The following is a 41,034-nucleotide window of genomic DNA, read 5'->3' on the forward strand; positions in this document are numbered from 1 at the left end:
GATATGCGCAGATGCCGCTTGGCGGAAGATACGCTTCGCCCAAGATGATCCCCGCCCCGTACCTCCTCTACATTGGCCGCAGCGTCGATGCCGTCGCTATCAAGACCTCGCGGGGTCTCGCGACCTTCCGCCCCAAGGATTGCGTCGGAGAATTTCGCCACGACAATTGCCCACTGACTCTCGGGCTGCCCCGCCTCGGCATGGCCGAAGCCGTAGCGGCCGGCGCTCGGACGCTGGTGCTGGGAATCGCCAATCCCGGCGGCACGTTCGAACAGCATCTGATCGAAGATGCCGAAGCTGCGCTCCACGCCGGGATGAATGTCGCCGCGGGACTTCATCAACGGCTGCGCGACCAGCAGCGGCTGGCCTCCCTCGCGCGCGAACAGAAACTGCAACTGTTCGACGTTCGCGACCGGCCGGCGGATCCCGTCGTCGGCACAGGCTATCCGCGGCCGGGGCATCGACTCCTGACGGTCGGCACCGACTGCTCGACCGGCAAGATGTATGCGGCGCTCGCCCTGACCTCCGCCATGCGCGAGCGCGGGCTTGCCGCGGACTTCCGTGCCACCGGCCAGACGGGCATCCTGATCGCTGGCGCAGGAGTGCCTGTCGACGCCGTCATCGCCGACTTCATCTCGGGCGCGATCGAACAATTGGCCCCGGCCCGCAGCGACGGCGGCTGGGATGTGGTAGAGGGTCAGGGCTCGCTGTTTCATCCGTCGTTCGCCGGGGTTTCCACAGGGCTGCTTCACGGAGCGCAGCCGGAAGCGATCGTGATATGTCACGATCCCGACCGCACCGACATGCGCGGCCTTCGGGGGCGGGCGCTTCCGGACCTGGCCGAATGCCTTGAGCAGAACCTGAACGTCGGCAGGCTCACCAGCCCCAACATCCGAGCCGTCGGCATCTGCCTCAACACGTCGCAAATGGATGCCGTGTCAGCACGGCGACTGTGCGAGCGTACCGAAGACCGTCTCGGCGTGCCCTGCACGGATCCAATCGCGTTTGGCGTCGAAAATATCGTCGACGAATTGTTATGCACCGTACCCTAGACGCGCGACACGAACGCTTCGCCCTTAGCCATCCCTTCCGGATTTCCCGCGGCGTCAAGACCGTCGCCGACGTGATCACCGTGACCGTTCGGGAGGAGGGCGCGACCGGCCGTGGAGAGGGCGTTCCCTACCAGCGGTACGGAGAGGATGTGGCCAGCGCCCTCGCAGCGGTGGAGGAGGTTCGGGAAGCCGTCGAGGCCGGTGCCAACAGGCACGGGCTGCTGTCGATCCTGCCAGCCGGCGCCGCTCGCAACGCGATCGATTGCGCGCTCTGGGATCTCGAGGCGCGTCGCTCGAAACGCGACGTGGCGAACATGATCGGAGCGCCGCCGCCACGGCGCATGACCTCCGCTCTGACCATTGTCATCGACTCTCCCGATGCGATGGAATCTGCCGCCCGGCGCTTCGCGGATGCCCCGCTCCTCAAGGTAAAAGTCGACTCGAAAGACCCGGCCGCCCAGATCCGAGCGGTGCGAAGGGGGGCGCCCAACGCGGCCCTGATCGTCGACCCCAACGAAAGCTGGGACAAGCCTTTGGTCGAGGCAATGCAGCCGGTGCTCGTCGAAGCCGCCGTGGCGCTGCTCGAACAGCCCGTGCCCGCTGACGCAGACGCCTGGCTCGAAGGCTTCGTGTCCGCTGTTCCGATCTGCGCCGACGAAGCGGTCCATTTAGCTTCGGACCTTCCGACAGTCGCCCGGCGCTACCAGGCGGTGAACGTCAAGCTCGACAAGAGCGGCGGCCTCACCGCCGCACTGGAACTCGCCCGCGCGGCGCGGGCGAGCGGCCTCGGCTTGATGACCGGCTGCATGGTCAGCTCCTCCTTGTCGATTGCGCCCGCATTGCACATTGCCCGACTCTCCGACTTCGTCGACCTTGACGGCCCGTTGTGGCTGCGGGAGGACAGGCCCGGTGGGGTCAAGAACGAGGACGGCATCCTCCTTCCCCCCGAAGCGGGGTTTTGGGGGACATCATGCGGTTGATCCGGCAAGCCTTGATAGCAGCGGCTTTCCTTGCGCTCACCGCTTGCGCTGCCCCAAGCTTGGAAACGGCGGATCTGCTGATTCGAGGCGGCACTGTCTACACCGGTTCGGATGCGCCATTTACCGGCGACGTCGCGATCCGCGGCGACAAGATTTACGCGGTCGGCCGAAGTGTAGGCGGCCGCGCCAAGCGCATCATCGACGCGAGGGGCATGATCGTTGCCCCCGGGTTCATCGATCCGCATACGCATCTGGACGAAGAACTGAGTTCCGACGACGCTCGTACCCGGCTCGTTCCCGCCTTCCTGATGCAGGGCGTCACCACGGCGTTCATCGGCAATGACGGCGGCGGCGATCCGGACGTCGCGGCTGTTCTGCGTAGCGCAGCGACCAGGCCTGTCGGGATCAACTATGCCGCATTTGTCGGCTTTGGCGCAATTCGCAAGACAGTCGTCGGGGAAGCGAACCGCGCGCCCGCGCCCGGCGAGGTCGCGCGGATGGAGGCGATGGTCGCTCGCGCGATGTGCGAAGGCGCGCTGGGCCTTTCGACCGGGCTGTTCTACGCACCGGAAAGCTTCGCCGACACCGGAGAGATCGTCGCCTTGGCTAGGAAAGCAGGAGCGCTTGGCGGCATCTACGACACCCACATTCGCGACGAATCCAGCTACACCGTTGGCCTTGCCGCGGCGGTTGACGAAGCAATCGCCATCGGCCGTCAGGCAAGGCTGCCCATCCACATTTCCCATATCAAGGCGCTCGGCGTCGATGTGCAAGGTCAGGCGCCGCTGATCATCGCCCAAATCGAGGCCGCGCGTCGTTCCGGCCAGCGCATCACCGCCGACCAATATCCCTGGTCCGCGTCCGGCACCAAACTGGCCGCCGCGCTGGTGCCGCTGTGGGCGCAGGACGGAGGGCGCCGCGCGTTGCTCGATCGCCTTGGCGATGCCGCGCTCGCCGAGCGGCTCCGCTCCGGAATGGCCGAAAATCTGCGTAAGCGCGGTGGTGCGGAAGCGCTGCTGATCACCCAAGGCGAGTTCAAGGGACACACACTCGCCCAGCTGGCGAAATCTCGAGGCGAAGACCCAATCGCCGCGGCAATGACCGTGATCCGGCTTGACGATCCCGCTGTCGCTTCATTCAATCAGAGCGAGCAGGATATCGCCGCGTTCATGCGGCAGCCGTGGGTGATGACCAGCTCCGATGCCTCTCCAGGCCATCCGCGCGTCTACGGCAGCTTCGCTCGCAAATATGCGAAATATGTGGTCGCGGAGCACGTGATCTCCCTGCGCGACTTCAACGAGCGTAGCTCGACCCTCACCGCAGAGACGTATGGGCTAGCTGGCCGCGGGCACCTGAAGCCTGGCGCCTTTGCCGACATAGTCGTGTTCGATCCCAAGCGCTTCGCCGCCCGCGCCACTTATGAGCAGCCGACCCTGCTCGCCATTGGCGTTCGCCATGTGCTCGTCAACGGCGTGCTGGCGGTCGATGATGGCCAGCTCACCGGCGGGGCAGCTGGCCGCGCGCTGGCCCACGTGGCGACCCCCGGGAGTTGCCGATGAGCGTAGTGCGCGGCTGGTTTGCGATACCGCTGTGGAAGCGCGTGCTGGGCGCGCTTGCGCTCGGCGTTGCCTTCGCCTTCCTGTGGCCCGGAGCGACTCCGGCGGTAGCGTTCATGGGCGATCTGTTCGTTCGCGCGATTCGCATGCTGGTGGCGCCGATCGTGCTCGTGACGATTGCCGCCGGAATCACCACGCTTGGCGACCCGAAGCGGCTCGGCGGACTCGGCGGCCGCGCCATTGGACTGTTTGCGCTTACCACGGCCATTGCGGTCTCCGTGGGCATGGCCGTGGCGACGTTGATCCGGCCCGGCGTGGGCGCGCCGCTCGGCACCGCGGCCCCACATGCACTGGGAGAGCCAGTCACTCCGTATGAGCAGCTCATCGGAATCATCCCGGTCAATATCGTCGAGGCACTGGCCAAAGGCGATATGCTGGCGCTCATCTTCGTGTCGATTATCATTGGCGTTGGGACGGTCGTGGCCGGTGAGCCGGGGAAGCCGTTCGCCACCCTTCTGCAATCCACCTCTTCGGTGCTGTTCAAGATCGTCGGCATCGTCATGGAAGCGACGCCTTTCGGCGTATTCGCGCTGATTGCGAACGCCGTCGCTGCCAACGGCGCCGCGGTGTTCGTCAACGTCGGCTGGCTTGCGCTTGCGGTGGTCCTTGGGTCGTTGATTCAAATACTCGTGGTCCACACATTGTTGTTGAGGTTCGTCGCTCGGGTGCCGATTCTCCCTTATTTCCGCAGCATCGTTGATGCGCTGGTGGTCGCCTTCGCGACCGCGTCGAGCTCCGCGACTCTGCCGGTGGCAATGCGCGTCGCGGAAAAGAATCTCGGGGTCGCGCGGCCGATTTTCTCGACGGTCCTGCCGCTGGGGGCGAGCATCGGCAAGGACGGCACGGCAATGTATGTCGGACTGCTCAGCCTGTTCGCGCTCCAGGCGTTCGGGGCACCGCTCACACCCACGGTCTACGGGCTCGTCCTGTTGACCGGCGCTCTCGCCGCGTTCGGCACCGCGCCGGTGCCATCCGCCTCGCTGTTCATGCTTGCCGCGGTGCTTTCGGCGGTCGGCATCGCCCCCGAGCAGACCGCGCTGGTGGTCGGTTTCGTGTTGCCGTTCGACCGGCTCCTCGACATGACACGCACGGTTCCCAGCGCGAGCGCCAACCTAGCGGTGACGACGGCGGTCGCCCGCTTGGAAGGCGAGCTGAACGAGGAGGTCTACCGCGCCCGACCGGAAGCCTGAGCACACTCGCTGTGAGGAGTTGGCCGCTCGCCGTATTGTTCCGGCGGCTATCGTCGCTAACGTCAGCTGATGTCATCGAAACCGACAGCCTGGCTCCCGGCTATCCTTGGTCTGGCTCTCGGCCTTGCTTCGCCGGCCGCCGGTCGAGAGGCGCCCCGACAGCTCGGGCTCAAACAGCGAGTAGAATTGATTCTCGCCGAAGCAGGCCCCGGGACACGCTTCGGACTGGTGGTCGCAACGGCGGACGGCACGGAGCTGGTCGCCATTGCCCCCGACGCACGCTTCATGCCGGCGTCGAATACCAAGATCTTCACCACCGCGGCGGCCTTCGAAACACTCACCGGACTCGATAAGCCTGACGTTGAAGGCGGCACGACGGTCCGGCTCGAGCGCAACGGACGAAGCGTTCCGGACGTGATTCTCGAAGGGCGCGGTGACGCACGTCTGTCGAGCGCTCCCGGCTGCCTGACCGACTGTCTGGCGAGCCTGGCCGACGCGGTGGCCGCGAAGACTCGGGTCGTGCGTGACGTGGTCGGAGACGATCGCCTCTTTCCCGATGAGCGGTGGAGTCCGGGGATGAGCTGGAACAACATCCCGACGAGTTCCGGCACCGCAATTTCCGCGCTGACTCTCGACGATAACGAACTCGCGCTGCGCGTCACGCCTGGCGCCCTCGGACAGCCACCGAAGTTCGAAATCGCTTCTTATTACTCGGTTGAAAACCGGGCGATCACCGTGCCGGAGGGTAAGACCCAACTCAGCTTCGAGCGACTGCCGGGCGGCACCGTCGTACGCCTGATCGGCACAATTGCGGTCGACGCCGAACCTGAACTTCTTTCCCTCGGGCTCGACGAGCCGGCGCACTACGCGGCGTGGCGCTTCAGGGGCTTGCTCCAGGAGCGCGGTGTTCGCGTTACCGGTAATGTTACCGCCAGGCATCGGCCAAGTGCGGCGCCCGGTGGTCCGGTCATCCGCGACATCGCGCCACGCCCGGCTTCCGCCGGCGGCGAAGTCCTTGCCCGGCTGGCGCCACGGCCGCTCGCCGAGGATCTCAGGCTGATCAACAAGGTCAGTCAGAATGTTCACGCAGAACTGATTCTCCGGCGGGTCGCCAATCGCCGCGGCAGCGGCTCGATTGCCGACGGAATCGCCGAAGTGCGCGCGATGCTCGAGCGGGCTGGCGTGCCGCGCTCGGCCTACGATCTTTCAGACGGATCGGGGATGTCGACCTACAATCGGGTCGCTCCGCGCGGAATGGTCAAGCTACTGCGCTGGATCGCCGCTCAGCCTTGGGGGGCCAGCTGGCGCTCCACGCTTCCCGTCGCCGGCGTCGATGGAACGCTCGCCAAGCGATTCCGCGGCACTCTTCTTCAGGGCCGCCTGTTTGCCAAGACAGGATCCCTTAACGCCACCGCTGCGCTATCCGGCTACCTGATCGCCAAAAGCGGCCGCACCTTGCTGTTCTCGGCCTATGCCAACGATGTCCCCGAGGACGTCAGCGCGACTAAGCCTATGGACGCCGCATTGCAGCTGATCGCACAGGAAAATTAGCCGTTCATAGCGGAAACGGCGAAGCCCGCACACGCCGGAGCGGTGGCGGCCCTTGAAGCATGATCGGTGCCGTAACTGTGGCGCACACAACACGATTACGGCGTCGCAACGAAAAGATGCCGACAGGTTATAGCTCCCGGAATGAAAACTATGGCGTTTTGTGACGCTTTTGTTCCTTAATGCCCGGGCTGTGCGCCACATGCGCACTGGGGGGACTTGCCATGCTTTGTGCTAAATCGCTCAAACGCGCCCTGGTTTCGGGAACTGCTCTTGCAGCCGTCACCGGCGCCGTCGCAGTTCCGGCATACGCGCAGGTCAGCGTCAGAGACACGACGCCTCCAGCGGCGACCCCGACGACAGCCGCCACGCCGGACGAGGACAAAGAAATCATCGTCACCGGATCGCGGATCAAGCGCGACCCGAACGAGAGCGCGCTGCCGCTGCAGATCATCACCACCCAGGAACTCGAGCGCAACGGGATCAGCAATCCCGAGCAGCTGGTCGCTTTTCTTCCGACCAACGGCTCGGGGGCCGACAACCTCGCGAGCAACTCCGACATTGTCGCTGGCCAGCAGCGCGGCAACAATGGCGCGTCATTCGCCAATTTGCGCGGCCAGGGCTCGGGCGCGACGCTGGTTCTGCTCAACGGCCGGCGGGTCGCCGCCCACGGCCTCCAGGGCTCAGCGGTCGACGTCAACCAGATCCCGTTCGCCGCGGTCGAGCGGGTCGAAGTGTTGAAGGAAGGCGCGTCGGCGATCTACGGAACCGACGCGATCGGCGGGGTGATCAACTTCATCCTCCGCAAGGATTATGAAGGCCTTGGAATCCAAGGCTTCACCGACTTCACCCAGCGCGGCGACCATACGATCTACCGGACCTCGGCGATCGCCGGCTACGGCAAGCTTTCCGACCAGGGCTTCAACGTCATGGCGGCGGTCAGCTATAGCGATATCCCGGAGCTTCGCGGCGACCAGCGCAAATTCGTCGACACTTTTCAGCCCGAACGCGGCCTGTCGGTAGACACGCGGGGCACCCCGCATGCGACGCTGATCAGGTTGGCCGGAACCTTCTTCCCGAGTAACGGCTCCTTTCCGTTTATTCCGGGCACGACCACTCGAACCAGCGGCGGAATCAACGTCCTCGATCTGCCCGGCGGCGAAGGCTGCACTTCGGTCCCCGGTATGGACGCCTACGATACCCGGCTGTGGGAGTTCCCGGAGGCCGAGTTCGCCTGCGCCTGGGACACCGGCCGCGCGGCTGTGCTCCAGCAGCCGCTCAAGACCCTGACCTGGCTCGGCCGCGGTGTCGTCCGGCTGGGAAACCACGAGATTTCGGCCGAGGCCACCGGTTCCGACGCGACCGCGAGCAAGCGTTTCTCGAACCTTCAGATCACTCCCAACACCACTACCCAGCGCTATGGCTATCCGGTCGGAGCGCCAAATTACGACGCGATCTACAACCGGCTGATCGCCGCTTTTCCCGAGCTTGCGACCCGGCCGAAGGCGCCCTTCGCCTATCGCTGGCGGTGCATCGAGTGCGGGCGCCGCGAGATCTCCACCGATACCAAGACCAAGCGCTTCGCGCTCGGCGCCGACGGCCCGCTGTTTGCCGGCTGGGACTATCGCGCCGGCGCGTCCTACGCCTCGAGCGAATCCCAATCTGAACTTGGCTCCGGCTATTATTTCCGGGGCACGACCAGCACCGGCGCGCCCGACCCCAATGTGCCGATCGCGCCTGGGGCGACGCTTCCGGGGATCATCGGCCTGCTCAATACCGGGATCATCAACCCGTTCCTGCTCCCCGGCCAGGCCCAGTCGCAGCAGGCGCTCGACGCGCTTGCCGCGGTCTCGGCCGAAGGAACCATTCTCTATGGCGGCAAATATTCAGTCACCCAGCTTGACGGATCGGTGTCGGGGCCGCTGTTCCGGCTGCCCGGCGGCCGGGTCAGGGCGGCACTCGGGGTCGATCACCGCAAGGAGAAATACCGGTTCAACGGCGACCCCCGCGAAGCCGCGGCCCAGCCCGTGATCATCGCCGCACCGTTCGACAACGAGAATGCGCTGAAAGGCGCGTCGCGGACGATCAAGGCGGTCTATGGCGAAATCCTGTTCCCGATTCTCGACTCTCTCGAGGTCACGCTCGCCGGACGGGTCGATGATTATTCGGACGTCGGAAGCACCACCAATCCGATGGCCTCGTTTAAATTCCGGCCGATCCGGCCGCTGATGCTGCGCGGCAATTACAACACCGGCTTTAGGGTTCCTAGCTTCAACCAGATTTTCAACGGCCGACAGGAATCCGATTTCGCCGGTCGTGACCTCGCCGATCCGGCAAAATGCCCGGGCGGTGTGCCCAACACGACCGATCCGGGATGCGCCTCGCTCGACCGTCAGATCGACATCATCAACGGTGGCAACCCGAACCTCAGGCCTGAGACCGCGAAGCTGGCGAGCCTCGGCGTGGTCTTCCAGCCGCTGCGCGACTTCAGCGCCTCGGTCGACTGGTGGGTGATCAATCGCGATAACAACATCCAGGTGCTGAGCCTTCGACAGCTGGTCGACAATTTCGAACTGTTCCAGGACCGCTTCATCCGCGATTCGAGCGGCACTCTGCTCGCCATCGACCAGACTTGGATCAATGCCGGCGCTTCGAAAACGCAAGGACTCGAAATCGCCCTTCGCGGCGGCGGTCGGCTGCTGGGCGGGCGCCTGACGGGCGGCCTCGACGGCACTTATCTGTTGAAGAAGAAGGAACAGCTGGTCGACGGCGGCGCGTTCGAAAACCGCCGCGGAGTCTTCTCCTTCTCGGGCGACCTCGGCCTTAAGTGGAAGCACAATGCGTTCGTCAGCTTCAACCGCGAGCCCTGGACCTTCACCTTCACCCAGATCTTCCGCTCGAGCTACAAGAACCATCAATTGCCTGGAGTCGAAAACGGCTCCGTCGACCCGCCGAACGACATCGATCGGGTAGCCAAATATGTGACCTACAATCTTAGCGGGTCGGTCGACATCAACAAGCGGATGCGGATGACCGCGGGAATCAAGAATCTGTTCGACAAGGACCCGCCGTTCGCGATCACCTATGACACCAATTTCGGCAGCGGCAGCTCGTGGGAGCCGCGCGTCGCCGATCCGCGCGGCCGCTCGTTCACGATGAACGTGGACGTGAAGTTCTGAGGCCGTCCTGACTAACGCCGAAGCAGCTCGAGAGAGCGGGTCAGCGCCGCTTCTTCCGCCGTCCGATAGGCGCTGCGCCCGCGCGGCGGGCTTTCGGCAAGGCCAGTGACAAAATAAGCGACGCCGGTCCGGCTGGCACGGTCGATCCACAACCCGGATCGCAACCCGTAAGCGTCCCCGGAATGACCCACCCGACCGATTCCGTCGCCAGCCGGATCATCGTTGCAGCCCGGCATCCGGGCCGGCATTTGCTGGCTGGCGAGCCCGTAGCTACAATAATAACCATGGTCAGTATCGCCGTTGCTGCCGTTGAAACGCCACGCCGGCGAGAGCAACGTGTCTACCGACTGGGGCGAGAGGATGCGCACTCCGTCCAGCGTGCCGCCGTTGAGCAGCATTCGCCCGGCCCGAGCCAATCCGCGGGCCGAGATTCGGAGCCCGCCCTGGGGAGCGAACAAAGCTCCATTCTCGCCGGCTCGCCATCTCGACAGATCGCAGCTTCCATCCTCGCCAGGAACCGCCGGACATTCTGGCCGCTTCCCGCCAAGGTCGTCGCGCACCGTTTTGCCGTCCTGCATCAGGACCACCGCGCGCGCGATCGCCTCGTCGCTGCAGCCGGACCAGTTCAAGCACGCATCAAGCCGCATCGGCGCGAGCACCTCGGCCCGCATCCACCGGTCAAAGCGTTCGCCGGTGATGCGCTCGACCAGCGACGCGAGGATCGGGAAGTTCAAATTCGAATAGGTGAAATAGCCGCCGGGCGGATGGCGATCGTCCCACACCTTTGCGTCCGCCACGGAGCCCTCGATCGAGGCGCCGAGCGGAATCGCCCAATAGTCGATCCCGTCGCGAACGCTCGACGTGTGCGACAATAACATGCGCGCGCTAATCGGCCGGGCGGGGAAGGCCGGATTGCGCAACCGCCACCCGAGCTTGGCCGAGACATCGCTGTCGAGATCGAGCCGGCCTTGCTCGACCAGACGCATGATGCCGATGGCGACGAACAGCTTGGTAATCGAGGCGACGCGCGCTGGATCGTCCGGGGTGATTGCGCGGCTGCTTTGCGGATCTGCCAACCCGTCTGCGAAGCTGCCGACCTCGCCGCCTTGGTCGAAGGCAACTCCGACCTGCGCCACGGGCGGAGCATCGTCATGCGTCTGATCCCGAATCGTGGCGCAGCCGGACAGCATGGAAAGCAAAGCTATGGTGAGGCGCATTTCCGGTTCTCAAACCCCTCGCAAAAATTCGAACGCGACAACTGCCAACTGATCGCCCGCGACCGCGGTGGCAATTCAATACCGTTGGAAGACGAAAGCTAGCGCGGCCTTCTCTCCTTCGCGAGCCTGCTCATCAAAATCGCGGCGCGCTTGGCCTGGAGATAGATCGATCCGATGTCGACCTTCTCGCGGGGGGAATGCGAGCCACTCCCGGCAGGGCCGAGTCCGACGAGCCCGTCGACGTCCTTGGCGACGAAACTAATGTCGGCGGCGCCACGCCGAACCGGGTCGAGCTCGCCCATTTCCGGCAAGTTCATGTCGCGATTGACTTGGTTCAGGCGGTTGAGCAGCGCGCGACTGCCCTCGGTGGGGGCCATGGGCGGATAGCCGTCGGGAGCGAATTTGATTTCCGCCGTCGCGCCGATCAGCGGCTGAGCGACGATGGCGCGCATCTTCGCCTGGGCGCGGGCGATCTGCTCGGGGCTGATCCCGCGCATGTCGCCGCGAGCGATTGCGGTTCCGGCAATGACGTTGGTCTTGCCGGTCGCGGCAATGCGCAGATTGTCCCCGGTGAGCTCGGCCGAGGTGCCACCGCCGATCAGCCCGACGTTGAAGGTCAGCTTGTCCTCGGTGAGATCGCGGCGGAATGTGTCGATGATTCGCGCCAGCTCGTAGATTGCTCCCGAGCCGGCGCTGGGCGAGAAGATCCCGCTGGAATGGCCGCTTCGCGCCGCTACCACGAGGGTCCACTCGTCCGAACTGCGCCGCGCGATCGAGCCCATGTCGCGTCCGTCGACTTGGGCCAAAGCTTCGAAATCGAGCGCGACATCCGCCCATTTGCCGGCCGCGATCAGATCGCGCCGAGCGATTTCAAGCGGCCCGGCATCCTCTTCATCGCCGCTCATAAACACGGTCATGTCCGCGTTTTTCAACGTTCCGGCTGCCTTCATGGCACGCACCGCGGCTACGATCACCGCCATCCCGCCCTTATCGTCGCCGGCGCCTGGGCCGAGGCCTAAATTTCCTTCCCGGCTCCACCGCTGGAACGGGGAGTCGGGTTCGAATACCGTGTCGAGATGGCCGATCAGCAGCAAGCGCTTGCCGCGGCCGTTGCCCTTGTGACGAGCGACGATATGGCCGGCGCGGTTAGCTGTGCTGATGTCGATCCAATCAACCTTGAAGCCGAGCGGCTCGAGTTCGACGCGAAGCATGTCCCCAACCGCCTTCACGCCGGCAAAGTTCATGGTCCCGCTATTCTGATTGACCCACTTCTCGAGCATTGCGACCGTGCGCTCCTGCTCGGCATCGACGATCGCCCCTATCCGCTGCTCGGACGCGATCAGCGGGGCGGCGATAGCGGACGCGCAAGGTGACAAGGCGACGGCGGCGCATAGCGCCCTTAGGAGAAATGCCATGAGAGCGACTCTAGCGCGAAGGCCAGCCGCGGCAAGGCGGTGCGGTCGTCCTCAGCGGTTCAAGCGAGAAAGGGAACAGCACGGCCTGAACTGCGTCAGCTACTTTCTCCAGCTCGCCCAAGAGCACCTCCACCGGGAGCAACGAAGAGATCAAAGGAAAGGGCGCGCGTTTACCAAACACGGCAAACTCCAGTTTTCGGTCGCACCATATGCGCTCCCGGCTTGCAATTGAACGCTTGGGCAAAGGCAGGAAGATTGGAAAGCGGGCCATTGACCCGGAAGCTCGGCGGCGCATGGCGGTCAGCCGCAACCGTCTGCCGAAGGCTACGCTCGGTTTGTGCAGTGCATTGCCTCTGAGCGAAACGGTAGAAAAAGCGCTGAGCCGGTGTAGTGCCAGTCGCGTCGCGATGGTTCAGACTGGTGCGCAATTTGACCGCCAAAGCCCCATAGGCAAGCCGCAGTCCACCGTAATCGGCGACGTTCTCACCGAACTGATATTGTCCTGACATCTTGACTCCGGGCAGCGGTTGATAGGCGTCGGCCTGCCGAATTACGCATTGCCCCTGTTCGTCGGCCGCTTTGAGATCGCTCGGCCTCCAGAGTTCGGTATCATTGCCGTCTGGTCCGAACATGTGCGCTTCCGCGACATGAACGAATTCGTGTGCAAAGGTGGCGCCGAAGGTTGCGTAGTTCAGTTCGGGCGGCGCATTCACGTCGAAGCGAGGCGGAGACAAGAAGGCAGCGGTCATTATCAAGGAATTCGATAATGCCTCGGGGAATCCATTCGGCAGGACGAGGCGAGCGGCCGCCATTCCTTCGCCAACCCACGGCTGGATTTTCATTTCCCAATCCTTGCGGTCCCGGACCTGTAGCGCGCGCCCCCATTCGCGCCGCTGCTCAAATCTGCGCGCGGAAAGCACGTTGTCGAAGAATCGAACCGTGCTGATCGGATAGCTTCCGACCGCCGGCCACCGGTCGGGAAAGCCGATCTTCAAGTCCGTATGGCGAAGCTTGTCCGCGGTAGCCTGCCGCGCACTCCTCGACAGCCATTGGTCATTCGCTATCGTTTCCACGATTTGATGCTTGATGCTCTCGGCAATCCGCCGGGCTACGTCCCGGGACTTCCAACCGAGGATGTGATGGGCGTATTGCCTCGAGAATTCGACCCCCATTGCCCTGATCGTCGCCTCGCGGCACCGGCGTTGGACATCATCCAACGCCACTCTCACGTTCGGCGAGACCGCACCAAATTCTTGATTATAAGGAGCAGGCAATTCGCCGCGCAGCGAGAAGAGGAAGACCCATCGCAAATAGGCCCGGAGTTCGACCGGCGAGCGTTGGATCAGCTGTTGCTGAACATCCTCAAGATAGGCTGGAGAAGTAACGTTCACCCGGCTTTTCGTCGGCGCGCCGACCAATGCGAAATAGGACCGCCATTCGATCGCCGGCGCGATCTGCTCCAGTTGCGCCAACGATCGCACATTCTCTCCTGTCGCAGCGTTATAACGGTCGCCCCGATGTGCTTGCAGCGCTTTGTTGATATCGACGACCGCCTTCGTGTCACGGCGCGCGTCCTCCGCCGAAAGCCCCGCCAGGACGAAGCTTCGGTTAACCGTGGTCGGCTCGGCCCATAGATTGCCATTGTGAATCTCGCCGCGATAGCGCTTCCAGTTCTTGCGATCGGGCTGCCCGCCATAGTTGATGAAGGGATTGACGCCGATCACGCTCAACTCCCGCATCAGCGATTGAATTTCGCGCGGAGAGTGCGCGGCATCGATCTTCGCCAACCACCTCCGAACGGTCACGGCATCTGAAGAATCGCCGTTACGGCACGACTCATAAAATGTTCGCAAGCGAGCCAATTCGTGATTTCCTGAAGTCGGGCGGGCAAATATTTGCCTCAGAGAGCGCTCCAGGTCAGCGTTAAACTGGTCGTCGGCGAGGCTTACGACTGGATGTGCATCGGTCGGCTTGGCTGTCGCCAAGAAGCCGCCGCAGGCGTGCTGATAGAAGTCGTCACAGGCCGCTACCGACATATCCACGGCCTGGCGATTGATCCCATCGCCCGCGGCTTCCAGCGTGGGGAGGTTTACACTGTGCGGAGCCGGAGCATCGCGAGCGACCACGAGGTGCGCCAGCGCCAAGCCGACTAAGCCTGTAATTAAGAGTCCGAGTTTAACTCTTCGCATTGCCCCTCCGGTTGCGCGTGACTCATGCGCCTCTTGTCAAACATCGGTTGTCAACGCCTTGGGTCAGCCGCTCCGCGTGCCACTCGACATGGTCGGCCATGAAGGTCGAAATGAAATAATAGCTGTGGTCGTAACCCGGCTGCCGCCGCAGCGTCAGTGGGATGCCGGCTCCGGCGCAGGCCGCCTCGATGAGGTCGGGCCGCAGTTCCGTTTCGAGAAACGGATCGGCCTCGCCGACGTCGATCAGCAGATCGTCCAGTCGCCCGCCGTCCTCGATCAGCGCGACCGCATCGTGTGCGCGCCACACCGCGCCCTCATCGCCTAGATAATGGCGCAGCGCCTTTCGACCCCACGGCACCTGCATCGGCGCGATGATCGGCGCGAATGCCGACACCGAGCGAAACCGTCCAGGGTGCTTGAGCGCCAAGGTCAGTGCGCCATGCCCGCCCATCGAATGGCCAGCGATGCCCTGGCGAAGCGGGTCGATCGGGAAATGTTCGGCAACCAGCGCCGGCAGTTCGTCGATCATGTACGATGCCATGTTGTAATGGCGGTCCCACGGCGGCTGGGTCGCGTCGAGGTAGAAGCCCGCGCCTTGGCCGAAGTCCCACAGTCCGTCGGGATCGTCGGGCACCTCGTCGCCGCGCGGGCTGGTGTCGGGGGCGATGAAGATGATGCCGTGCTTGGCGCAGGCCGCGCGATACTCGCCCTTCTCGGTGACATTGGCGTGGGTGCAGGTCAGCCCCGACAAATACCACAGCACCGGCAACGGCTCGCCGCGCTCGGGCTGGGGAGGGACGAATACCGAGAAGGTCATGTCGGTGCCGGTCGCGGCGGAGGCATGGCGGTAAACACCCTGCACTCCGCCGTGGCTTCGGGCCTCGCTGACCGTTTCGAGGGTCACGCGGCTTGCGCGACCCTGTGCAGCCCGCACAATTTATTGCCATCGGGGTCCCTCAGGTAGGCGAGATAGAGGCTGCCGAAGTCGTTGCTGCGGATACCCGGTGGATCCTCGATCGTCTTGCCCCCGGCGGCGATACCCGCCTGGTGCCAGGCATCGACCTCTTCCCGGCTGTCTAGGCGGAAGCCGATCGTCGCGCCGTTGCCGTGGGTTGCGGGCTGGCCGTCGATCGGCGGCGTGACCATAAACACGCCGTCGCGGTTCAAATAGGCCAGGCGCCCCTTATCGTCGACGCGGCCCGGCTTGCCCCCCATAGACGCGAACAATCCGTCGTAGAAATTCTTCGACCGCCCAATGTCATTGGATCCGATCATGACATGGCTGAACATAGCTCGCTCTCCTTCTCAGATTTCGATTGCGCGGGTTGCGGTCGCTTCGTCGCCGGTGTTCGGCATGTCCTTGGGGTCGATCAGTAGCACTTTGACCTCCGGCGTTCGCGCGATTGGCCGGTGCTCGGTGGCGCGCGGCACGACGAACAGCTCGCCGGGATTGAGCGTCACCGTGCGATCGCGAAGCTCGAGATCGAGGACCCCTTCGATGCACAAGAACAGCTCGTCGGTGTCATCATGCTGATGCCAGATGAATTCGCCCTCAAGTTTGGCCAGCCGCACTTCATTTTGGTTATAGCGCGCGACGATCCGCGGTGCCCAATGATCGGAAAAACTGTCGAATTTCTGCAGCAGATTGACCTTTTGCACCCATTTGCTCCTTCTCAATAAACCACCACGCTACGAATGCTCTCGCCCGAATGCATCAGTTCGAATCCCCGGTTGATCTCGTCGAGCTTCAGCACATGGGTGATCATCGGGTCGATCTCGATCTTACCCTTCATATACCAGTCGACGATCTTGGGCACGTCGGTGCGGCCTCTAGCGCCGCCGAACGCGGTGCCGCGCCAGTTGCGGCCGGTGACCAGCTGAAACGGCCGCGTCGCGATCTCCTTGCCCGCCTCGGCCACCCCGATGACGATCGAAGTGCCCCAGCCGCGATGGCAGCATTCCAATGCCTGGCGCATCACTTCGGTATTGCCGGTGCAGTCGAACGAGTAATCCGCCCCCCCGTCGAGCATCGCCACCAGGTGGGCGACGACATCGGACACCTGCTTGGGGTTGACGAAGTCGGTCATCCCGAATCGGCGCCCCCACTCTTCCTTGGCCGGGTTGATATCGACCCCGACGATGCGGTCGGCGCCGGCCAGGCGTGCGCCCTGGATGACGTTGAGCCCGATCCCGCCGAGCCCGAACACGACGACATTGTCGCCTGGCTGGACTTTCGCGGTATTGACCACTGCGCCGACCCCGGTGGTCACCCCACAGCCGATGTAGCAAGCCTTGTCGAACGGCGCGGCGGGATCGATCTTCGCCACCGCAATCTCGGGCAGCACGGTGAAGTTGGAAAAGGTCGAGCAGCCCATATAGTGATGGATCGCCTGCCCCTTATAGGAGAAGCGGCTGGTCCCGTCGGGCATCACCCCCTTGCCCTGGGTGGCGCGGATCGCGGTGCATAAATTGGTCTTGCCGCTGAGGCACGATTTACACTGGCGGCATTCGGGCATGTAGAGCGGGATGACATGATCGCCGGGCTTGACCGAAGTCACCCCCGCGCCAACTTCGCGCACCACCCCCGCGCCTTCATGGCCGAGCACCGAGGGGAACAGCCCCTCGCTGTCGAGGCCATCGAGCGTATAGGCGTCGGTGTGGCAAATGCCGGTCGCCATGATCTCGACCAGCACTTCGCCGGCTTTCGGCCCGTCCAGATCGAGGTCGACAATTTCGAGCGCCTGCTTGGGCACGAACGCGACGGCGGCGCGGGTCTTCATGGATGCCATTCTCCTCTGCGCACCGCTTGCCACGCCTCGACCCATCGGCCAAGCTTCGTGGCGACCAACGAGGAGGAAAAGTTTGGGCTGGGCAAGCGGGCGCCACGCGCTGATCACCGGCGGCGGAACGGGGATAGGCGGCGCCGCGGCGCGGATACTAGCGGCCGAAGGCGCGCGCATCTCCCTGATCGGCCGGCGCCCCGAGCCGCTGGAGGCGGTCGCGGCGGAAACCGGCGGCACCGCCGTCCCCTGCGACCTGACTGATCGAACCGCAATGGAGACCGCCTTCGCCAAGGCGCGCGACGCCAATGGCCCGTTCGACTATGTCATTTTGAACGCGGGCGTCGGCGACAGCGCGCCCTTCGTCCGCACGAGCCGCGAAGCCTTCGACCGCATCATCGCCATCAATTTGACGGCAGTGTTCGACGGCGCCCAGCTCGCCTTGCCCGACCTGCTCGAGGGCGATGGCAAAAGGCTCATCGTCATCGCCTCGGTCGCGGGCCTCAAGGGCGCGGCCTATGCGGCGCCCTATGTCGCCTCGAAACATGGCGTGGTCGGGCTGGTCAAAAGCCTCGCGCTCGAATTCGCCAAGACCAATCTGACCGTCAATGCCATCTGCCCCTCGTTCGTTGACACGCCGATGGTCGACGAAACCGCCAAGCGCATCACGCGAGTGACCAAGCGCGATCTCGACCAGTCGCGAGAGGCGCTCGCCGCGCTCAACGCCAGCGGCCGCTTGGTCACCGCCGGCGAGGTCGCCTCGTCGATCCTCAACCTATGTCATCCGCTCAGTCGCTCGATCAACGGCGCGCTGGTGACCATCGACGGCGGCAGCACGGCATGAGCCTCGATCCCGCCAGTCTCGAGCCGACCCATTTCCGCTGGTCGTTCGCCGATGGCGTCGCGACCATCACGCTTGACCGGCCCGAACGCAAAAACCCCCTCACCTTCGACAGCTATGCCGAGCTTCGCGACCTGTTTCGCGCACTCGTTTGCGCAACCGACGTCCGCGTCGTCGTTCTGACTGGCGCGGGCGGCAACTTTTGTTCGGGTGGCGATGTCCATGAAATTATCGGCCCGCTGACCAAGATGGACCTGCTGGGCCTGCGCGAGTTCACCACCATGACCGGCGACCTGGTACGGGCGATGCGCGATTGCCCGCAGCCGATCATCGCCGCGGTCGAGGGTATCTGCGCCGGCGCCGGCGCGATCCTGGCGATGGCCAGCGACCTCCGCTTGGCCGCGCCTGACGCCAAAACCGCGTTCCTGTTCACCCGCGTCGGCCTGTCGGGCGCTGACATGGGCGCCTGTGCGATCCTGCCGCGGATCATCGGCCACGGCCGCGCCGCCGAGCTGCTGTTCACCGGCCGCAGCATGAGCGCGGAAGAAGGCGAGCGCTGGGGTTTCTTCAGCCGAATTTCCCAGGATGTGAAGGGTGATGCGCAAGCCCTGGCGCGGCAGCTCGCCGACGGTCCGATCCTCGCCCATTACATGACCAAGCGGCAACTCGACGCCGAATGGGCGGTGCCGATCGAAACCGCGCTGGACATGGAAGCCGAAGCGCAAGCCGACTGCATGACGACGCGCGATTTTCACCGCGCCTACGAAGCCTTCGCCGCCAAGCGTAAACCGGAGTTCAAGGGCGACTGATGGACCTCTCCTGGCCCTTCTTCGAGCCGCGCCACCGTAACCTGGCAGACGAGCTAGAGCGCTGGTGCGTCACCCAGAATTTCGTGCACATCGACGACGTCGACGAAGCCTGTCGCGCACTCGTCCACACCCTCGGCGCGGCCGGCTTCCTCAAGCTGTGCATCGCTGACGGGACTGCGCCGCCCGACGTCCGCAGCCTCGCCGTCGCCCGCGCGACGCTCGCCCGCCATTCGGGCCTCGCCGACTTCGCCTTCGCTATGCAGGGGCTGGGGTCGGGCGCGATCAGCCTGTTCGGCGACGATCAGCAGAAAGCCGATTTCCTCCCCGGCATCGCCGCCGGATCGGCCATCGCCGCCTTCGCGCTGACCGAACCCGGCAGCGGCAGCGACGTCGCCAGCATTGCCACCCGCGCCGTCCGCGATTCCCAAAGCTGGGTCATCAATGGCGACAAAACCTACATCTCGAACGGCACTATTGCCGACACCATCACTTTGTTTGCGCGCACCAGCGACGACGGCGCGCGCGGCCTTTCGGCCTTCATCCTCCCCGCCGCGACCGCCGGCCTGACCATCGCCGAGCGGATCGAGGTTATCGCCCCGCACCCCCTCGCCCGGCTCAAGCTCGACGATGTCCGCCTTCCCGCCAGCGCCCTCCTTGGCGCGCCTGGCGACGGCTTCAGGATCGCTATGGAGACCCTCAACCTGTTCCGCGTTACGGTCGGCGCCGCCGCGCTGGGCTTCGGCCGCCGCGCGTTGGACGAGGCGCTGACCTTCTCCGCGACCCGCAAGCTCGGGTCCGCCACACTCGCCGACAACGCCGTCACCCAGGATCGCCTCGGCGCGATGGCAACCGCGCTCGATGCCTCGGCACTGCTCATCGCCCGCGCTGCGTGGCAGCAGGACACGCAAGTGGGCGATAATCGCCGCGCCGCCGCGATGGCCAAGCTTCACGCGACCGAGGAAGCGCAGAAGGTGATCGACATGGCGTTGCAAATGCACGGCGGCCTCGGCGTCACCAAAGGCGCCAAGGTCGAGGAGCTTTATCGCGAAATCCGAAGCTTGCGCATTTACGAAGGGGCGAGCGAAGTGCAGCGACTGGTCATCGCCCGCGACCTGTTGAAGGAGCGTCGCTCATGACCCCGCTACTTCCTCCCGGCTGGCCCCGTCCCAAGGGTTATTCCAACGGCTTCAGCGCCGCCGGACGGATGATCGTTACCGCCGGGGTCGTCGGCTGGGACGAACAGGAACATTTCGTTTCCAACACGCTTGGCGGCCAGTTCGCCCAGGTGTTGCGCAACATCGTGGCGATCCTCGCCGAGGGCGGCGGCCGGCCCGAACATCTCGTCCGCCTGACCTGCTACGTCACCTCGATCGACGAATATCGCGCGAGCCTCGCCGAGATCGGTATGGTGTGGAAGGAAATCGTCGGACCCCATTATCCGGCGATGGCACTGGTCGAGGTCGTTCGTATGGTCGAACCCGCGGCCAAGATCGAAATCGAAGCGACGGCGATGGTCCCCGAATGAGGGACAATTTTGTCGAACGACGCCTGCCGAAACCGGAAGCGCTACCCAACTTGCTTCTGCTCGACTATCCCGACCGCCTCAACGCTGCCGCCAAATTGCTGAAGGGCGGCGATCCCCAAGCGCTCGCCATCGTCAACGATCATGGCCGCTGGTCCTATGGCGAGCTCGACAACTTCTCCGGCCGCGTCGCGCGCCTGCTGGTCGATGAGGAAGGTCTTGTTCCCGGCAACCGCGTCCTCCTGCGCGGACCCAACGGCTACACATTGTTCGCCTGCTGGCTCGGCGTGCTCAAGGCCGGCGGGGTCGTCGTGACGACCATGCCGCTGCTCCGCCCGGGCGAGATCGCCACCGTCATCGACCGCGCCGAGGTCAGCCACGCGCTGGTCGACAGCCGCTTCATCGGCGATTTCCGGCAAGCGATGGAGCAGACGCGCTTCGTCCGCTCGCTGATCAAATATGACGGCGATCACGGCCAAGGCGCGCTGGAAACCCGCTGCCGGGATCTCGTCCCGCTGCCGCCGGTTGACACCGCCGCCGACGACCCTGCGCTGATCGCCTTTACCAGCGGCACGACCGGCATCCCGAAGGGCTGCGTCCACTTCCACCGCGATATCCTCGCCCCGTGCGACACCTTCGCGAAGGCGCATTTTGCGATGCGACCCGGCGACATCGTCATGACCTCGGCGCCGATCGCCTTCACCTTCGGCCTGGGCTCGACCCTGCTGTTCCCGCTGCGCTTCGGCGCCGCCGCCACGACCATCGAGCAGCCGAGCCCGTCGGCGATGCTCGAGGCGATCGCGAAGCACGGCGTCACCCACCTCGCCACCGCGCCAACCGCCTACAAGGCGATGCTATCGCAGCCCGGTCTCGACGAAGCGCTCAAGTTGCTGCGCGTCTGCCTGTCGGCCGGCGAGCATTTGCCCAAGGCCATTTGGCAGGCGTGGAAAGACCGCACCGACATTTCAATCGTCGACGGCATCGGCGCGACCGAGTTGATGCATATCTTCATCTCCGAAAGCGGCGCCGCGATCCGCCCCGGCAGCACCGGCCGCACGGTGCCGGGATACGAAGCTTCGATTCTCGACGCAGAGGGCAACGAACTCGCCACCGGCGAAGGCCGCCTTGCAATCAAGGGCCCGACCGGTTGCCGCTACCTCGATGATCCGCGCCAGGCCGATTACGCGGCTGGCGGCTGGAACATCACCGGCGACACCTACGCCCTCGATGAGGACGGTTATTATTGGTTCGTTGCCCGCAGCGACGACATGATCGTCAGCTCAGGCTACAACATCGCCGCCCCCGAAGTCGAAAACGCCCTTCTCTCCCATCCGTCGGTCGCCGAATGCGCGGTCATCGGAGTGCCTTGCCCCGAACGTGGCCAAAAGGTGAAGGCGTTTGTGGTTTTGGCGACCGATGCCATGCCAACCGAAGCATTGATTTCCGAACTCAAGAATTTCGTCAAATCAACCATTGCCCCTTATAAATATCCCCGCGAAATCCTGTTCGTCGACGCCTTGCCGAAAACGGCTACGGGAAAATTGCGGCGGGTCGAACTGCGCAACCGTTGACCATTTCCCGGCGATGGCAGGGGAACGCTATTCAAACTCTACGATGACCTGATCGACCGCCAGGCTGTCGCCCGCCTTGGCGGGAGTCGCCTTGACTGTCGCCGGCTTCACCGCGCGGAGGATGTTCTCCATCTTCATCGCTTCGACCACAGCGATCGGTTGGCCCGCCTCGACCTTGTCGCCGGGCTTGACCTCGAGCCGCGTCAACAGCCCCGGCATCGGCGCGAGCAGGAAGCGCGACAAGTCGGGCGGAATTTTCTCGATCATGTGCCGCGTCAAATCGGCGATGTGCGGCGCCATGACCTCCACCTTGTGCGCCGCCCCGCGCGTCGTCAGCCGCCAGCCGCGCCCGTCGCGCGCGACCTGGACGATCCGCTTGCGCCCATCCAAGTCCGCGACCAGCAGTTTCTGCCCCGGGGCATAGTCGGCGATCAGGTCGATCTCCTCCTCGCCGTCGACGCTGACCAGCAGGCCGCCGTCATAGGGCTCGACCGCGACCGCAAATTCGTCACCGGATACGCGCACGACATAGTCGCCGTCCGGATAGATCGGCCCGCCTAGTTGCCCGTCGATCAGCGCCGCGCGGGTCTCGTGCGTCGCCGCCACCAGCGCCGCGATCGCCGCCAAATCGGCGACCAGCTCGTCGCTCGCCGGCGCGCCGTGGAAGCCGTCGGGATATTCCTCGGCGATGAAACCGGTGGTCAGCTCGCCGGCGCGAAAGCGCGGATGCTGCATTAGCGCGGAGAGGAAATCGATGTTGTCCGACACGCCGTCGATCTGAAACGAATCCAGCGCCTCGACCTGCGCGTCGATCGCCGCCTCGCGGGTCGGCGCCCAGGTAATCAGCTTGGCGATCATCGGGTCGTAGAAGATGCTGACCTGACCGCCCTCGATGACGCCGTCGTCGACGCGGATGCGCGTCTCTTGCCCCCCTCCCGCTTTGCGGGAGGGGCTGGGGGAGGGCATGTCGGAGTTCGAGGACAGGCCCTCCCCTCGGTCCCCTCCCGCGTGCGGGAGGTGAGGTTTGTAAACCACCAGCCTCCCCGTGCTCGGCAAAAACCCGCGATACGGATCTTCCGCGTAAACCCGCGTCTCAACTGCCCAGCCGTCGAGCTTCACATCGGCCTGCGTGAACGAAAGCTTCTCCCCCGCCGCGACGCGGATCATTTGCTCGACCAGGTCGAGCCCGGTGACTTCCTCGGTCACCGGATGCTCGACCTGCAGCCGCGTGTTCATTTCGAGGAAGTAGAAGCTGCGATCCGCGCCGACGATCAGCTCGACCGTCCCCGCCGAATAATATCCCACCGCCGCCGCCAGCGCGACCGCCTGCTCGCCCATCGCCTTGCGCATCTCGGGCGTGACGAACGGCGACGGCGCTTCCTCGACCACTTTCTGGTGGCGCCGCTGGATCGAGCATTCCCGTTCGCCAAGATAGAGGATCGTGCCGTGCTGGTCGCCGAGCACCTGAATTTCGATGTGGCGCGGGTCCTCGATGAATTTCTCGAAGAACACGCGGTCGTCGCCGAAACTGGCCAGCCCCTCGCGCTTGGTCGCCTCAAACCCCTCGCGAACGTCCTTCTCGTTGTACGCCAGCCGCATCCCCTTGCCGCCGCCCCCCGCCGACGCCTTCATCATCACCGGATAGCCGATCTCGCCCGCGATCTTCACCGCCTCGTCGGTGTCGGCGATCTCGCCGAGATAGCCCGGCACCACCGACACCCCCGCCGCCTTGGCCAGCTTCTTCGATTCAATCTTGTCGCCCATCGCCGCGATCGCTTTGGGCGGCGGCCCGATGAAGGCGATGTTGGCTTTCTTCAATGCCTTGGCGAAGCTCTCGCGCTCAGACAAGAAACCATAGCCCGGATGCACCGCCTCGGCCCCGGTCGCCTTGCACGCATCGATGATCAATTCGGCCTTGAGATAGCTCTCCGCCGCCGGCGCCGGCCCGATCCGAACGCTCTCGTCGGCCATCCGCACATGCGGTGCCCGCGCGTCCGCATCCGAATAAACCGCGACCGTCTTGATGCCCATCCGCTTGGCGGTGCGGATGACGCGGCAAGCAATCTCGCCCCGATTGGCGATCAGGATTTTGGAGAACATTACCGATCGCCTAGTTTTTTGAAGGGAATTGTGGCGTGAATTTTCTTTAGAAGCTCGCGCGCTTCTTCTCGACCTAAACCGATTCTGGTTGGGAATTCCCAATCCTCAATGTCGAGCCCGTTACACACTTCATTTAAGCAGCCGTTGATTATGAGGAGCTCGTCCTCAGTCAACTCTAACACTCGGGTTTCCCTGGCCTCAGTCACTCGGCGACCTCATCCACCGGCGGGCGGTTGTGCCCAAGCAGTCGCAGCACCTCGTCCGCCGCATCCGCCAAATTGGTCCCCGGCCCGAAAATCGCCTGCACCCCCGCCGCGCGGAGCATGGCATAATCCTGCGCCGGGATGACCCCGCCGGCAACGACCTTGATGTCGGCGCGGCCCATGTCTTTCAGCGCGTCGATCAGTTCGGGGATCAGCGTCTTGTGCCCCGCGGCCAGCGAGGAGGCACCGACCACGTCAACCTTCTCTTCCACCGCCAGCTCGGCCGCCTCGCGAGGGGTCTGAAACAGGGGGCCGGCGATCACCTCGAACCCCAGATCGCCGAACGCGCTCGACACGAGATTGGCGCCGCGGTCGTGCCCGTCCTGCCCCATCTTGGCGACCAGCATGCGCGGTTTGCGGCCCATTCGTTCGGCGACCGCCAGCGTCCCCGCCACCGCCTCGTGCCAGCGCTGGTCGTCGCGCTTGCCGTAGATGCCGCTGACCGGTTCGGGGTGCGTGGCGTAACGTCCGAACACCCGCTCCAGCGCATCGGAGATTTCGCCGAGCGAAGCGCGCGATCGCGCCGCATCGACTGTCAGTCCAAGCAAGTTGCCCCCCGACTTGGCGCCCGCTTCGAGCGCGTCGAGCGAAGCGCGCACCGCGCCATCGTCGCGTGCCTTCCGCATCGTCTCCAGCCGCGCAATCTGCCCCGCGCGAACCTTGGCATTATCCACCTCGAGAATGTCGAGATGCGCTTCCTCGGTCAGCCTGTACCGATTGACCCCTACAATCACCGTCTCACCCACATCGACCTTCGCCGCGCGCGCCGCTGCGGCTTCCTCGATGCGCTGCTTGGGGAGGCCCTCGGCAACCGCCTTGGTCATCCCGCCATGCGCCTCGACCTCGTCGATCAGCGTCTGCGCTTTCTCCTCCAGCTCGCGGGTCAGCGCCTCGACATAATAGCTTCCGCCAAGCGGGTCGGCGACCGCCGTGATCCCGCTCTCTTCGGCCAGGATCAGCTGCGTATTGCGCGCGATCCGTGCCGAGAAATCGGTCGGCAGCGCCATCGCCTCGTCGAACGAATTGGTGTGGAGCGACTGCGTTCCCCCAAGCACCGCCGCCAGCGCCTCAACCGTGGTCCGCACGATATTGTTGTAGGGGTCCTGCTCGGTTAGCGACACGCCGCTGGTCTGGCAGTGAGTCCGCAGCAGCTTCGACTTTTCCGACTTTGCCCCCAGTTGCTCCATGATCCTCGCCCACAGCGTCCGCGCCGCGCGCAGCTTGGCGACCTCCATGAACAGGTTCATGCCGATGCCGAAGAAGAAGCTCAGGCGCGGCGCGAACGCGTCGACATCAAGCCCCGCATCCTTGGCCGCGCGCACGTACGCCATCCCGTCGGCGAGCGTGTAGGCGAGTTCCTGCACCGCCGTCGCCCCGGCCTCGTGCATGTGATAGCCCGAAATCGATATCGAGTTGAACTTCGGCATTTCGCGCGATGTGAAAGCGATGATGTCGGCGACGATCCGCATCGACGGTTCGGGCGGGTAAATGTAGGTGTTGCGGACCGCGAACTCTTTGAGAATATCGTTCTGGATCGTGCCGGTAAGGTCGCTGCGCGCGACCCCCTGCTCCTCCCCCGCGACGATGTAGAAGGCCAGCACCGGCAGCACCGCGCCGTTCATCGTCATGCTGACCGACATCTCGCCGAGCGGGATACCGTCGAACAGCAATTTCATGTCCTCGACGCTGTCGATCGCGACCCCGGCCTTGCCGACATCGCCGGCGACGCGCGGATGGTCTGAGTCATACCCCCGGTGGGTGGCGAGATCGAACGCGACCGAGATGCCGTGCTGCCCCGCGGCGAGGTTGCGGCGGTAGAAGGCGTTCGATTCCTCGGCGGTCGAGAAGCCGGCATATTGGCGGATCGTCCACGGCCGCCCCGCATACATCGTCGCATAAGGCCCGCGGGTGTAGGGCGGTAGGCCGGGATAGCCGGGCTCGACATGTGCGACATCGTCGGGGCCGTAGACGGTCTTGAGCGTGATTTCCTCAAGCGTCTCGCGCGACAGGTCGCGTCCCTTCGATTCCCGGTCGGCGAGGGCTTTCCACTGGTCGAAGTCGTCGGTCATGCAACTCATTCTCCCCTCTCCCCTGGAGGGAGAGGATACGAAGCCTTAGCGAGCCTAAGCGAGCTTAGGCGGAGTTGGTGAGGGGGACAGCGCCAGTCGTCAAGCGGAGCAACCCTCACCCCGCTCGCGCTTACGCGCGAGTCGCCCTCTCCCTCAAGGGGAGAGGGTTTCCGCTAATGCGCTTGCCTTGGGCTTTCCATGATCTCGGTCAGCACCCCGCCCATGTCTTTGGGGTGGAGAAAGAAGATCGGCGTCCCATGCGCCCCGATCCGCGGTTCGCCGAGCACACGCACGCCCTTGCCCTCGAACCACGCCTTGGCCTCATGAATGTCGGGCACCTCGAAGCAGACGTGATGCTGCCCGCCGAGCGGGTTCTTGGCCAGGAAGCCAATGATCGCCGAATCCGCCCCCAACGGCTCGATCAGTTCGATCTGGCAGTTGGGCGCGTCGACAAAGCAGACGCGGACGCCTTGAGCGGGGAGGTCGAACGCCTCCCGCACCACCGTCGCGCCCATTACCGCACGATAATGCGCGACCGAGTCCGCGATCGAAGGCGTAGCGACTCCCACATGGTTCAATCGTCCGAGTTTCATTTATTACCTCGTCCCGTCATTGCGAGAAGCGAAGCGACGAAGCAATCCAGCGGCGCGAGACTGGATTGCTTCGCGACGCTCGCAATGACGACTAGGGGTGCGCAACATAGTCATAAAGGTCTCGCCAATGTGGATTCAGCGCCTCGATCAACGCCAGCTTCTTCGGTCGGGATCCACCCTTGATTTGTTTTTCGCGAGTGATCGCCGCGTCCATCGTGCCGGCCAACTCGAACCAGACGAGCATCTTGCACCCGTATCGCTTCGTGAAACCCTCGACCACACCCTCACGATGCTGCCAGATGCGCTGTACCAGGTTGGAAGTCACACCCGTGTAGACGGTTCCATTGCGCTTGTTGGCGACGATGTAGACGGCGGGCTGCTTCACGAGACCGTCATTGCGAGAAGTGCAGCGACGAAGCAATCCAGCGCCAACAAGAAACTGGATTGCTTCGCTGCGCTCGCAATGACGGTTTAATGCTCGATTACCACCTCGCTAGTCACGCTATTTGCAATGAAACACGCCTCGTGCACTTTGTGATGGAGATCGGCGAGCCCAGCCGCGTCGGGCGCCTCGCCACCCCACTCGACCTTGGGCCGCAACGTCACTCGCGTCATCGCCATTTTCCCGTCGGCGCGCTTCTCCAACACCCCTTCCGCCTCGTCGATATAGCTATCGACCACCAGTCCCGCCCGCTTCGCGAAGTCGAGGAAGAACAGCATGTGGCAGCTCGATAGCGAGGCGACGAACGCCTCCTCGGGATCGACTCCCCCCGCGTCGGAATAAGGCGCCGGCACGATGTGCGGAGACGCCGAAGCCGGAACCACCGCCCCGCCGTCAAACGCCCACTCATGCGCGCGGCTGTATCGGCCTTCGGCGAAGGACTCGTCGGTGGAGCGAGTCCAGCGGATCGTGGCGGTGTAATTCGACATTACTCAATCTCCCCGGTCGTCACCCCCGGGCTTGACCCGGGGTCTGCCTGCCTCGTCCCGAACATCAGAGCTTGCAGGTCAGCGTGCGTTACATGGGACGCCTTCGACCCAACGTCTTTCCGCATCGCTGCTAATGCACGTGACATAGCTGCCTGTGCAGCATCACTCCGCAGATCAGCAAACGTGAAAATCCGTGCAACTGACGTAATCACATCGTCCGACCCATAGAGAGCTATCCGACCTCGCAGGTGTGCCATCAGCGCGTTGGCAGCGCGCATTTTTTCCGGATCATCGTGATAGAAACTTAGATCACCAAGAGCAGCAAAATAGGAAGTGTATGTCTGCCATTTTGCCTATCTATAAACTTAGATTTCTCGAATTTCCCGGTGGCATAGGCTTGAATTCCGCCGCCGATAATCGCGGCAATGAGCCCGATAAGGGCGACCAGAACTCCATTCAACATAAAGCCTCACAGCGGAATATTGTCATGCTTTTTCCACGGATTCTCGAGCTGCTTGCCCCGCAATTTCCTTAACCCCAGCGCCACCCTCCGCCGCGTCGAATGCGGCATGATTACTTCGTCGATGAAGCCTTTGCTCGCCGCCACGAACGGGTTAGCGAAGCGCTCTTCATATTCTGCCGTATGCTCGGCAATTTCCTTCGCCGTCTTGCCGCGGAAGATGATTTCGACCGCGCCTTTCGCCCCCATCACCGCGATCTCGGCGGTCGGCCAGGCGTAGTTCAAATCGCCGCGCAGGTGCTTCGACGCCATCACGTCATAAGCCCCGCCATACGCCTTGCGCGTGATCACGGTGATCTTGGGCACCGTCGCCTCGGCATAGGCGAACAGCAATTTGGCGCCATGCTTGATGATCCCATGATGCTCCTGCCCGACGCCCGGCAGGAAACCCGGCACATCGACCAGGGTCAGGATCGGAATGTCGAACGCATCGCAGAAGCGCACGAACCGCGCGCCCTTCTTCGACGAGTTGATGTCGAGGCAACCGGCGAGCACCATCGGCTGGTTGGCGACCACGCCCACCGTGCGCCCCTCGATCCGGCAGAAGCCGATGATGATGTTGGCGGCGTGCTTCGGCTGAAGCTCGAAGAAGTCGCCCTCGTCGGCGACCTTCCGGATTAGCTCGTGCATGTCGTAGGGTGTCGCCGCGCTCGGCGGGATCAGCGTGTCTAGGCTGTCCTCGATGCGGTCCCACGGATCGTCGGTCGGCCGCTCGGGAATGTCGTGGCGATTGCTCAGCGGAAGGAAGTCGAAAAATTCGCGCGTCGCCAGCAACGCGTCGATGTCATTTTCGAACGCCACATCGGCCACGCCCGATTTGGTTGTGTGCGTCACGGCGCCGCCCAATTCCTCCTGCGTCACCACTTCATTGGTCACCGTCTTGACCACCTCGGGCCCGGTAACGAACATGTAGGACGAATCCTTCACCATGAAGATGAAGTCGGTCATCGCCGGCGAGTAAACCGCCCCGCCCGCGCACGGCCCCATGATCAGGCTGAGTTGCGGGATGACACCCGACGCCAGCACGTTGCGCTGGAACACCTCGGCATAGCCGCCAAGGCTCGCGACCCCCTCCTGGATGCGCGCGCCACCGCTGTCGTTGAGGCCGATCACCGGCGCCCCAACCTTCATTGCCGCATCCATCACCTTGCAGATTTTCTGCGCGTGACGCTCGCTGAGGCTTCCGCCGAACACGGTGAAATCCTGCGCGAACACATAGACCAGCCGGCCGTTGATCGTCCCCGATCCGGTGACCACTCCGTCGCCGGGAAACTTCTGTTCCTCCATGCCAAAGTCGACGCAGTTGTGCTCGACATACATGTCGACCTCTTCAAACGAGTCCGCGTCGAGCAGCACCGACAATCGCTCCCGTGCGGTCAGCCGCCCCTTGGCGTGCTGCGCCGCGATCCGCTTCGCGCCCCCGCCCATCCTCGCCGCAGCCCGCCGCGCTTCCAATTCTTCGATCGTCGTAGCCATGGCCGATGCGCTGCCATGCGCGCTTGCCCCGGTCAACTTCAGCTCACGCAAGAAAGGGGTTCGCGCAGAGGCGCAGAGGCGTGGCTATGCTATTCCGGCGAAGCCGCTTCAAAAAAACTCCGCCGATGGTTCTCTGACGCAAGGCGAACGGCGCATCCTCTCTGCGTCTCTGCGTCTCCGCGCGAACAACTGCTACGGACCGATTTGGCGCTTCGCGCTTTCAAGCATTGCGACAGGAGGGGCACCAGCATGCCAACACGCCAGCATTGGCCCGAACGCCTATGGCTCGTCCGTCATGGCCAGAGCCAGGGCAATGTCGCGCGCGATGCCGCGCATGAGGCGGGGCTGGCGGTGATCGACCTCGACCTGCGGGATGTCGACGTTCCTTTGAGCGACCTCGGGCTGCGCCAGGCCGAGGTGGCGGGCCGCTGGTTCGCCGCGCTGGCCGACGCCGACAAGCCCGACGTCATCCTGTCATCGCCATACGTCCGCGCGCGCCAGACTGCCGAGGCGATTTGCAAGGCCGGCGGCCTCGCCGGCGGCGCCAAGCCGACGATCCTCGACGAGCGACTGCGCGAGCGCGAGTTCGGCGTGTTCGATGGCCTCACCCCCTTGGGCGTCCGTCAACGCTTCCCCGAGGAAGCCGCCCATCGCGCCAAGCTGGGCAAATTCTATCACCGGGCCCCTGGTGGGGAGAGTTGGGCCGACGTTGTTCTCCGCCTCCGCTCGATGCTCAACACGATCAACATCCAATATGCCGGCAAGCGCGTCCTGGTCGTGGGCCATCAGGTGGTCGTGATGTGCATGCGCTATATCCTGGAGGAGATGACGGAGGAGCAGATATTGGCGCTCAACAAACAGGGCGAGATCATGAACTGCGGAATCGCCGCCTTCGACTTCGAGATCAACACGCAATCGATGGGCGTCCCGGCGCTCGCCATGTGGAATTTCGGCGCGCCAATGGAAGCCGAGGGAATGACCATGACCGCCGAACCCAACATGATTACCGGCTCGCGATGACCGCCGAGCTGCTGACCCCCGCGACTTTCGCCGGCCATCCCCTTCCGCCGGTCGAAGGCGGCGACAAGGACAGCCACGGCGCGGTCTTGATCGTCGCCGGCTCGCGCGAAATTCCCGGCGAGGTGCCGAAGCTGGTGGCTTCCTAGTCGTTCGAATAGCTGTCGAGCTCATCGCCCGCCAGTTTCACCACATGGATGACATTGGTCGACCCGGCGGTCTTGAACGGCACCCCGGCCATCACCACGACCCGGTCGCCCGGACTGGCGAGATGGTGGCGGAGCGCCATGCGCCGCGCTTTGCCGATCATTTCCTCGAAGCTCGACACGTCGCGGGTATGGACCGCGTGCACGCCCCATTGCAGCCCGAGCCGGCGCGCCACCGGCAGGCTGGAGGTCATCACCAGCGTCGGCACCGGCGCGCGCTCGCGGGCGATGCGCCGCGCGGTCGATCCCGACGAGGTGTAACAGGCCATCGCCTTGGCCGAGAGGATGCGCACGATCTGCGCCGCGCTTTCGGACAATGCGTCGGCGGTGGTCGCTTCGGCCGGCGTCTCGGTGAAGTGGATCCGCGCGGCATAGACCGGGTCGGCCTCGACGCTCCGGCCGATCTTGTCCATCATCGCCACCGCTTCGCACGGATAGCTGCCCGCCGCGCTTTCGGCCGACAACATGATCGCGTCGGCCCCTTCGTAAATCGCGTTGGCGACGTCGCTGACTTCGGCCCGGGTCGGGGTCGGCGAGACGATCATCGATTCGAGCATCTGCGTCGCCACTACCACCGGCTTGCCGGCCTGCCGCGCCAGCGCGACGATCCGGTTCTGCAGCGGCGGTACGCCTTCGGGCGGCAGCTCGACGCCCAGATCGCCCCGCGCGACCATCACCGCGTCGGCCAGCTCCAGTATCTCGGGTAATCGCTCGATCGCCTGCGGTTTCTCGATCTTGGCGAGCAGCCCGGCCCGGTCGCCGACCAGCAAGCGCGCCTCGGCAACGTCCTCGGGCCGCTGGACGAACGACAGTGCGATATAGTCGGCGCCCTGAGTCAGCGCGAATTCCAGGTCGCTCTTGTCCTTGGCGGTCAGCGCCGGAATCGGCACCACCACGTCGGGCACGTTGACGCCCTTATGGTCCGACACCTTCCCGCCGACCATCACTTCCGCCTCGATCCGCTCGGCGCTGACCGACAATGCCTTGAGCCTGACCTTACCGTCGTCGATCAGTAACCGATCGCCCGCGGTCAGCACCGCGAACAGCTCGGGATGGGGCAGCTCGACCCGGCTCGAATCGCCCTTGGTTCTTTTGGCGTCGAAGACGAAGGTCTTCCCGGTCTCGAGCGTCGCCGACCCGCCCTTGAAGTCGCCGACGCGCAGCTTGGGGCCTTGCAGGTCGAACAGAATCGTCGTCGGCCGGTGGAGCGCCTTTTCAAGCGCGCGGATCGCCTCGACCAGCGCCACTTTCTCGGCCTGCTCGCCATGGCTCATGTTGATGCGGAACGCGTCGGCCCCGGCCTCCACCAGCCGGCGGATCATGTCGGGGCTCGACGAGGCCGGGCCCAGCGTCGCCAGGATCTTGACCTTGCGCGATCGTGGCTTGAGCATCGTCACGCTTCTCCGCTTGAGCTGTTGCGCGCCTGCATAGCGGCTGCTCCAGCGGGTTCAACCGGCTTGAGGACGCCCCACGCCTCGCTTAGGGACGCCGGATGTTTCAACACATCGGATTCGAAAAGGGTTTCACATGAGCGAAGGCAATGTCGCGGCGGACCAGCTGCGGCTGTTTATCGAGCGGATCGAACGGCTCGAGGAAGAGAAGAAGGGCATCGCCGACGACGTCAAGGACGTCTATGCCGAAGCCAAGTCGAACGGCTATGATACCAAGACGATGCGCGCGATCGTCCGCCTGAGGAGGATGGAAAAGCACACTCGCGACGAGATGGACGCGCTGCTCGAAACCTATCGCACCGCGTTGGGCCTGGCGTAGGATAAACGGGGAGGAATGGGCATGGACGACCTAAATCTGCCCGCCCTCTGTCCGACCTCGGCCGAGCTGGCGAAGGCGATGCTCGACGATCCCGACCAACCGGTCGGCGATCTCGAGCGCGAAATCCTCGAAAGCATCATCGCCGGCAAGGCCCGCAGCGGACGCGCCGACGCCTATTCGATGGCCCATGCCACGCGCGGCGAACGGCTCGCCGACCGGGTCGCTGCGGTCGGCGGTTCGTGGGGCTTCATCATCACGTTCGGCATTATCCTGTTCAGCTGGATGATCATCAATTCCGGCGCGGCCGACCGGCTCGGGCTCGTATTCGACCCCTTTCCGTTCATCTTCCTCAACCTGATGCTGTCGATGCTCGCCGCGATCCAGGCGCCGATCATCATGATGAGCCAGAACCGCCAGGCCAAAAAGGATCGCCTCGCCGCGCGCCTCGACTTCGAGACCAATTTGCGCGCCGAGCTCGATATCGAGCGGCTCCACTACAAGATTGACGCGATCCTCGCCGAGCGGATCGACGCGCTCAGTGACGAGGTCGCGGGGCAGCGGGATGATCCGTCCGCCGGTTGAGCAACGCCACTGCGCCCGCTAGGGGGCGAAACATCACCATTTTCGCGAGACCACCGTGGCCGGCCATTCCAAATATAAAAACATCATGCATCGCAAGGGCGCGCAGGACAAAAAGCGCTCGACGATGTTCTCGAAGCTCGCCCGCGAAATCACCGTCGCGGCCAAGATGGGGCTGCCCGATCCGGATATGAACGCCCGGCTGCGCGCTGCCGTCCTCGCTGCCCGGGCGCAGTCGATGCCCAAGGACAATATCCAGCGTTCAATCGACAAAGCCAGCAGCAGCGATGCCGAAAATTACGAGGAGATCCGCTACGAAGGCTTCGGCCCCGGCGGCGTTTCGCTGATTATCGAGGCGCTGACCGACAACCGCAACCGCACCGCGACCAACGTCCGCACGATCGTCTCTAAGAATGGCGGCAACCTCGGCGCCTCGGGCAGCGTCAGCCACGGCTTCGACCGCATGGGCCTGATCGAATATCCGGCCCGCGCCGGCGACCCCGACAAGATATTCGAAGCGGCCTTGGAAGCCGGCGCGGATGACGTCTCATCGTCCGACGATGGCCACGAAATTTGGACAGACCAGGGCAGCCTGCACGAGGTCGCCAAAGCGCTCGAACTGATCATCGGCGAGTCCGAAGGCGCCAAGCTCGCCTGGCGCCCGCAGACCCTGGTCGAGGTCGGCGAATCCGACGCCGCCACCCTCCTCCGCTTGATCGACGCGCTCGACGACGATGACGATGTCCAGCAAGTGTGGGGCAATTACGAAGTCAGCGACGAAGTGATGGAGAAGCTCGGCTGACGATCATCCTCGGCCTCGATCCCGGCCTTGGCACCACCGGCTGGGGACTGATCCGCGCCGAGGGCAATCGCCTGTCGCACCTCGCCAACGGGCAGATGAAGACCGACGCCAAGGAGACGCTCCCCAAGCGGCTGGCCTACCTCGCGACCCAACTCGAAGCTCTGCTCGCCGACCATCGTCCCGATGCCGCTGCGGTCGAAGAAATCTTTCTCAACAAAAACCCGCAGTCGACGCTCAAACTGAGCCAGGCGCGCGGCGTCGCGTTGATGATCGCCGCGCGCTCGGGGCTCGAGGTCGGCGAATATGCCGCGCGGCTGGTCAAGAAGGCGGTGGTCGGCACGGGCGCGGCGGAGAAAGCGCAAGTTCACGCGATGGTCGGGCGGCTGCTGCCCGGCGTCGCCATCGCCAGCCCCGACGCCGCCGACGCGCTCGCGGTCGCCATCACCCATGCGCACCACCTCGCCAGCGCGAGCCGCGGCGTCACCCGGTCCTGAATTCACATATCCAGGCGCAACAGCGTTTCCTGAAACAGCAGCTTGCGATTGTCCTGGTCGATCTCGCAGCCGCCCGACCGCCGATAGAGGCAGATGCGATCGCGAACCCCGCCCCTGCAACCGACCCTCACGAAGGGCGGCGGCGGCGGAGCATCACTGACCCAGGTCATCGCCGCGTTGAATCCCTTGGCTGCCTTACCCGGGTCGTCCAACGCCCCCTCGGCTTCCTGGCCGAGCAGGAACACCGGCTTGTTCCGATGGAGCAGCGCATAGCCGAACAACGTATATTCCTGCCGCGGCACGGCCAGCCCGCAGACCCTGGGGTCGCGCAAGGCGGCCGCGCCCAGCCGTCCCGGATCGCCGCTCGCTCGCCAGCCGAGCCGATAGGTCTCGGTCGTCGCCAGCGCGAGCGAGCCTGCGCCCCACAAGGCGATCAGAACCGCCGTCGCCCCGAGGCCGCCCGGTTCGGCCAGCCGCCGCCCGGCGATCGTTTCGCGCAGCAGATTGACCGACCCCATCGCCGCGACCAGCAGCAGAATCTCGATCGACAGCCATAGATAGCGATATTCCTTGTGCCCGATCAGCTGGTGGACCGCGATATTGACCAAGGCCGCAATGATCAGCGCCTTATGCTCGCGCCACGCCAACGCCACGAAAAACGCGATCGGCAGCAAGGCCGCCTTCCAGTAAATCATGATCGCCTGGGCATAATGCCAATGGCTGACCCCGCCGATCTCCCGCATCCGCCCTTCGAGGATGTTCATCCTGAAGTTGGTCAGCACCCATTGGTAGGGAAACAACCCCATCGCCAGATCGATCGCCGCGCCGCCGAGAACCACCGGTATGCCGCCCGCGATTAGCCCCTTCCAGAGGCGCAAATCCTTGCCCGCGATCAGCACCGCGTAAACTGCGATTGCCGGCCCGAACTGAAACCGCATCAGCCCGGCCAGCGCCATCAGCGCCCCAGCCGCGACGATCGCCGGCATCCGCGCCTTCGAATGAAGCAGCGCCGCCGCGACCAGGAAGCAGCTCACCGCCAGGCTTTCGCTCAGCACCTGGACCGAAAACAGCACGCACTCGACCCACAGCGCGATCACCGCCATCGCCACGATCGCGTGCTGCAACGACTGCCGCCGCCCGATCACCCACGCCGCCCACACCGGCGCGAGGTTGAACGCCGCCAGCATCGCGCGCGGCAAAATAAGATACAGCGTCCCGCCCGGGTCGATCCATTCGCCCAGCTGCATCGACGGCACCAGCAGCAGCGGGATCAGCCAGCTGCGGATGAAATAACGAAACTCCCACGGCACCACGCCATATCCGAACACGATCCGGTGGGCCTGTTCGAGATATTGGATGGTTTCATCGGGGTGATGCGCCGAGTAAGGATTGAACGCGAAAACCCTGAGCGCCACCGCCATGGCGAACAGCCCCCAAAACCACAGCCGCGCCCGCCGCGCGTCGATCGATTGCTCCCCCATGACCGATTCATGGCGGGGGAGTGGAGACGGGGCAAGCCCGCTTTTGCCTTCTCCCTTGAGGGGACAAGGATAGCGCAGCTTGGCGGCGCAGCCGCCTAGCGAAGCTTGGATGAGGGTGAGCGGCGCTGTCACCCTCACCTAGCTGCGACTAAGGCTCGCATCGCTCGCCGAGTCTCGCTACCTCTGCCTTCAAGGGAGAGGGATTTCTTGCAGCCATGATCGCGCGCCTCACCGGAATCCTGGCCGAAAGCGGCCCCGACCATGCGGTGATCGATGTCGGCGGGGTTGGCTATGCGGTGCTGGCCTCGACCCGCACCCTCGATGCGCTCGGCGGACCGGGAGCAGAAGTGATGCTGCTCACCGAGCTGCAGGTGCGCGAAGATTCCATGACCCTGTTCGCCTTCGGCAATGCTGGCGAGCGCGAGGCCTTCCGCCAGCTGACCAGCGTCCAGGGCGTCGGCGGCCGCGTCGCGCTCGCCATTCTCTCGGTGCTAGACCCGGCCGAGCTCGCCGCCGCCGTGTCGCGCGGCGACAAGGCGATGGTCTCGCGCGCTAACGGCGTCGGACCCAAGCTCGCCCAGCGCATCGTCAACGAACTCGCCGGCAAAATGGGCAGCCCGGCGCTGGCCGGCGTCGCTGGTTCCTCCGCCCCGCGCGGAGGCGCCGCCCAAGACGCCCTCTCCGCCCTCGCCAACCTCGGCTTCAAACCCGGCGAAGCCAGCGCCGTCGTCGCCGCCGCGGTCGCCGACCTCGGCGACGGCGCGACGCTCGACGCGCTGGTCCGGCTGGCGCTGAGGAAGGCGGCCAAATGACCGCCCATCTTGCCTCCTGCGGCTGCGGCCAACTCACCAAGCATCGGGACTGAATATGCTCAGGAACATCCTCGACACCTTCGTGCCATTCGTCGTGCAGGCGATCGAGTTCGTCGGCGTCGGCATCATCGCGCTCGGATCGGCGATCACCCTCGCGATGTTCCTTGTCGCGCTGGTCAAACGCGTGCGCGTCGAGGACGCGATCGGCCGGTTCCGCTCCGATCTCGGGCGCTCGATCCTGCTCGGCCTCGAATTCCTCGTTGCCGCCGACATCATCAGCACCGTGGTCATCGACCTGACGCTGCAAAGCGTCGCGGCGCTCGCTGGAATCGTCTTCATCCGCACCCTGCTCAGCTTCAGCCTCGAGGCCGAGATTGACGGCCGCTGGCCGTGGCAGCGCGCCGCAGCGGAAAAGGCCGAGCGCGACTAGTGGAACTTGCCCCCCATCAAAGCCCCGTCCCGATGCATCGCGAAGTGAAAAGCGGAACGCTCGCGGGGGTTTTGCGGCAGGCCCAACTCAGTGTAGACGAATTCCTTGCTGCCAGCCGGTAGTCGACTCCCTGAAACCGCTGTCCTACCGCATCGGAAATGTGCATCATGGGCTCATGACCCGTTTCGCGCGCCGCGCTGACTTATTCATTTCGGCCCGCCAAATTCGCTCAGTGATCGAATTGCTGATCCACCGTAGCGTGAACTTCCTCAACTTCCGAGCCGCTGATGGCCACTGACCCCGCCCGCATTACCACGCCCGAGCGCACGCCCGAGGACGCCGACCTCGCGCTTCGTCCGAAGACGCTCGACGAATTCGTCGGCCAGCAGGGTGCGCGCGAAAATTTGCGCATCTTCGTCAACGCCGCCAAGGCCCGCGGCGAAGCGCTCGACCATGTGCTGTTCTTCGGCCCGCCAGGGCTCGGCAAGACCACGCTCGCCGGCATCCTGGCGCGCGAAATGGGGGTCGGCTTCCGCGCCACGTCGGGCCCGGTGATCGCCAAGTCGGGCGATCTCGCCGCGCTCCTGACCAACCTCGAGGACGGCGACGTGCTGTTCATCGACGAGATCCACCGCCTCGCCCCGGCGGTCGAGGAAGTGCTTTACCCGGCAATGGAGGATCGCGCGCTCGACCTGATGATCGGCGAGGGTCCGTCGGCCCGCTCGGTCCGCATCGACCTGCCCAAATTCACGCTGGTCGGCGCGACTACCCGGCAGGGACTGCTGACCACCCCGCTGCGCGATCGCTTTGGCATTCCGATCCGGCTCAACTTCTATTCGGTCGCCGAGCTCGAGCAGGTCGTCCGCCGCGCCGCCCGCCTGCTCGGTGCACCGGTCACAGACGACGGCGCGCACGAAGTCGCCAAGCGCAGCCGGGGCACGCCGCGCATCGCCGGGCGTTTGCTTCGCCGGGTGCGCGATTTCGCCCATGCCGCCGGCGCCGACAGCATCGACTCCGCTGTCGCCGACCGCGCGCTCCAGCGGCTGGAGATCGACCAGCTCGGCCTCGACGCGATGGACCGTCGCTATCTGATGATGATCGCCGACCTTTACGGCGGCGGCCCGGTCGGGATCGAGACCCTAGCCGCCGGCTTGAGCGAGCCGCGCGACACGCTCGAGGATGTCGTCGAGCCCTATCTCATTCAGCTCGGCCTCATCGCCCGCACCGCGCGCGGCCGCTGCCTCAATGGGCGCGGCTGGACCCATCTGGGCTTAAACCCGCCTACGGGCGCCCAGACCGGCCTGTTCGACATCGGAGACAAGTGATGCGTATCTCCCTCGCCGCGCTAGCCGCCGCGATTGCCGCCCCCGGCCATGCGCAGGCGCCCGCCGCGCCGCCGCCGACCGACTATGCCAAGCCCACCAATTGGCTCTGCCTGCCCGGGCGCAGCGATCCGTGTGGCGTGACGCTCAAGACCACTGTGCTGAATCCCACCGGCTACGGCTCGACCGGCGTCGTCAGCGCGTCGCTCAACGCAAGCGTAGACTGCTTCATCGTCTATCCGACAGTCAGCCGCGACCAGGGCCTCAACAGCGACTTGAAGCCCGGCGACGGCGAGGAGCGTGCCTCGATCATCACCCAGTTCGCTCGCTTCGCCAGCGCCTGCCGCCCCTATGCGCCAATGTATCGCTCAATGACGGTGGGCGCGGTGGCCGCAGCGGCGACCGGGGCCGATGTCGGCGGCCCCGCGCGGATCGCGATCGGCGACGTCCGCGCCGCGTGGAAAACCTATCTCGCCAAATATAATGAGGGCCGCCCGTTCGTCCTCATCGGCCACAGCCAAGGCTCGCTGATGCTCCAGCAGCTGCTCGCCCGCGACATCGATGGTCGGCCCGAGGCCAAGCGGATGAAGCTCGCCATCATCCCCGGCTTCAACGTCATGGTGCCCCAGGGAAAGCTGATCGGCGGCACGTTCAAGTCGACGCCGGTCTGCTCCAAGCCCGGCCAGACCGGCTGCGTGATGAGCTGGGTCAGCTTTCGCGAACGCAATGCCCCGCCACCGGGCGCGCTGTTCGGGGTCGCCGACAAGCCCGGCATGACCGTCGCCTGCGTCAATCCCGCCCGCCCCGGCGCGACCGGCTGGGTGCCGCTCGACAGCTATTGGTACGCACGCTCGTCGCTGCCGGTCCCCGGCGGCCCGATCGTCTGGTCGTCCGAAGGCGACCCGCCATCGCCGTTCCTGCGCACCCCAGGTCTGGTCTCGGCGCGCTGCGTCAACGATGGCCCGCGCGGCTATCTGTCGATCCGCACCAACGCCGACCCCAGGGACAAGCGCACCGACCGTGTCGGCGGTGAAGTTGGCGCGCTCGGCTTTTTCCTTCCCGGATGGGGCATGCACCTGAATGACTTGAACGAAGCTCAGGGCGACCTCCTGCGGCAGATTTCCGCGCTAAACGGCGCGCCGACCGCCGTGCGGGGCCAACCGCATTGAACGGGCTTGCCGTCGGAGTCAGGGGGTGGTTAAGCGACAGGTGATGGAGCCCTCTCCTCTCGACCAACCCTATCGCGGCGGCTTTGTCGGCAAGGAGCATCGCTTCGCGCTGACCGTTTATTTCGAGGATACCGACACCGCGGGGATCGTCTATTACGCCAATTATCTCAAATATATGGAGCGGGCGCGGTCGGACTTTTTGCGCGCCGTCGGGGTTGACCAGCGCGGCGCGATCGAAGCTGGCGAGGGAGTTTATGCGGTCGCCGAGGTGGCGATCCGTTATCTCGGTTCGGCACGGCTGGGGGATGATCTCCTCATCCTGTCGTCGGTTGAGGCGGTTCGAGCCGCTTCGGTGGTTATTCATCAACAAGTCATGCGCGGCCTCCAAAAATTGACGGACGCGCGGGTGACCGCCGCTTTCCTGACCCTCGACGGCCGGCCCCGGCGCCAGCCGCGTAAGTGGGTCGAGCGGTTCGAGCAATTTCGATTGAGCGAGATTTGATGCCCGACGTTGCCGCCACCGCCGACATGATGTCGCCGCTCAACCTGTTCCTTGAGGCCGACATCGTCGTCAAGCTGGTGATGCTGGGACTCCTGGCGGCCAGCGTTTGGACCTGGGCGATCATTTTCACCCATTCGATCCGGCTCAGGCGAATCAACCGCAAGACCGAGGCCTTCGAGCGCGACTTTTGGGCGGCGAGCGACATCGACGCCTTCCACGCCAAGCGAGGCGAGGAGAAATTGCCGAGCGCGGCGGTGATGTCGGCGGCGCTTGACGAGTGGCGGCGCTCGACCCGCGCCAAGGCGGTCGACCGGGCCGGCACCCGCGAACGGCTCGCGAGCCGGATGAATGCCGCCGTCGCGACCGAGCTCGACCGGTTGGGCGACCGCCTCAATATTCTCGCCACGGTCGGATCGGTTGCACCGTTCGTCGGGCTGTTCGGCACGGTATGGGGCATCATGCGCAGCTTCACCGCCATCGCCGGCGCCAACAACACCTCGCTCGCGGTGGTCGCGCCAGGCATCGCCGAGGCGCTGTTCGCCACCGCCATAGGCCTGTTAGCGGCGATCCCGGCCGTGATTGCCTACAAT

General features: G+C 64.6%; 39 protein-coding genes. 24 read left to right on the forward strand and 15 right to left on the reverse strand.

The genetic code is table 11. The features are described 5' to 3' along the window. Nucleotides 1–44: 44 nt before the first annotated feature. The 6 genes from dgcN to H0W65_RS01545 all read left to right on the forward strand — a co-directional run bounded on the left by dgcN (nucleotide 45) and on the right by H0W65_RS01545 (nucleotide 9,565). A complete protein-coding gene (gene dgcN / locus H0W65_RS01520) occupies nucleotides 45–1,052 on the forward strand; it encodes an N-acetyltransferase DgcN (RefSeq protein ID WP_294003079.1) in 1,008 nt (335 codons plus the stop codon). Further along, entirely contained in the window at nucleotides 1,037–2,032 is a 996-nt protein-coding gene (gene dgcA / locus H0W65_RS01525) for an N-acetyl-D-Glu racemase DgcA (RefSeq protein WP_294003081.1), read from the forward strand. Before dgcN ends, dgcA begins: the two co-directional genes overlap by 16 nt. 59 nt (nucleotides 2,033–2,091) lie before the next feature. Further along, nucleotides 2,092–3,591, forward strand: a complete 1,500-nt coding sequence (locus H0W65_RS01530) for an amidohydrolase family protein (protein WP_294003083.1) — start codon at nucleotides 2,092–2,094, stop codon at nucleotides 3,589–3,591. Further along, nucleotides 3,588–4,838: a dicarboxylate/amino acid:cation symporter gene (locus H0W65_RS01535; RefSeq protein WP_294003085.1), complete on the forward strand. Its 1,251-nt coding sequence runs from the start codon at nucleotides 3,588–3,590 to the stop codon at nucleotides 4,836–4,838. Before H0W65_RS01530 ends, H0W65_RS01535 begins: the two co-directional genes overlap by 4 nt. A gap of 69 nt (nucleotides 4,839–4,907) precedes the next feature. Beyond that, the gene (dacB, locus tag H0W65_RS01540; protein WP_294003087.1) at nucleotides 4,908–6,389 is read left to right on the forward strand and encodes a D-alanyl-D-alanine carboxypeptidase/D-alanyl-D-alanine-endopeptidase; all 1,482 of its coding nucleotides are present in this window, start codon (nucleotides 4,908–4,910) and stop codon (nucleotides 6,387–6,389) included. A 221-nt stretch (nucleotides 6,390–6,610) separates the two neighbouring features. Then, complete coding sequence (locus H0W65_RS01545) at nucleotides 6,611–9,565, forward strand: TonB-dependent receptor (protein WP_294003089.1); 2,955 nt, start codon at nucleotides 6,611–6,613, stop codon at nucleotides 9,563–9,565. A gap of 11 nt (nucleotides 9,566–9,576) precedes the next feature. Here H0W65_RS01545 and H0W65_RS01550 read toward each other — a convergent pair whose 3' ends face one another. After that, complete coding sequence (locus H0W65_RS01550) at nucleotides 9,577–10,701, reverse strand: serine hydrolase (protein WP_294003090.1); 1,125 nt, start codon at nucleotides 10,699–10,701, stop codon at nucleotides 9,577–9,579. A 15-nt stretch (nucleotides 10,702–10,716) separates the two neighbouring features. Between H0W65_RS01550 and H0W65_RS01555 the strand changes: the two genes are divergently transcribed. Then, the gene (locus H0W65_RS01555; protein WP_294003092.1) at nucleotides 10,717–10,884 is read left to right on the forward strand and encodes a hypothetical protein; all 168 of its coding nucleotides are present in this window, start codon (nucleotides 10,717–10,719) and stop codon (nucleotides 10,882–10,884) included. Here the strand turns inward: H0W65_RS01555 and H0W65_RS01560 are convergent. The 6 genes from H0W65_RS01560 to H0W65_RS01585 form a co-directional block, all read right to left on the reverse strand. Next, complete coding sequence (locus H0W65_RS01560) at nucleotides 10,881–12,197, reverse strand: M20/M25/M40 family metallo-hydrolase (protein ID WP_294003094.1); 1,317 nt, start codon at nucleotides 12,195–12,197, stop codon at nucleotides 10,881–10,883. The genes H0W65_RS01555 and H0W65_RS01560 overlap by 4 nt on opposite strands. A gap of 170 nt (nucleotides 12,198–12,367) precedes the next feature. Then, a complete protein-coding gene (locus H0W65_RS01565) occupies nucleotides 12,368–14,341 on the reverse strand; it encodes a M13 family metallopeptidase (RefSeq protein ID WP_294003096.1) in 1,974 nt (657 codons plus the stop codon). 67 nt (nucleotides 14,342–14,408) lie between these two features. Continuing rightward, on the reverse strand, nucleotides 14,409–15,290 hold the full coding sequence (gene fghA / locus H0W65_RS01570; RefSeq protein WP_294003098.1) for an S-formylglutathione hydrolase: 882 nt from the start codon (nucleotides 15,288–15,290) through the stop codon (nucleotides 14,409–14,411). Beyond that, the gene (locus H0W65_RS01575) at nucleotides 15,287–15,676 is read right to left on the reverse strand and encodes a VOC family protein (protein WP_294003100.1); all 390 of its coding nucleotides are present in this window, start codon (nucleotides 15,674–15,676) and stop codon (nucleotides 15,287–15,289) included. Before H0W65_RS01575 ends, fghA begins: the two co-directional genes overlap by 4 nt. 15 nt (nucleotides 15,677–15,691) lie before the next feature. Continuing rightward, the gene (locus H0W65_RS01580; RefSeq protein ID WP_294003101.1) at nucleotides 15,692–16,045 is read right to left on the reverse strand and encodes a cupin domain-containing protein; all 354 of its coding nucleotides are present in this window, start codon (nucleotides 16,043–16,045) and stop codon (nucleotides 15,692–15,694) included. A 14-nt stretch (nucleotides 16,046–16,059) separates the two neighbouring features. Beyond that, nucleotides 16,060–17,166, reverse strand: coding sequence for an S-(hydroxymethyl)glutathione dehydrogenase/class III alcohol dehydrogenase (locus tag H0W65_RS01585; RefSeq protein ID WP_294003103.1), 1,107 nt, complete (start codon nucleotides 17,164–17,166; stop codon nucleotides 16,060–16,062). Nucleotides 17,167–17,248: 82 nt separating this feature from the next. On the opposite strand from H0W65_RS01585, the gene H0W65_RS01590 reads away from it, so the two are divergent. Genes H0W65_RS01590 through H0W65_RS01610 form a run of 5 tightly spaced genes read left to right on the forward strand, consistent with a single transcriptional unit; the run spans nucleotide 17,249 to nucleotide 21,909 of the window. Beyond that, nucleotides 17,249–18,010, forward strand: coding sequence for an SDR family NAD(P)-dependent oxidoreductase (locus H0W65_RS01590; protein WP_294003105.1), 762 nt, complete (start codon nucleotides 17,249–17,251; stop codon nucleotides 18,008–18,010). After that, on the forward strand, nucleotides 18,007–18,816 hold the full coding sequence (locus tag H0W65_RS01595) for an enoyl-CoA hydratase family protein (RefSeq protein ID WP_294003106.1): 810 nt from the start codon (nucleotides 18,007–18,009) through the stop codon (nucleotides 18,814–18,816). The genes H0W65_RS01590 and H0W65_RS01595 overlap by 4 nt, the downstream gene beginning before the upstream one ends. Further along, nucleotides 18,816–19,952, forward strand: coding sequence for an acyl-CoA dehydrogenase family protein (locus H0W65_RS01600; RefSeq protein WP_294003108.1), 1,137 nt, complete (start codon nucleotides 18,816–18,818; stop codon nucleotides 19,950–19,952). The genes H0W65_RS01595 and H0W65_RS01600 overlap by 1 nt, the downstream gene beginning before the upstream one ends. Continuing rightward, nucleotides 19,949–20,341, forward strand: coding sequence for a RidA family protein (locus H0W65_RS01605; protein WP_294003110.1), 393 nt, complete (start codon nucleotides 19,949–19,951; stop codon nucleotides 20,339–20,341). The genes H0W65_RS01600 and H0W65_RS01605 overlap by 4 nt, the downstream gene beginning before the upstream one ends. After that, nucleotides 20,338–21,909, forward strand: a complete 1,572-nt coding sequence (locus H0W65_RS01610; protein WP_294003112.1) for an AMP-binding protein — start codon at nucleotides 20,338–20,340, stop codon at nucleotides 21,907–21,909. The genes H0W65_RS01605 and H0W65_RS01610 overlap by 4 nt, the downstream gene beginning before the upstream one ends. Nucleotides 21,910–21,936: 27 nt before the next feature. Here the strand turns inward: H0W65_RS01610 and H0W65_RS01615 are convergent, their stop codons facing one another. The 6 genes from H0W65_RS01615 to H0W65_RS01640 all read right to left on the reverse strand — a co-directional run bounded on the left by H0W65_RS01615 (nucleotide 21,937) and on the right by H0W65_RS01640 (nucleotide 29,860). Continuing rightward, entirely contained in the window at nucleotides 21,937–24,009 is a 2,073-nt protein-coding gene (locus H0W65_RS01615) for an acetyl/propionyl/methylcrotonyl-CoA carboxylase subunit alpha (protein ID WP_294003114.1), read from the reverse strand. Between the two features lie 202 nt (nucleotides 24,010–24,211). Further along, nucleotides 24,212–26,341 carry a methylmalonyl-CoA mutase gene (gene scpA, locus H0W65_RS01620; protein WP_294003116.1) on the reverse strand — a complete coding sequence of 710 codons (2,130 nt, stop codon included), beginning with the start codon at nucleotides 26,339–26,341 and terminating at the stop codon, nucleotides 24,212–24,214. Nucleotides 26,342–26,514: 173 nt separating this feature from the next. After that, nucleotides 26,515–26,934 (reverse strand): methylmalonyl-CoA epimerase, encoded by a 420-nt coding sequence (gene mce, locus H0W65_RS01625; RefSeq protein WP_294003118.1) that lies wholly within the window; start codon nucleotides 26,932–26,934, stop codon nucleotides 26,515–26,517. Nucleotides 26,935–27,025: 91 nt separating this feature from the next. After that, nucleotides 27,026–27,319, reverse strand: a complete 294-nt coding sequence (locus H0W65_RS01630; RefSeq protein WP_294003120.1) for a GIY-YIG nuclease family protein — start codon at nucleotides 27,317–27,319, stop codon at nucleotides 27,026–27,028. An 86-nt stretch (nucleotides 27,320–27,405) separates the two neighbouring features. Next, entirely contained in the window at nucleotides 27,406–27,864 is a 459-nt protein-coding gene (locus H0W65_RS01635) for an OsmC family protein (RefSeq protein ID WP_294003122.1), read from the reverse strand. Between the two features lie 469 nt (nucleotides 27,865–28,333). Further along, nucleotides 28,334–29,860 (reverse strand): acyl-CoA carboxylase subunit beta, encoded by a 1,527-nt coding sequence (locus H0W65_RS01640; protein WP_294003124.1) that lies wholly within the window; start codon nucleotides 29,858–29,860, stop codon nucleotides 28,334–28,336. Between the two features lie 249 nt (nucleotides 29,861–30,109). Here H0W65_RS01640 and H0W65_RS01645 point away from each other — a divergent pair, with 249 nt between their 5' ends. Both H0W65_RS01645 and H0W65_RS01650 read left to right on the forward strand, forming a co-directional pair. Continuing rightward, entirely contained in the window at nucleotides 30,110–30,880 is a 771-nt protein-coding gene (locus H0W65_RS01645; RefSeq protein ID WP_294003126.1) for a histidine phosphatase family protein, read from the forward strand. Then, complete coding sequence (locus H0W65_RS01650; RefSeq protein WP_294003128.1) at nucleotides 30,877–31,026, forward strand: hypothetical protein; 150 nt, start codon at nucleotides 30,877–30,879, stop codon at nucleotides 31,024–31,026. The genes H0W65_RS01645 and H0W65_RS01650 overlap by 4 nt, the downstream gene beginning before the upstream one ends. On the opposite strand, the gene pyk is transcribed toward H0W65_RS01650, so the two are convergent. Further along, a complete protein-coding gene (pyk, locus tag H0W65_RS01655; RefSeq protein WP_294003130.1) occupies nucleotides 31,023–32,474 on the reverse strand; it encodes a pyruvate kinase in 1,452 nt (483 codons plus the stop codon). The two genes, H0W65_RS01650 and pyk, sit on opposite strands and share 4 nt — an antisense overlap. A gap of 136 nt (nucleotides 32,475–32,610) precedes the next feature. On the opposite strand from pyk, the gene H0W65_RS01660 reads away from it, so the two are divergent. Genes H0W65_RS01660 through ruvC form a run of 4 tightly spaced genes read left to right on the forward strand, consistent with a single transcriptional unit; the run spans nucleotide 32,611 to nucleotide 34,728 of the window. Beyond that, nucleotides 32,611–32,853 (forward strand): DUF2312 domain-containing protein, encoded by a 243-nt coding sequence (locus tag H0W65_RS01660; RefSeq protein WP_294003131.1) that lies wholly within the window; start codon nucleotides 32,611–32,613, stop codon nucleotides 32,851–32,853. A gap of 21 nt (nucleotides 32,854–32,874) precedes the next feature. Further along, a complete protein-coding gene (locus H0W65_RS01665; protein ID WP_294003132.1) occupies nucleotides 32,875–33,435 on the forward strand; it encodes a DUF1003 domain-containing protein in 561 nt (186 codons plus the stop codon). A gap of 55 nt (nucleotides 33,436–33,490) precedes the next feature. Then, nucleotides 33,491–34,234 carry a YebC/PmpR family DNA-binding transcriptional regulator gene (locus H0W65_RS01670; RefSeq protein ID WP_294003133.1) on the forward strand — a complete coding sequence of 248 codons (744 nt, stop codon included), beginning with the start codon at nucleotides 33,491–33,493 and terminating at the stop codon, nucleotides 34,232–34,234. Then, a complete protein-coding gene (ruvC, locus tag H0W65_RS01675) occupies nucleotides 34,186–34,728 on the forward strand; it encodes a crossover junction endodeoxyribonuclease RuvC (RefSeq protein WP_294003134.1) in 543 nt (180 codons plus the stop codon). Before H0W65_RS01670 ends, ruvC begins: the two co-directional genes overlap by 49 nt. A gap of 2 nt (nucleotides 34,729–34,730) precedes the next feature. Here ruvC and H0W65_RS01680 read toward each other — a convergent pair whose 3' ends face one another. Further along, nucleotides 34,731–36,209, reverse strand: coding sequence for a hypothetical protein (locus H0W65_RS01680; protein ID WP_294003136.1), 1,479 nt, complete (start codon nucleotides 36,207–36,209; stop codon nucleotides 34,731–34,733). A gap of 215 nt (nucleotides 36,210–36,424) precedes the next feature. Between H0W65_RS01680 and ruvA the strand changes: the two genes are divergently transcribed. The 6 genes from ruvA to tolQ form a co-directional block, all read left to right on the forward strand. Continuing rightward, nucleotides 36,425–37,021, forward strand: a complete 597-nt coding sequence (gene ruvA / locus H0W65_RS01685) for a Holliday junction branch migration protein RuvA (protein ID WP_294003138.1) — start codon at nucleotides 36,425–36,427, stop codon at nucleotides 37,019–37,021. 55 nt (nucleotides 37,022–37,076) lie between these two features. Beyond that, complete coding sequence (locus H0W65_RS01690) at nucleotides 37,077–37,451, forward strand: DUF1622 domain-containing protein (RefSeq protein ID WP_294003140.1); 375 nt, start codon at nucleotides 37,077–37,079, stop codon at nucleotides 37,449–37,451. Nucleotides 37,452–37,738: 287 nt separating this feature from the next. Further along, the gene (gene ruvB, locus H0W65_RS01695; RefSeq protein ID WP_294003142.1) at nucleotides 37,739–38,776 is read left to right on the forward strand and encodes a Holliday junction branch migration DNA helicase RuvB; all 1,038 of its coding nucleotides are present in this window, start codon (nucleotides 37,739–37,741) and stop codon (nucleotides 38,774–38,776) included. Beyond that, nucleotides 38,776–39,942, forward strand: coding sequence for a DUF3089 domain-containing protein (locus H0W65_RS01700; RefSeq protein WP_294003144.1), 1,167 nt, complete (start codon nucleotides 38,776–38,778; stop codon nucleotides 39,940–39,942). The genes ruvB and H0W65_RS01700 overlap by 1 nt, the downstream gene beginning before the upstream one ends. Before the next feature lie 43 nt (nucleotides 39,943–39,985). Then, the gene (locus H0W65_RS01705; protein WP_294003146.1) at nucleotides 39,986–40,444 is read left to right on the forward strand and encodes a YbgC/FadM family acyl-CoA thioesterase; all 459 of its coding nucleotides are present in this window, start codon (nucleotides 39,986–39,988) and stop codon (nucleotides 40,442–40,444) included. Further along, nucleotides 40,444–41,034 (forward strand): protein TolQ (tolQ, locus tag H0W65_RS01710; RefSeq protein ID WP_294003148.1); only part of this gene is annotated, 591 nt, incomplete at its 3' end. The genes H0W65_RS01705 and tolQ, both read left to right, overlap by 1 nt.

Source organism: Sphingomonas sp., assembly GCF_013816785.1.
Taxonomy (GTDB): domain Bacteria; phylum Pseudomonadota; class Alphaproteobacteria; order Sphingomonadales; family Sphingomonadaceae; genus Sphingomicrobium.

What these genes read in the sequence shown, in the direction of transcription:
- H0W65_RS01535 (WP_294003085.1), top strand. Translation starts at nt 3,588, where the DNA reads ATGAGCGTAGTGCGCGGCTGGTTTGCGATACCGCTGTGGAAGCGCGTG.
- H0W65_RS01660 (WP_294003131.1), top strand. Translation starts at nt 32,611, where the DNA reads ATGAGCGAAGGCAATGTCGCGGCGGACCAGCTGCGGCTGTTTATCGAG.
- H0W65_RS01635 (WP_294003122.1), bottom strand. Translation starts at nt 27,864, where the DNA reads ATGTCGAATTACACCGCCACGATCCGCTGGACTCGCTCCACCGACGAG.
- H0W65_RS01575 (WP_294003100.1), bottom strand. Translation starts at nt 15,676, where the DNA reads ATGTTCAGCCATGTCATGATCGGATCCAATGACATTGGGCGGTCGAAG.
- H0W65_RS01640 (WP_294003124.1), bottom strand. Translation starts at nt 29,860, where the DNA reads ATGGCTACGACGATCGAAGAATTGGAAGCGCGGCGGGCTGCGGCGAGG.
- ruvB (WP_294003142.1), top strand. Translation starts at nt 37,739, where the DNA reads ATGGCCACTGACCCCGCCCGCATTACCACGCCCGAGCGCACGCCCGAG.
- H0W65_RS01690 (WP_294003140.1), top strand. Translation starts at nt 37,077, where the DNA reads ATGCTCAGGAACATCCTCGACACCTTCGTGCCATTCGTCGTGCAGGCG.
- mce (WP_294003118.1), bottom strand. Translation starts at nt 26,934, where the DNA reads ATGAAACTCGGACGATTGAACCATGTGGGAGTCGCTACGCCTTCGATC.
- H0W65_RS01680 (WP_294003136.1), bottom strand. Translation starts at nt 36,209, where the DNA reads ATGGGGGAGCAATCGATCGACGCGCGGCGGGCGCGGCTGTGGTTTTGG.
- H0W65_RS01605 (WP_294003110.1), top strand. Translation starts at nt 19,949, where the DNA reads ATGACCCCGCTACTTCCTCCCGGCTGGCCCCGTCCCAAGGGTTATTCC.
- dgcN (WP_294003079.1), top strand. Translation starts at nt 45, where the DNA reads ATGATCCCCGCCCCGTACCTCCTCTACATTGGCCGCAGCGTCGATGCC.
- H0W65_RS01700 (WP_294003144.1), top strand. Translation starts at nt 38,776, where the DNA reads ATGCGTATCTCCCTCGCCGCGCTAGCCGCCGCGATTGCCGCCCCCGGC.
- dgcA (WP_294003081.1), top strand. Translation starts at nt 1,037, where the DNA reads ATGCACCGTACCCTAGACGCGCGACACGAACGCTTCGCCCTTAGCCAT.
- H0W65_RS01610 (WP_294003112.1), top strand. Translation starts at nt 20,338, where the DNA reads ATGAGGGACAATTTTGTCGAACGACGCCTGCCGAAACCGGAAGCGCTA.
- H0W65_RS01615 (WP_294003114.1), bottom strand. Translation starts at nt 24,009, where the DNA reads ATGTTCTCCAAAATCCTGATCGCCAATCGGGGCGAGATTGCTTGCCGC.
- scpA (WP_294003116.1), bottom strand. Translation starts at nt 26,341, where the DNA reads ATGACCGACGACTTCGACCAGTGGAAAGCCCTCGCCGACCGGGAATCG.
- H0W65_RS01705 (WP_294003146.1), top strand. Translation starts at nt 39,986, where the DNA reads ATGGAGCCCTCTCCTCTCGACCAACCCTATCGCGGCGGCTTTGTCGGC.
- dacB (WP_294003087.1), top strand. Translation starts at nt 4,908, where the DNA reads ATGTCATCGAAACCGACAGCCTGGCTCCCGGCTATCCTTGGTCTGGCT.
- pyk (WP_294003130.1), bottom strand. Translation starts at nt 32,474, where the DNA reads ATGCTCAAGCCACGATCGCGCAAGGTCAAGATCCTGGCGACGCTGGGC.
- H0W65_RS01600 (WP_294003108.1), top strand. Translation starts at nt 18,816, where the DNA reads ATGGACCTCTCCTGGCCCTTCTTCGAGCCGCGCCACCGTAACCTGGCA.
- ruvA (WP_294003138.1), top strand. Translation starts at nt 36,425, where the DNA reads ATGATCGCGCGCCTCACCGGAATCCTGGCCGAAAGCGGCCCCGACCAT.
- H0W65_RS01585 (WP_294003103.1), bottom strand. Translation starts at nt 17,166, where the DNA reads ATGAAGACCCGCGCCGCCGTCGCGTTCGTGCCCAAGCAGGCGCTCGAA.
- H0W65_RS01555 (WP_294003092.1), top strand. Translation starts at nt 10,717, where the DNA reads ATGCGTCTGATCCCGAATCGTGGCGCAGCCGGACAGCATGGAAAGCAA.
- H0W65_RS01545 (WP_294003089.1), top strand. Translation starts at nt 6,611, where the DNA reads ATGCTTTGTGCTAAATCGCTCAAACGCGCCCTGGTTTCGGGAACTGCT.
- H0W65_RS01650 (WP_294003128.1), top strand. Translation starts at nt 30,877, where the DNA reads ATGACCGCCGAGCTGCTGACCCCCGCGACTTTCGCCGGCCATCCCCTT.
- H0W65_RS01560 (WP_294003094.1), bottom strand. Translation starts at nt 12,197, where the DNA reads ATGGCATTTCTCCTAAGGGCGCTATGCGCCGCCGTCGCCTTGTCACCT.
- H0W65_RS01665 (WP_294003132.1), top strand. Translation starts at nt 32,875, where the DNA reads ATGGACGACCTAAATCTGCCCGCCCTCTGTCCGACCTCGGCCGAGCTG.
- H0W65_RS01645 (WP_294003126.1), top strand. Translation starts at nt 30,110, where the DNA reads ATGCCAACACGCCAGCATTGGCCCGAACGCCTATGGCTCGTCCGTCAT.
- H0W65_RS01595 (WP_294003106.1), top strand. Translation starts at nt 18,007, where the DNA reads ATGAGCCTCGATCCCGCCAGTCTCGAGCCGACCCATTTCCGCTGGTCG.